The organism is Streptoverticillium olivoreticuli subsp. olivoreticuli, from assembly GCF_003391135.1.
Classification (GTDB): domain Bacteria; phylum Actinomycetota; class Actinomycetes; order Streptomycetales; family Streptomycetaceae; genus Streptomyces; species Streptomyces blastmyceticus.
Genome location: NZ_CP031455.1, coordinates 8,506,284 through 8,561,594, shown reverse-complemented (window position 1 = coordinate 8,561,594; position 55,311 = coordinate 8,506,284). Strand labels below are relative to the sequence as shown.

Genomic DNA, 55,311 nt, shown 5'->3' with positions numbered 1-55,311 from the left:
GCAAGAGTCTCGAACGCGGGCATGGTGCTCACGGGCTGTCGTCCCTTTCGTCGTCAGGGCATGGCCATGGGCAGGCCATGGCCCCATCAAGTGGGGAGCACTCCCCACTTGATGTCCCGACCCTAACAACGAACCGGGGAGCAGTCCACGCTTTCTTGCTAGGCTGCTGCCCGCGACAGCGAGAACAGCACCGGGGACAGCATCGGCGCACGGCACGGGAGTTGAGGGACAGTGAGCACTGCGCGAAGCGGCGGGTCAGGCGGGCCGCCGGCCGGGAACAGCCGCCCCGCGCCGCTGCGGCGCGACGCCCGGCGCAACCGCGAACTGCTCATCGCCGCCGCCCGCGAGATCTACGCCGAACAAGGCATGGACGCCCCCCTCGACGACATCGCCCGCCGCGCCGGAGTCGGCAACGCCACCCTCTACCGCCGCTTCCCCACCCGCGGAGCGCTCATCGAAGCGGTCTTCGGCGAGTCGCTCAACGACACCCTCCGCCACGGTGAGAACGCCCGCGGCGCCGAGGACGCCTGGGACGGCCTGGTCCACTACCTCGAGGGCATCTTCGAAGGTCTCGCCGCCGACCGGGGCGCCAACGACCTCATGACCACCAGCATCCCCGACATCCCCTCCCTCGACGCCCTCAAGGCCCACCACCACCAGACCATGACCCAGCTCATCGGCCGGGCCCAGAAACAGGGCACCGTACGAGCCGACGTCACCGTCGAGGACCTGCTCTTCCTGCTCGCCGCCCTCGGACGGGTGGTCCCCGCCTCCGAAGCCACCGCCCCCGGCGCCTGGCCGCGCCATCTCCACCTCCTCCTCGCCGGCCTGCGCGCCGAGGCCGCGGCCCCCCTGCCCGCCCCGCCCCTCACCCCCGACCAGCTCACGGGCACACTTCACGCCCTCACCAACCCGAGGCAGCAGGACTGACAGCCGGCAGCCCGACCCCTCAAGTCACTGCTCCGCCACGGTCGGGCTCATGAGGCGGGGGTGATGACCAGGGTGCCGGCGACGCTGATGGACTTCAGTCCGGTGGGGCTGTCGCAGTCGGTGAGGCTGATCTTGGATCGGATCGGGTCGATGGCCATGGTCCAGGTGGCGCCCTTGTACCGACCCTCGGTGATCCCGCCGTTGAGGGGGGACTGGGCGCTGAGCAGGTCTCCGATGGGGCTCATGTTCCAGGTGTAGGTGCTGGTGAGCTGGTTGTCCCGGGCGTTCCAGGTGACACGTTGCAGCGCGCTGGATGTGTTCTCGTAGCTGCCGGCGGCGCAGGTCACGCTGTTGCCGATGCCTTCGGCCACGAAGTCGCCCATGGTCATGGCGGCATCACCGGTGCACTTGCGCAGTGCGCCGTTCGGATCGCTGACCTTGGCCGTCACTTTGTCCTGCGACGCGACGGTCAGGGCCGGAGTGAAGTTCATCGTCCATGTGTTGTCGCAGGTGATGACGGTGGGTGCACCCGCGGACGAGACGTCGTAGAGGGCGAGTGCCGTGAAGAGGGCGCCGACCGCGACAACGACCGGGAGTCGCCAGGGACGTTTCATGTGTCTGCTCCTTCGGGGGCGTGGCGGGTGATCAGGAGTGCCCCGCCGCTGACCAGGAGGGCGGCGAGGGCATAGGCGGGGACGGCGGCGGGGGTGTGGAACCAGCCGGCTGCCCGGGTGGTCAGGAAGGCGGCGAGCGTGCTCCCCAGGAGACCGGCCAGCTGGTATCCGGTCGTGGTGCCGCTGAGCCTGAGGTGGCTCGGGAAGAGCCCGGCGACGATGGCCGCCTGAGGTGCGTACATCGCCGCGAAGGCCGCCAGCGCGAGCAGGTACGCGACCACCAGGACCGGCAGTGAGGCAGTGCGGACCAGGGGAAGGAACCCGGCGGCCCACACCGCTGTGGCCACCGTGCCTGCCAGGCAGACGCGCCGTCGGCCGCAGCGGTCGGACAGGAGGCCGAAGAGCGGGATCAGCGCGATCAGAGCCAGCGGGCTGAGGACCGTGAGGGCCAACAGGGCGGTGAAGGGCACTCCCGCGATGTTGAGGAAGGTGAGGACGTAGCCGAACGAGAACGTGAACAGCACGACGTCCGCGCCCACCGCCACGGCCACGGCGGTCAGCAGTCCGCCCCGGTGGTCCTTCACCAGCTCGACGACCGGCCGCTCGCGGCGGGCGCCGGCCGCGGACAGCGCCCGGAAGACGGGGGTCTCCTCGATGCGCATACGGGCCCACAGCCCCACCGCCACCAGCACCGCCGAGAACAGGAACGGCAGCCGCCAGCCCCAGGTCACGAACTGTTCGGACGTCATCGACGCCGATACGGCCGTCATCATGCCGAAGGCCAGCAGATTCCCTGCCGGCGCCCCGGTCTGGGCCCAGCTGGAGATGCGCCCCCGGCGCTCCGGTGGGACGCATTCCAGCGAGACGACGGCCGCGGCTCCCCATGCGCCTCCGAGACCGAGCCCCTGGAGCAACCGCAGCGCCACCAGCAGCAGCGGGGCGGCGAGCCCGATCCGGTCGTACGCGGGCAGCACGCCGATCAGTCCGGTGGAGGCGCCGGTGAGCACCAGGGTGGCCACCAGGGCCGGGCGTCTGCCGTGACGGTCGCCGAGGTGGCCGCAGAGCACGCCGCCGGCCGGACGGGCCACGAGGCCGACCCCGTAGAGCCCCACGGACATGAGCGTGCCGGCGAACGGCGTCAGGTAGGGGAAGAACCGGTGGTTGAAGACCAACACGGAGGCGCTGACGTACAGGAAGAAGTCGTACCAGACCAACGTGGTGCCGATAAGGCTGACGATGACGGAGCGGTGGACACCGCCGGAGGCGTCGGAGCTCACATCGACCTCTCAGCATAAAAATTTCTTTATCGACAATTAGCCATGCTGTGTTCGGCCGCACGCGTTCGCAACGCGAGGGCTCCGAAGGAGGGGAAGCCGCATCGGCGGCTTCCCCTCCCGCCGCCGGGCCCCGCACGATGGTCCGCCCGGCCCGGGCGCCCGCCCCGGATGGCCGCATCCGGCATGAGCCGGGTGGCGAGCACGGCGTGCTGCTGATCGACTCTTCGTGGCAGGCTGCCGAAGGGGAGTCAGACATGGAACACCGCATCGGAATTCTGGGGACGGGCGCGTTCCTCCCACCGACGGTCCGCACGAACGCCGAGGTGGGAGCCCGCACCGGGATCAGCCCGGAGTGGATTCTCGAACGCACCGGCGTGCGGCGGCGGCACATCGCAGGGCCGGGCCAGGCGACGTCGGACCTCGCCGCCGAAGCGGTCCGTGAGGCGCTCGAGTGTGCCGGTATCGCCGCCGAGCAGCTGGACCTGCTGGTCCTGGCCACCTCCACGCCCGACGAACTGGGCCCCTCCACGGCGTGTCGGGTGCAGGCGTCGCTGGGCGCGCGGAACGCCGTGGCCTTCGACGTCTCCGCGGCCTGCTCGGGCTGGCTCTTCGCCACGCGCGTCGCGCGCGACTGGCTCCTGGGCGACCCGGGCGCACGGTACGCCGCGGTCGTGGGCTGCGAGGTCTACTCGCCGTTCGTCGACGCCGCGGACCGCCCCACGGCCGTGCTGTTCGCCGATGGGGCGGCGGCCACCGTCATGGGTCCCGTACCCGTCGGCGAGGGTTTCGGGGCCATCGCTCTCGGCTCCGACGGGCGCCGGGCCGGTGACGTCCTCATCCCGGCCGGTGGCAGCCGGCGGCCGGCCTCGGACGCCACGCTCGCCGACGGGGGGCACCACATCGTCATGGACGGGCACGCGGTCCGCGACTTCATCGTGGACATCGTTCCCAGGGCCGTGGCGACCGCCCTCGAACAAGCGGACCTGACGCTGGGAGAAGTGGACGTAGTGGTCATGCATCAGCCGAACCCGGTCCTGCTGCGCGGCGTGGGCGAGTCCTTGGGCATCGATCCCGACCGACTGGTGGTGATCGGGGACCGGGTGGGGAACATCGGTGCGGGATCACTGCCGTTCGGCCTCGCCCACGCCGCGGCCGAGGGCCGGATCAAGACGGGTGACCGGGTGCTGCTGGTCGGGTTCGGCGCCGGACTCACCTGGGGCAGCACGGTCCTGACGTGGAGCGGCACCACGAAACCCGCACGCAGCCCGCTCCTCGCGGCCACGTACGGCCCCTAGCCCGCCCGCGCCCGGGCTCAGCGGCGTGGATCCGCCCAGAAGGCCATCGTTCGTCTTCCCCTTTCCGTACGCGAGCCACCGCTGTGGGCCTCGCGCCTGCTTCAGGAGAACACCGTGACCTCACCTCGGATCCTGTGGGTGGTAGGGGAATCCTTCTCCCGCGCCACCGTCCACCCCCAGGTCGTCACCGCACGGGATCTGCGCGACCGGCTCGCGCGGCACACCCCGGAGCCCGGTATCCGGCCCACCGTGGTGCCGGGCCTGGGCATCGACGAGAACACCTGGGCCGACCTGTGCGAGAGCATGGCCGAGGCCGACGCCCGTCCCGCGGACACCCACCGGCCCCCGAGACCCGTCCCGCGCCATCGCGTGCTCAAACACGCCCAGGACAACGTCCTCATCGGAGACGCCCGGGCCGCCGACGGCCGTTTCGGCGCCCGCCTGACCGTTCCCAACGAAACCGAGATGATCCGTGACCACACGGCTGATCAGCAGCACGTCCCCGGCATGCTGCTGATCGAGGCATGTACACAGCTCATCACCTGGGCCGTCGCGGAGCTCGTCGCGCCCCCTCCCGGCCAGGGTGACCGCTATGCCGTGATGCACGCTCTGGAGACGGACTTCGAGAGGTTCGTCTTCCCGCTCCCCGCCGAACTCGACGGCACCCTGCGGGTGACCGGACCCCCCGAGGACCATCGCGTCCCACTGACAGCCGAGGTGACGATCCGTCAGAGCGGCCGCGTCTGCGTCAGCTGCCGAGTGCGCCTGCACGCCTTCGACCCCGCGCACATCTTCGCGATCGAACACGCCCAGGCCATGCGCACCCTGGAGCGCTCGGCGCACCCCGCCGGGCAGACCGGTACAGCCGATCCCGTCCCGCCCGGCCCACCGATTCTTGTCTCACCAGGGGCTCAGGAGGCCGCTCCGTGACGGACCCCGCCCCGGGGCCGTCCGGACCGACCTCGATGCGGCGCCTGCTGCACGGCGACCGTCTGCGTCATCTCGCCCGTCTCGACCGCCTGCTCGACCGGCCCTGCTTCGACCGCAGCCCCTCGACCGGCCCGGCCGACGCCCGGCACGAGCGGACGTACAGCAGGCTGCGTGCCCTCGGGCTCGACGCAGGCGGAAGTCTCGCCCTGCACCACGACCGATCCCGTCTGCTCACCGCCCTCGAATGGGCCGCGACGGTCGATCCCGGACTCTTCCTCACGGCTCTGGTCCACTTCTCCGTCGTCACCTGCACCCTGGTCGAGCTCGGACGGCCCGGCGGGGGCCTCGCGCCCCTCATCGAGGACCTCGACGCCATGGACGCCGTCGGCGGCATCCTCATCACCGAACTCGGCAACGGCAGCAGCCACCTCGGTCCGGCGACCGAAGCCCGCTACCACCACGCGAACCGTACCTTCACCCTCCACACCCCCGGCCCCGAGGCGGCCAAGTTCATGGCGCCGGGCGGCGCGCCCGGCCGGTCCAGGATCGTCGTGGTCTACGCCAGACTGCTCATCGACGACCACGAGCACGGCGTCTTCCCGTTCGCCGTCCGCCTGCGGCACGGCGCCACCACGGCGCCCGGTGTCCGCATCACACCGCTTCCGCCCACTTCCCTCGTCCCGCTCGACTACGCCGTCATCAGCTTCGACGGCACCCCGGTCCCTTACGACGGCTGGCTGCGCGACAGCGCCGACATCACCGACGACGGACGCTTCGAGGACCCCCTCGACGGCAGCGGCCACCGGTTGGTCCGCTCCCTGTCGGCCTCCGCCCACGCCTCGGTCGGCGCGGCCGCCGGCCAGGCCGCGGCCGCCCGGGCCGCCGTCGCCATCGCACTGCGCTACTCCCGCGGGCGCACCACCATGGGACGGCTCGCGCCCAGGCTGCCGGTCCTGGAATACCGCACTCAGCAGGAGGCCCTCTACAGTGCCCTCGCCCGTGCCTATGCCGCGACCTTCCTGGTCAACGAGGAGCGCGAGCGCTTTGTACGAGGGGTGCACAGCGGGCCGCCGGCCGCCGGCGGCACCCCGCCCACCTGGGCACCCTGGAGCGCGGCCCACCGCGATCTCGCCCTGGCCAAGGCATGGACCTCCGGCACTCTGGAACAGGTCGCCGCCGTGTGCCGGCAACGCTGCGGCGCGCAGGGCGTGTTGTCCATGAACCGCATCACCGACTACGAGGACCTCGCACGGATCTTCCACGCGGCCGCGGGCGACACCCTGCTCATCCACCTCGACGCCGGCAAGTCGCTGCTGGCCGAACCTCCGCCGCCGGCAGCGGAGCCACCGGCCGGCCCCCTCGACGTGGCGGACCCGCGCACCGCCGTCGGCCTCGCCCGCCTTCGCGAAAGCCGGCTCCACACGGATCTGACACGGCGGCTCGACGAGGCCTCGGGCGCCGGCAGCGGCAACGGCCTCCGTCCTCAGGCGTCCGACGAGTTCGCCGTGTGGAACCCTCTGCTCCCCGGCCTGGTCGACCTTGCCGTCGCCCATACCAAGCGGGTGGTTCTCGAACGGTTCCAGCACCAGGCCGAGGCCCTGGCGGGCTCCCCGGACGAGCCTGCCCTGGCCGCGCTGCACCATCTCCTGAGCCTGGACAGCATCGAGGAGGATCTCGGCTGGCACCTCGAGCACGCCGACCTGACTCCTGACGAGGGACGGCTCGTCCACGGCGCCCGTCCCCGCGCGCTCGCCGCCGTCCACACCCACCTGCCGGCCCTGCTCGACACTCTCGCGCTGCCCCCAGCACGCCTCGGCGCCCCGATCGGACAGCCGGACTGGCTCAGGGCCGTCCTGGACTCCGCCCACCACTGACGCTGTCTCCGCAGGTGGCCGGGGCCCTCGCCGCCGCGCCGAAGGTCGTCCCGGTCGGTCGGCCTCCACGCGCACTGCGGTCACCAGTGCGTCCGGTCCCCGGTCAGGGGCCTTCGGGTGTCGAAGGGGGTGGGGTCGCCCGGGGCTCGGCCGGTGTCCGGTCCGGTGGGCGCGGACCGCCGCTGACGGCGGCGACGCTCCAGCCGTGCAGCAGCGGGGACGTGGCCAGCGCGCGGTGGCAGATGCCGAGTGCGGCGGCCATGGCGGCGTGTTCCGGCAGCGCCGCGGTGAAGATCCCCAGGCGGAAGTGGCCGGGGAGCGATCTGGTGCTGATGTGTTCGAGGCGGTCCTCGGCGTCGGCCGCGGCCCACATCGCGGCGGCGACCTGTGCTCCGTCAAGGACCTGGCGGGCTCGGTCCTCGGCGGCGGTCAGGGTGATGACGGTCAGTTGCATCGCGTGGCACGTCAGTCCCAGATGAAGCCGGCCGGAGCCGCGCGGGCGACCAGGGTGTCGCCGGCGGTGGGCGGGAGATCCGGCACGGGGGCGGTCCGTGCACGGTCGTCGGCGGGGGCACCGAGGGGCCGGGGGCCGGTGGCACCCGCCGGGGCGGGCGGGACCGAGAGGGCGGTACGGGGGATGCGGGTGGGCACAGCCATGGGAACGCCTTCTCTGATCGGTCTCGGTTCGCCGGCCGGGCCCGCTCGCGGCCACGGTCCGTTCCTGTTCTTCCGTGCCGTCCCGGTGATCACCATCTTGCTGAGCGGCACTGCCGGAAGGAACGGCTCCATCGGGGGCGGAAGCGTCCAGGCCGCTTTGTGACAGGACACCGAGGTCACGGAACCACTCCCGCCGTTTGCCCGTCGGCCCCTGCCTGCCATGGATCGACGCACGTTGACCCGATGTTGACCGCGACCCCGCAGACTGTCCCGCACGAGGAACTGGCCACCTCGAAAGGGGAAAGTATGTTCACGACACTCGGCCTGGAGGCGGCGGACGAGGAGGTCTACCGGGAGATGCTGGAGTCTCCCGGGCGGGGGGTCGACGAGATCGCCGCCCGCCTGGCGACCTGCCCCGACCGGGTACGCGCCTGCCTGGACAAACTGTTCGAGCTGCGGCTGATCCAGGAGTCCTTCGAGGCGCCCGGCCGCTTCTTCGCGGTGGAACCGGCCATGGGATTCCAGCAGTTGCTGGCCCGTCAGCACGACGAGCTGATAGAGCGTCAGCGTCAGATCGCCGACAGCCACGGCTCGTTCATCCGCATGCTCGCGGGGACCGGGCCCCGGCCCTCCGAGGGCGGGGGCGTCGAGCGCCTGGAGGGCATGGACGCGGTCCAGCGCCGGCTCCAGGAACTGGCCCGCGACACCGTCCGCGAAGCCCTGACGTTCATGCCCGACGGCCCCCAGTCGGCGGCCGCCCTCGACGCCGCCCGGCGCAACGACGCCCGCGCCCTGGAGCGCGGCGTCACCATCCGCACGATCGGGCCGCACAGGATGCGCGAGGACGCCGCGACCCGGGAGTACGCGCGCCGACTGAGCGACCGGGGTGGCGAGTTCCGCACCACGGCCGGCCTCCCGCCGCGGATGATCCTGGCCGATCGCGCCGTCGCCCTGGTGCCCATCGACGCGACCGACACCCGCAAGGGAGCGCTGTGCCTGTCCGATCCGGGCCTGGTGGCCCTGCTGGTCGCCCTGTTCGAGCAGACCTGGTCACTGTCCACCCCGCTGGACGCCGGGCGGCAGCTCCTGGGCGAGCCCTTGGCCGAACCGGAGCGCGCCCTTCTCTCCTTCATGGCACAGGGCCACACTGACGAGTCCGCCGCCGGCCAGCTCCACGTCTCACCGCGCACGGCCCGCCGGATGATGGCCTCGATCATGGAGCGCCTGGGTGCCCGCAGCCGCTTCGAGGCCGGCCTCAAGGCCGCTCGGCTCGGGTGGCTCTGACGCCGCTGGGCGGGGCGGTGGGGCAGAGGTCGATTCATATGACGCCCTCGGCCCGCAAACGGTCGATGTCCTCTGTGGAGAGGCCCATTTCCTCCAGGATCTCGACGGTGTGCTCACCGAACCCGGGAGCGGGCCGGTCCCGGCTCGGTCCGTCGTGAGCGAAGCCGAAGGCCGCGACCGGCACCGCCGGGTCGCCGTCCCGCGCCGGCTGGAGGAACGTCCTGTGCTTCAGCTGCTCCTCGTCGACCGCCTCCGCGAGGGTGCGGACCCGTTCGCCGGGAAGTCCATGGCGGTGGATCCATTCCTCCCACCGGGCCGCGCTGCGCGTGCGGAAGACCTCGCGCAGCGCTTCCCTCATCGCCCCGCTGTGCTCCAGGAGTTCGTCCATGGAGCCCAGTGCCTCGAACTGAGGATGCGGGTGCCCGTCAGCGGCGAGCGCTGCCCATAGGCGTCGGTTCTGGTCCGGTGTCGGTGTTCCCAGGACGAACACACCGTCAGACGTCTCGTACGCGCCGAGTCCGCTCTCCTGGACGGGCTCCTCCCGTTCGCCGGGATGGAGCTGCGCGGACACCGCCGGAGCCATCAGCATCAAGGCCGTGTCGAACATGGCGCAGTCGATGTGTTGCCCCCGGCCGTCGCGGGAGCGGGCGTAGAGGGCGGCTGCTATCGCGAAGGCGGCGTTGTATCCGCTGCCGTAGTCGATGAAGGCCAGGTTGGGCTTGTGGCCGTCGCATTGCGAGATGACTCCGGAGGCTGCTTGGACCACGTTGTCGTAGGCGTTCACCTCGGCCCGGGGGCCTCTTTGCCCGTAGCCCGTCATCGAGCAGTACACGAGCCCGGGATTGACCGCCGACAGTTCCTCGTACCCCACGCCGAGCCGGGCCAGCGCGCCGGCGCGGTAGTTCTCGATGACCACATCCGCCGTACCGGCCAGGGACCTGAAGACCTCGCGGCCTCCGGCGGTCTTGAGGTCGAGCGTCATCGCCCGCTTGTTCCCTCCCTGAACCTGGTAGTTGACCCCGCGCAGCTGCTTGTTGAGCCCCGGGTCCGGCCCCCGGCCCCGTACGAAGTCGGGCCGGTCCGGCGGCTCGATCTTGATCACGTCCGCGCCGAGAACCGCCAGCTGGTAGGCGGCGAAAGGCCCGGCCAGGACATGCGTCAGGTCAAGGACACGAACACCGGAGAACGCACGCGGCACGGAAAACCTCCTTCATGACATTCACGCCGGGCCACGCGCCTACCGGGCGACGGTTCGTGCGATGGCCCCGTCCCGTCAGACTCCATGGCCCCTCGACCCGGCGCAAGGACGCCTCCCGGTCGGTGACCTTGGCTGCGGGCGCCACAAGCACCCGGCAGCGGACTCCAGTTGTCCCGTGTCGCGGAGGACGCCGGGGGTGTCGTCGGCGCAGGCGTACCCGGCGATGGTCAGGGCGTCCCGGGGCGTCAGACAGGTCATCACTTGAGCCGGTCCATGAGTTGCCGCCACTTGGCCGCCTGCTCCTGCGCCGTCCGGTGCACCGACGCCTGGTGGGCCGCGTCCAGATACTCGTCGACCGCCCGCAGCACGATGTCGTGCACGCTGGTCTCCTGCCGCTGTGCGCACTGCTGGAGTGCGGTCATCTGGCCGTCCCGCAGGGCGGCGGGACCGCCGGGAGAAGAGCCTCCGGCACCCCTATACGATCTTGGTCGCACGCACGCTACGCAACCGGCGCTGCGCACAAGTCGCCGGGGAACAGAGGTATCTCTCTTATGGCAGGAATCAGGCTCGCGCGTTCGGTGGCCACGCTCGCGACCACCGTGGTGCTGGTGGCCGGGAGCGCGGCGGGCGCGTCCGCCGAGCAGGCCCCGGGCACGCCCGACATATCCGGGGTGCGGGCCGCGCTGCAGCGCGTCGTGGACTCGGGGGCTCCGGGCGCGTTCGCGGTGATCCGGGATCACGGCAACCCCGAGCTGGACCGGTCGTTGGCCGTCGGCAAGGCCGACCTCGACGGCACGCCCATGAACGCCGACTGGCGGTTCCGGGTGGGCAGCAACACCAAGATGTTCACCTCGGTCCTCGTGATGCGCCTCGTCGAGCAGGGCCGCATCGACCTGGACAAGCCCCTGCGCGACTACCTGCCGCAGGGGACGCTCCCGGAGAGCTGGCAGATGACCGGGCGTCAGGTGATGGAGCACCGCGCCGGGGTGTACGACTACACCAACGACCTCCTCGAGCAGAGCGGTGAGGAGACCACCGCCGCCTTCGAGAAGCGCATCCGCAACAATGTCTACGAGCCCAAGGATCTCGTGGCCATGTCGGTGAAGCACGGCCTGCAGTACACCCCGGGGGCCGCGTACTCGTACTCGAACACCGATTACGTGCTGATGGGTCTGGCCGCCGAGCGCCTCACCGGACGCCCGTACGCCGACCTGCTGCGCGAGCAGATATTCGAGCCGCTGAAGCTGCGTCAGACCTCTTTCACCGTGCCCGAGAAGGGCATCGCCGGCCAGCATGTGACCGGCTATCTGACCAATGACGACCGCAGCAAGCCGCTGCTGAACTCGACCGAGCAGACCGCGTCCTGGATCTGGAGCGCGGGGGGCGTCGTCTCCTCCGCCCACGACCTCGACCACTTCCTGACCGCGCTGATGGCCGGGAGCCGCGGCGGGCTGGTCTCCGACGAGTCGCTGCGGCAGATGACGAGCGTGCTCCCCACGAGCACGGCGAAGGTCGGCTACGGGCTGGGCGTGCGGGAGATCGCCCTGTCCTGCGGCAAGGTGCTCGGCCACGGCGGGATCGTCCAGGGCTACCAGACGCAGTCGTTCTCCAGCCCGGACGGCAAGCGCACGGTCATCGTCTTCGCCAACGCGTCCAACAACGGTTCCATCACGCAGGGGTTGACGAATACGCTGGAGCCCGCGTTCTGCGGCAAGACACCCGCCTCCCCCGCTCCGCGCAACTCGCTCACCGGCAACGGGAGCGGCGGCCGCTGGGTCCCCGCCGTTGAGGACTCGCGCATCTGACGGACTGCAGGTCACGCCCGCCGGGCTGACACCGCATCACGCGGTGGCAGCCCGGCGGGCGTTCCTCGGAATCACGGCCGGCGAGCGAAGGCGTACGCGGCACCGGTCATGGAGGAAGCGGGGTCCAGCGGGCGTCCGTAGCCCTCGGCGGCCTCCACGGCCGGCACGCCCCGTGTCTCCCAGCCCAGGGCGGACAGGCGCGCTCCCGGCGCGGGCCGCCGGTCGGTGTGGAGCACACTGCTGATGTCGGCGTCCGGGGGCTGGGCGTGGTGCCCGGCCGCGTAGGAATCCAGGACCTCCTGCACGTCGCCGATGTACTCCACCGCCAGCCGGCTGCCGGGGGCGGAGAGCCGGTGGATCTCGTGGAACAGGTCGTCCTCGGCCTTGGGCGGGAGGTAGGGCAGGAGGCCCTCCGCGAGCCAGGCGGTCGGGCGCGAACGGTCGAAGCCCGCCTTCTCCAGTGCCGCCGCCCAGTCGTGCCGCAGATCCACGGGCACCGGCCGGTGGTCGCACGCGGTGGTGGCGCCGTACTTCCGCAGGACGCGCATTTTGAAGTCCAGTACCTGCGGCTGGTCGATCTCGTAAGCGACGGTGTTCTCCGGCCAGGGCAGCCGGAACGGCCGGGTGTCGAGACCCGACGCCAGCAGCACGATCTGCGTGACGCCGGCGTCGACGGCCCGCTGGAAGAAGTCGTCGAAGGCACGGGTGCGCACGGCCAGGTAGCCGGCTATGGCCGACCAGTCCGGCTGCCCCTCCATGGCCAACGCCTCGGCCACGGTGGTCGGCAGCGGCGCCGGAGGCCGGGCCTCCTCGAGGAAACGGGCAGCGTACGGGTCCCTCGCCAGGGCGTCGGGCCGCACGGTCTCGACGGCTCTGCCGACCGCCACCGCCAGGGCCGTGATGCCGATCCCCGATACGATGTCCCACTCTTGTTCCGTGCTCACGGGCGCCTCCCCACGATCGGGCCGCCGGCCTCCCCGCGCAGCGGACCACGGGACGACAGCCATTGAACGTCGACCATGCTAGTCCCGCTCGGACACCCGAGCCGAAGGCCACGGTCACGACCGTGTCGACGCCCGCCACAACGTGCGCGAGGTCAGTGGGCCGGCACCTCCTGTGGGTTCGGACCGTAGGCGTTGTCGTGCATTTTGCCCGCACTGGCCCAGAAGACCAGCAGGACGATCGCGCCCACGATCGGGATCAGGGCGATGAGCAGCCACCAGCCCGTCCGGTCGGTGTCGTGCAGGCGGCGGACGCCGACGGCGAGGCTGGGGAGGAGAACGGCGAGGCTGTACAGCGCTCCGAGGACAGGGCTCGTGCCGAGCGCGGCGTCGACGACGGCCAGCACGATACTGATCACAAAGCTGACCAGGGTGAACATCCAGAATTCCTGGCGGTGCGCCCGCCCGCTGAACATCGCGTATTTCTTGAGCACATCCACATACCAGTGCACCTGCGCCCCCAAGAACCACAGCGGGCCCCGCCCTCGTGGATTGGGCCTCAAGCCGAAAGTAGGCGGCCTCAGGGGGGCGGTCAACCGTTGTCCGGAGGCGGCCGACGGGCGCCCGGGGCGCACGTCCGGCCTCCGGCGCACGGTGGCATACGTTTCCTTGACGGACCATCGCATTCCGGTGGACGAATGGCGGCGCCGCACGACTTCCTCGCAGGAATAGTGCCCATATATACGGACATCGCATCCCGTGAGGTCGCAAAGGAGAGCATTGACAGTGTCCGGCACAGGCCGCTTCACTCCCCTCAACAGCCGGGCATGACCATTCCCCACCTTTTCCGGTGGCAATCAAGTTCCGTGCCCGGAACGCCAATCGGCGTGTCGAAAATGAGAGAGGAGGTGTATGGCCGATGTCGAAGTTCCTTTCCGCCGTACGCAACGCGGGAAACCCGATCTGCCGTGACTTTCCGTTCTTCAAGAAGAGCGAGCCCAGTCTGAAGCAGAGCGCCTGGTACGTCTGGTACTAGGCCCAGCCGGTTTCCGCACCGGGCCCGCACGCGGCAGAGCCGATCGGTCTCCTGCCCGTGCGGGCCCTCCGCATCCTCCCCGGAGCCCGCATTCATGCCATCCTCGACACAGCATCCGGCCGCCCGCCGTACCACCGTATTCGCTCCCCGTCTCCAGGCCCTTTTCGACGACCATCTCGGCAAGGACCTGGTCCGGCTGGAACCCGACACGATCGGTATTTCCGGAGCGGAGCTGTCGGACCGGATCCTCGCCGCCCGCAAGGCGACGGAGACCGAGCGGCCCACGTTCAAGCCCCTGCACGGGCGGTCGATCCCCAAGTCCGAGGCGTCCGCGGGAATCCGGACGATCGGCCAGGACATCCGCGAAGCCCTCACGCGTCCGATTCCGGAGCGGACCGACCTGTCGGGGCCGTGGCCGTTCACCGGGCACATGTTCCTGCGGGACCTGATCCTGCGCGACGACCCGTACCGGCTCCGCATCCTCATGAGCCGCAAACTGGAGATCGATCCGAAGCTGACCTGGACGACCATCACCGTCGGGGCCGCCCTGCCCCGCCGGCCGGGGCCGGGACCGCGGCTGACCCACACCGCGAACCTCTTCGCCGAGGCGAAGGGCTACCACGACCGCCGGTACGCGATGGGCATGTACCGCCGTCTGGCGGCGCCGGTGTGCTTCACCATCTCCGCCCTCGTCGCGAACGCCCTGTGGCTCGGCTCCCCCTTCGACGAAGGCGTCCCGAACCGCAACATCCTCCACGAGTCCCTGCGACTGCTGCCCCCGTCGTGGAATCTGCTGCGCAATCGCTCGCCCGAGTACCCGGCCCTCGACAGCCGGATCGGGCCCGGCGACGACGTGCTGATGCTGCCGCTGCTCACCCACCGCGACCCCGCACTGTGGGACGCGCCGAACGAGTTCCGGCCCGGGCGCTGGGACACCCTCGACCCCGACAACACCCCCGGGTACATGCCCTTCGGCCATGTGTCCGAACGCTGCTGGGGGCGGCACATGGTCATGCCGCTCGCCGAACTGCTCCTGGACCACGTGCGCCGGACCGGCCTCGTCGTCGCGCCTGGGCAGCGTACGGCCGAGGTGCCCCTCCTCGGGCTGCTCGGTGTGAAGAAGATCCACGTAGGGCCGAAGAGCAAGGTGCGCCATGCCCGAGATTGAGATCCTGTCCCCGTCGTACTTCGACCGGGCGCACGCCGTCCACCGCCTGTGGCGCGAGGACGGCGGCGTCCGCCACGTCCGCTACCCCGGCCCTGCGGCGATCGAAGGATGGGTCGTCACCCGCTACGACGACGCCCGGGAACTGCTGGCCGATCCGCGGCTGTCCAAGCAGGACGCGGTACGGAAGTTCGGGCAGCACGTCGGGCTCACCGAAGGGCCCGGTGGTGCGCTGTTCACGCACATGCTCAACTCCGATCCCCCGGAGCACACGCGGCTGCGCAAGCTCGTGCAGAAGGCGTTCACCGCCCGGCGCACGGCGGCGCTGCGCCCGATGATCGAGGCCCACGTGACCGCGCTGCTGGACACGTGGGGGGACAGCGAGGAGGCGGAGCTGATAAGCGAGTTCGCGCTGCCCCTGCCCGTGGCGGTCGCCTTCGACCTGTTCGGCGCCACCGACGCGGACCACGAGGTGCTGCACGTGCGGGGCAACACGCTCGGCGGGGGCCAGGGCGACGGCGAGGTGTCGGTGTTCACCGCCGAGAGCATGCTCGCCTACCTCAAGGCGCTGATCGCCCTCAAGCGCGAGGCCCCCGACGACGGGATGCTCTCCGCCCTGATAGCGGCCCGGGACACGGACGACGCGCTGAGCGAGGACGAGATCACCTCCATGGCCTTCCTCCTGGTCGTGGCGGGGCATCAGACGACGGTCAACCTCATCGCCAACGGCGTCCACACCCTCCTCACCCACCCCGACCAACTCGACATGCTGCGCGCCGATCCGTCGCTGATGCCCGGGGCGGTCGAGGAGATCCTGCGGTACGAGTCGCCGTCGAGTCTGGCGTCCCTGCGCTACACCACCGAGCCCGTCACCGTGGGCGAAGTGACGATCCCCGAGGGCGAGTTCGTACAGATCTGTCCGCTCGGCGCCAACCGCGACCCGGCCGTGTTCGACGATCCGGACCGGTTCGACATCCGCCGCGAGACCGCCGCGAAGCACATCGCTTTCGGGCACGGCATCCATCACTGTCTCGGTGCGCCGCTCGCGCGGCTGCAGGCCGAGATCGCGTTCACCGGCCTCCTCCGGCGGTTCCCGGACCTGCGGCTCGCCGAGGGGCACGAGGTGCGATGGCAGCCCAACCCCAGACACCGCGGACTGCTCGCCCTGCCGCTACGGCTGCGGTAGCCGCCCTGGTCGGTCCCGGGTCCGGTTCCCCGTAGGCGGCTCGCGCCAGGGCGAGCCTGCGGTGGAGCCCCGCGGTGATCCGGTACGCACCCGTACGGCCGCCCCATGACTGGCAGCCGTCATCCGGCCCGAGGATGCTTGAGCGTGTCGACCAGCGCGGAAGAGCGGGAGCGGGCACGTGAGGGCACCGGGCGCGAGGCGCACTGCCGTGGGGCGCTGGTGCCTGCGCCACCTCCAGCTGCTGCCCGTCCTGCTGCTCTGCGCAGGCGCCCTCCTCGACTACAACACCTCCCCGCACTTCAGCGCCGAGGCCTTCTACACGGCGGCACCGATGACGGCCGCCGCTCTGCTGTCGCTGCGCGCGACGATCCTGGCGGGCATCGGCGCCTGTGCCGCCGACGCCGCGCTGCTCACCCACTTCGGCTTCCTCGGGGATTCCGGCGGGCGGAGCGAGCTGGCGGCGGTCGCGACCGTTTCGGCCTTCGCCGTCGTCGTCAACCGCCTCATGTACTACAGCGCCGCACAGCTGCACTCCGCCCGCAAGATCGCCCTCGCCGTGCAACGCGCCGTGCTGCCGCAGCCACCGGCCTCGATCGGGCACCTGAGGATCGCCGTGCGTTACCAGTCGGCCGTGAAAGGCGCGCAGATCGGCGGTGACCTGTACGGCGTGCAGGACACTCCGTACGGCGTGCGCTGCCTGGTCGGCGACGTGCGGGGCAAGGGCATGGAGGCCGTCAAGGCGGTGGACGTGGCGCTGGGGGTGTTCCGGGAGGCCGCCGAGGAGGAGCCCACGCTCGTCCGGCTCGCGGCCCGGCTGGAGCGGGCGCTGCTCCGGGAGGCGAGGCGGCGGGCGGGACCCGAGCGGACCGAAGGGTTCGTCACCGGCGTGCTCGCCGAGATCCCGCACTCCGGCGACGAACTGCGGCTGCTCAACCGCGGCCACCCGGCGCCGCTGCTGCTGCACGGCGGCGAGGTGCGCAGCGCGGAACCCTCCGAGCCGACCCTCCCCCTGGCGCTGGGAGAGCTGGGCTCCGACGAGGACCGGATCGACACCCTGCCGTTCCCCCCGGGGACGACACTCCTCCTGTACACCGACGGCCTCACCGAGGCGCGGAACCGTGCCGGGGTCTTCTACGACCCCGGCGCCCGCTTGACCGGGCAGGTTTTCTCCGGCCCGGACGCGCTCCTCGACGCCCTCCTCACCGATGTGCGCCACCACACCGGTGGCTGCATCACGGACGACATGGCCCTGCTCGCGGTGACGCTCGACGCGGGCCACTGACTCCGGGCGCGGTCGCGGTCGTCCTCGACCTCGAGTGGACGAGGCGGTCAGCCGGCCGGGAGCTCGCCTTCGGGCTCGTCGGCCGTCGGGGTGTCGATGACCGGTACCGGTTCGAGGCCGATCTTCTCGGCGATCCGGGTCAGCAGCGCGTCCTGCGCGGCGAGGTGGCCCTGCAGGTGCGCCATCTCGTGCAGGGTCGCGCTCGCGTCGTGGAAGGTCGCCTCGGAGCGCTTGTCCGAAGCGGCCGCCTGCACGTTCTGGCCCACCATGATGACGGACAGCAGGACGAGCTGCAGGAAGGTCTGCGCCACCCAGGACACGATGGCCGCCGAACCGGCGTCGATGGCGTCCGGGAGGCTGATCAGGTCGAACAGCGCGAAGGCGTAGGCGCACCACATGCTGCCGACCGCCCGCGTGACGACGATCGCGACCTTGGTGTTGAACCGCGTGACCGCGCTGCCGCGCGGGTGCTGGTCGGTGACCTTCACCGGTCCCCGGGCGTCCCGTGCGGCGATGTGCGGGTGGGGCAGATGCTGATAGATCGTCATGACCTGACTTCCTGTCGAGGGGCCGGGCCCCACGGTCGCGTCCGGCGGGGTGAGCGGCTCGCTGCCCGACTCCGCCCGCATTGCGGTTGTACCCCGCAACGCGCGTGCTCGGGGTGTGAGTTCGGTCAGGACTGTGCAAGTTCCCCATCGCGTCCGCGCGTATGCGCGGCCGCGGGCGGGACAGCGGATAGCGTCGCGTCCATGGATGAACGAAGTGGGCTGGCCGTTCCCCGTTCGCTCGAGGAGGCGTGCGACCCGCAGCGCCTGGCACTGCTGGTGTACGACATGCAGGTCGGCATCCTGGAGCAGATCGGTGAGCGTGACCGTGTCGTCAGCCGGGTGACGGAGGTGGTCGGGGCCGCCCGCGCCGCGGGGGTCCGTACGTACTTCCTGCGCCATGTCACGCTTCCCGTCGAGCTGATGGGTGTCTCCCAGTTGCGCATGTGGCGGGGGTGGCAGCGGGCCGAGCGGGCGACCGATGTGCTGTCCCCCTTCCCGCCGCACGCCGCGCACACCCAGCTCCTCCCCGAGCTGCGGCCCACGGACCGCGAGGCGGTGGTGGACAAGATCACCATGTCGGCGTTCGAGGGGACGTGGCTCGACATCGCGTTGCGCGACTGCGGGATCACGACCGTGGCCGTCGTCGGTGTCGCCATGGAGATCGGGATCGAGCCCACCGTGCGCCACGCGGCGGACCTCGGCTATATCCCGGTCGTGATCACCGATGCCTGTGGGGCGGGCGACACGGAGGCCGCCGAGCACTCATTGGCGGCGCTCCGCTTCGCGGGCGATGCCGTGCTGACCACGGCCGAGGAGTTCCGCTCCGTGCTCTCCCGGTCGTCGGCGCGGACATAGCCCGGTCTGCCGTTCGTCCGGGTACCCGGCTAGCATCCGGTCACATGTCTGTTCACGAAGTAGAGATCAACGCGCTCCAGGGCGGTTCCGCGGACCTGCGGCAGTACCTGGGCAAGGCCGTGCTCATCGTCAACGTCGCCTCCAGATGCGGCCTCACCCCTCAGTACGCCGGCCTGGAGGGGCTGCACGAGCGGTATGCCGCTCGCGGCTTCACCGTCCTCGGCGTCCCCTGCAACCAGTTCATGGGCCAGGAGCCCGGCACGTCGCAGGAGATCGCCGAGTTCTGCTCGGCGACGTACGGGGTGACCTTCCCCATGACCGAGAAGATCGAGGTCAACGGGGACGGGCGGCACCCGCTGTACGACGAACTCGTCACCACCGCGGACGCCGAGGGCCACACCGGGGACATCCGCTGGAACTTCGAGAAGTTCCTCATCGCCCCCGACGGCACGGTGGCGGCCCGCTTCGCCCCGCAGGCCGAACCGGACTCCGCCGAGGTCGTCGCGGCCGTCGAGAAGAACCTCCCCGCCTGAGCCGTCCGAGCGGCGCGGCCTTAAGCGGAGGGGGATCTGCGCCGGGCGCGGGAGGCGCGGAGGTTGGCCGCGTTGCCGCAGGTGTGGACGTCGTGCCAGACGCCGCTGTTGTTGCGGGAGCGGTCGTAGAACGCTGCCGCGCAGCGGTCGTTGCGGCAGGACTTCAGGCGGCGCCAGAGGTCGGTGCGCTGGGCTTCGTAGGTCTCGACGATGCTCAGGGAGGCCACCCGCTGCCAGCCGGTGCCGTGGGGGTCTGCGTGGATCCGGCCGTCGGGGCCGAGCCGCAGCGTGGCCGTGGTGGTGAGCGGCGCGGGCTCGGCGTCGTCGGCGCGGACCGCGCGTTGGAGGTCCGTACGGAAGGCGCGCAGTTTTTCCAGGTCCTGGCCGTCGAGCGTGATGGGCGTGTGGGGGCGGCCGGTGGCCCGGGTCCAGGAGGCCAGTGCGGCGTCGAGCCACTCCTGCGCGGCGCCGAGGTCGTCCAGGAGGTCCGGCATGCGCGGCTTGCCCATGGCGATGGTGTTGAGCAGGTCCTGGACGAAGGCGAGCCCGCCCGGGGCCGGGGTGAGGGATCCACGTGCGGTCGCCGGCCATTCCATGGGCGGGTCGCCTCCTTTTTCCTGCCGCGGTGCCTGGTCCGTACGCGGTCGGTACCAGTGTCACCGATCCCCGGCGGCGCCCCCGGGCCGGGGCCACGTCAGCCGAGCAGTCCGAGCGCGCCGTACCAGAGCGGGCCCGGGTTGAGCCGGTCGCCGTGGAGCCTCATCATCCGGTCGAAGAACTCGCGCGGGGCCGGCTTCTCGGCGAGCAGCCGCTGGGCGTCGCGCAGGTATTGCCGGGTCTCCTCCAGGATGGCCGGGTCGTCGGCGCGGTCCTTGTTCTTGTGGCCCGCGACGACGGCGCGCGGCTGGAGCGCGGCGATGCGGTCGATGGCCTCCAGCCATGCCGCGAGGCCGCCGTCGCCGCCTTCGAGGATGTACGGGTGCACGCCGTTGTAGACGATGTCACCGGCGACCACGAGGCCGATCGACGGCACGTGCAGGAACGTGGTGTCGTCGGTGTCGGTGTGTCCGGCCTCGTACGCCTCGAGGACGTTGCCCTCCAGCAGGAACCCCTGGTCGGGGATCGGCCGGGCGAGCACCGTGGTGTCGCCGATCAGGCCGGGGAAGACCTTGTCCCACAGCTGTTCACGGCCTTCGGTCGCCTGCCGGCGCATGAGCCGGATGGTGCCCTCGGTGGCATACACGGTGGCGCCGGGGAAGCGCTCGACGAGCTGCGCGGCACCGAACCAGTGATCGCCGTGCCCGTGGGTGGCGTAGATGTACGCCAGCCGCTTGCCGGACCGCTCGATCCAGTCGCCGACCTTCTCGGTCTGCTCGCGGGTCATCGGCGGATCGACCAGGACGGCGTCCCTCTCTCCGTGGATCAGGGTGGACGACAGCGGTGACGACACGATCGGGTCGCCGTTCGGCATGCGCTGGTCACCGGCCCTCGGTGTGCCGTCCGAGACGAAGACCTCGTACGACAGGGGCGTGGGTGTGGTCATGGCGGACCGTCTCCTCGGCTTTCGGTGTCTGTGGGAGGGGGTGCGTGAAGCGCCGTGTCGGGCAAGGCCGCGGCCGGGCGCTCTGCCTGGCGCCGGTCCGGCGTCACCTCGACCCTATGACATAACCGTAACACTTACGACTATGTCATTCGGGGTGGGTGACGATCCCGGCCATCACCGAGGAGACCGGATCACCGTCGAATACGCCCCGGAGCTCCTCGACGCCTTGGCGCCGCTGTGCGGGGGTGAGGGAGACGTAGTGCTCGATCCGTTCGTTGAACGTGCGCCGGAATCGCGCGTAGAGCTCGTCGTCCTCCCGGATCCGGCCCGCGATCTCCACGAGGGCCGCCGTCCCGGCGAAATCGTCCTCGGGTATCCGGTGACGCGGCAGGACGTCCGCGAACCGTCCGGCGGTCCGGCCGAAGAGTGTGCCGTCGAGCTGCCGCACGGTGAAGACATGCGCGTAGTGCTGTTCGTGGATGGCCAGCGGCAGCCGCCCGAGAGCCAGCGCCTCGTGGAGCGCCGTGAGTCCGGGGGCGAGCAGGTAGTCAGGGGCGCTTGCCACCTGTCTCAGCAGTTCGCGCTGCGGAAGGAAACAGCAGTCGGCCCGCCTTCCGGCGACGGAGACGGTCCGCTCCCGGTGCTCGCCGAAGGGCCCGCCGCAGACCAGGACGCGCGGGAACCGGTGCCAGTCGCGCAGCAGATCCGTGATCCATCGGTGGAGCAGTCGCACGTAGTCGTTGTTGACGTCGAAATCCAGGAGGAAATTCTTGAATCCGCCGACGTTGATCAGCAGGTCGTATTCCGGCTCGGCATCGCCCGGCACCTTCCGCAGGCCTTCGAGGTCGATGACCGAGCCGGTCACGTGCATCGCACAGCCGGTTTCGAGAGCGGCGAATTCGGCCGCGCGCCGTGTGACGCCCGGGAAGTTCTGGACCACGCTGTGCGTGGCGAGCAGATGGGCCGCGACGACGCGCTCGTGCGGTGAGAGAACCTCCAAGTGCCGGTCGGCGGCGGCGAAGGACGAGCGCGGCATGCTCGCGCACAGCTCGCGGATCTCGGTCAGCGGGCGTCCGACCTGCCAGAAGCTCAACAGGCTGTCCACCATGACCACCGGTCGGCGCGCCACGACGGACCGCACGACCAAGGCGGCGTCCATGACCGAGACCACCAGATCACCGGTCCGCAGCAGGTCATCGACCATCGCGGAACCGGCCTCCGCCGTCTCCTGGGTGGCGGCTTCGCGTATGTCGTCGAAGGCGTCGGCGTTGCGCCGCGCAAACACCGCCGACACGCCGTCGCCCACGAATACCCGTTCGTGGCCGGAGAGCAGCCGGGAGACCGCGACGAGTTCGGAAGCCGGGCCGAAGCCGCAGTTCTGGGCCCCCATCAGGATGCGCACGCTTCAGCCCTGGAGCGGTGAAGGGGCCGGAGCCGTCGCGGCGGGGAGCAATTCGACGAGCCGCTGGGCGAATTCGGCCGGGTATTGCGCATAGCCGGTGTGGCCGCCGGGGAACTCCGCGAGTCCGCGGCCGAGCCACTCCGCGAGAACGGCCGCCGGACGGTGGATGAGATGTGTGCGGGAGTCGCGGCCGCCCGCCATGACGATCCGGTCCGCCGCGGCGGCGAGCGCGGTGAGATCGGGAACGAAGCGCGTGGTCGGCCGGATGATGTGGGCCAGGAAGAACGCGTTGTTGTCCTGCGCCTCGGGCAGGGCCGGCGCGCGGTGTCCGCCGAATGCGGGCCGGAGCTTGCGCAAGGCCGGTGCGACACCCTCGCGGAGAAATGCCTCGTGGGCGTCTTCGAAGAATGCCAGGTGCTTCTCGGCGTCCGGCAGGAGTGCCATGGCGGGCGGTTCGTGTGCGATCACCGACCGGACGCGGCCCTGGTGGCGAAGGACGAGTTCGAGCGCGACCAGCGCACCCGAGCAGCTGCCGAACACATGCGCCCGCTCGTCCGCCGCAGCGAGGTGATTCAGCAGACGGCAGGCGTCGTCGGTGTGCACCTCGACCTTCTGGTCCTCCGGCGGGCCGTCGAGCAAGCTGCGCGAGTTGCCGCGCGGGTCGTACGTGATGACGCGGTGGTCCGTGGCGAGGACGGCGGCCAGGCGCCCGAAGACGGCCGCGTCGAGGCCGCCGCCCGCGATGAGGAGCAGGAGCGGCCCCGTGCCGCGCACTTCGAAGTAGAGCCTGGCGCCGGGCACTTCCAGCGTGCCGATCTCCAAGGCGTCCATCACACTCCAGGGTCGGAACCGCGTGGCGTCGGAGGGTCACCACCAGGCTACTCACGGCGAGGAGTTCGGAGAACAGGACCCGCCGCGGCCGGGCGCGCGCATGCCGTCACGCGCCCTCCGCGAGTCCGCTCGTGTTCCCTCACTCCTGAGCGCCCGTCTCGCGCGTACGTGAACGGGGCATCGCATACCTCACGTCACTCGCCGCGAAGGAGACCACGCATGACGGTCAGCAGATCATGGATGCGTTCCGTAGCCCTGGCGGCCGTCACCGCGCTGGTCACATGCGTGCCGGCCCCGGCGTCCGCCCACCCGCCTCCACCCGGGCAACTGCAGTGTCAGGGAACCGAGTCCGTCACGTACGACCCGGGGGTCACCCTCCTGCCACGAAAATTCGACGTCAGGACCGTCGGGCGGTTCGGCCTGTGCGTCGACAGTGCGGGCGAGGTGACGAGCGGATCGTACGGGGAGCATTTCTCCCTCTCCGCCGGCTGCAACGATCTCCTCGGCGGGTTCAAGGAACAGCGGACCTTCGCATGGGACACCGGCGACAGCAGCGTCGTCGAGGCCGACGGCAGCAGCACCGCCGTGGCGGGTCAGGTCGTCACCACGATCACCGGCACTGTCACCCGAGGCCGCTTCCTGGGCCGGACCGCGGTGCAGGTCATCACGCTTCCGCAACCGGGGGTACTGCAGTGCCTGACCACTGGCTTCACGGGCGCGAAGGGCGTGACCACGCTCGTCATCGCATGAGGCGACCGGCCCCGCCAGGACCGGAGACGAAGTCCTCCAGTGCCGCGGCGACCGCTTCGGGAGCCTCCAGGGGCAGCAGGTGCCCGCTGCCCGGGACAACGCCGAACCGTGCCTGGGGGGCGTAGGGCAGCAGGTGACGGCGCAGGACGTGCGGCGGCTCGACCTTGTCGTGTTCACCGGCCAGGACGACGACGGGGACGTCGATCGCCCTGGCGGCGTCCGTGACGTCCGCCGCGATGCCCCGCAACGGCCACTCCCGGCGGGCCGCGTCATCGCCCGCCAGGCTGTCGCGCACGACGGCGCTCCTGACGGTTTCCTCCAACGGGGCGGCGGTCAGGGCGTCGTCGAGCGCCTGCCCGACGGTCCGCGCCGAGTCGTAGGCGTGCGCGAGCGAGCGCCGGTGCTCGACGGTCAGACCGGCGGGCGGCTCCGGCGGCGCGGGGGCCAGCAACGCCAGCCCTGCCAGGCCCGCCGGGCGCCGGGCCGCGACGAGCTGGCAGACCTTGCCGCCCATCGAGTGCCCGACGAGAACGAACCTGTCGAGGCCCAGGCCCTCCACCAGACCGATGAGGTCGTCGGCGAGCTGGTCGAGGTGGTACGGGCCGGGCAGCGCCCGTGACGAGCTCCAACCGCGCTGGTCGAAACGGGCCGTGTCGCGATCGGCCGGGAGCCGCTCCACGACCGCGTCCCACGTACCGGCGGACCCGCCCCAGTAGTGCGCGAACACCAGCGTCGGCCCGCGCTGTCCGCGCCTGCGCACATCGAGTGTGCCGCCCGCCACGGGAACCCTGTGGATTGTGGTTTCTGTAGACACGATGGCCTCCGTCCGAAAGGGCGAGGAGCGCACGCGGCGCCGCTCCCGCCCGAGTTCACACCCCGTACCTGCGGGGTACGGCGGAGACGCTACAGTCGGCCCACGAAGGCAAACCGGTCGAAAGGCGCACGCTTCTTATGGAAAGCGGTCAGCTCCCCGGAGTCCGGCAGCTGCGGTACGCCCCGGCCGTCGGGGCGGGGTTCGGTGTGGAGGTGCTCAGCTTCGAGCGGCTGCGGCGCATGGACCGCGGCTGTCGCCGGACCTGGCCCCAGCGCCCGGACTTCCACGTCCTGGCCCTGGTCGCGTCGGGCACCGGGCGCCACATGGCCGACTTCGTCGACCACCCGTTGCGGGAGCGGACCGTCGTATGGATCCGGCCGGGCGTGGTGCACCGCTGGACCGATGTCGAGGATCTGGACGGCCCCCTGGTCCTGTTCGCACCGGGTTTCCTGCCCGCTCCGGGCCCCGCGGCGCACGCGGCGGGGGACGTATTCGCCTCCAGTTGCTGGCAGTTGGAGGAGGACGCCTGGGAGCTGGGCCTGAGGGCCGCGGATCACCTGGGCCACGAGCACGCGGCGGCCGTGTCGGTCCCGCGGCTCGCTTCGGCACCGCTGCTCGCCCACCTGCTGTCAGCGCTCGTGCTGCGGGTGCTGCCGCCCGGTCCGGTCCCGCCCCCGGCGGGGAGTGCGGAGGAGCTCGCGGTCTTCCGCCGCTACCGGGCCACGGTGGAGGAGCGGTTCGCCCGACAGCACCACGTCGCCGACTACGCCTCCGCGCTCGGCTACGGACGGCGGACGCTGACCAGGGCGACCCGGGCCGCCACCGGCCTGGGCGCCAAGCAGTTCCTCGATCAGCGGATCCTGCTGGAGGCCAAGCGGCTGCTCGCGCACACCGGCCTTCCCGTCGCGCGCTGCGCGGAGCGCCTCGGTTTCCACGACGCCGCGAACTTCACCACGTTCTTCCAGCGGCAGGCGGGGTTGCCGCCGAGCAGCTGGCGCGCCGAGCACGACAGCCCTGCGCTCACTCTTCTCCCAGCGACACCTCGATCGCGTCGAGAAGCCGGGCGAAGCCGTCCGGTGCGGCCGCGACAGAGCTCCGGCTGATGACGTTTCCCGTCTCGTGCTGCTCCCGCGCGACGTTGACCACGGTGTACGAGACCTGGGCGCCCTTCGGTGTCGCGGTCACCCGATATTCACCGCGGTACCACCAGTCACCTTGCATAACAGCCGTGAAGGCATCCGGATACACGGCGAACCTCGTGTGGCCATCGGTGGGCGTGATCCTGGGGACCAAGTGGCCGAAGATCTCCGGAGGGGGCGCGGCGATCTCGCGTTCGAGTTCCAGCAGCACGGTATGCGGCGTCGGCCGCACGAGCGGCGCGCTTTTCTCATGAGCTGTCTGATCCGTCACGCGGCCACCTTACTCAAGTGCCCTTTCCCCGGCCCGGGTTCCGCTGTCCAGGCAGCTGCGGACGAAGTCCTGGACGGCGGGGTCGGTGTCGTCGGCGGGGGCCCAGGCGACGCCGACCCGGCTGGGGCCGACGCCGCTGACGGGGCGGTAGGTGATGCCGGGGCGGGCGTAGAAGCGGGCGGCGGATTCGGGGGCGAGGGCGATGCCGTAGCCGTTGGCGATCGCGCTGAGCCAGTCGTCGGGCCGGTCGGTGACGGCGCCGATGCGGACCGGCCGGCCCTCGCGTTCGTCGGCGGCCAGCCAGTGGTCCCGCCACGGGCCCGTCTCGGGCGGGGCCGCGACGAACGGCTCGTCCCACAGGTCCCGGAAGGGGATCAGGTCGCGCGCGGCGAAGGGGTGTGCCGTGGGGAGCGCGACCCAGCGGGGCTCGGTGAACAGCGTCTCCACCCGCAGGGTGTCCTGGCCGGGGAAGGGCAGCCGCAGCAGGGCGACGTCGGTGTCCCCGCTCGCGAGTCCGGCGGTCGGGTCGGACCAGGCGGCCTGCCGCATGTCGGCACGCCAGCCCGGCCGTCGGCGGGCGAACTCCGCGACGATTGCCTGGGTCGCCTCGTTGGCGGCACTGGCCATGAAGCCCACGCGCAGCACGCGTTCCGCCCGGCCGGCCGCGCGCCCGGTCTCCCGCAGGATCCGGTCCCAGTCGGCCAGCAGGGCGGGCGCCCGTTCCGCCAGGGCCCGGCCCGCCGGGGTGAGGGTCATGCCGGTCCGGGACCGTACGAACAGCGGCACTCCGAGCCGGGTCTCCAGCTGCCTGATCTGTTTGGTCAGCGCCGGCTGGGAGACGAAGAGCCGTTCCGCGGCGCGGGTGAGGTTTCCTTCGTCCGCCACGGCGACGAAGTAGCGCAACAGCCGGGTGTCGACGTCCATGCCATCAGGTTATGGATCCAGGTATTGGACGCCGATCCGGGGCTCGTCGAGGCTTGTTCCGGCGAGCGCGGCAATGCCTCGCCGACGCACACGCTGTGCTCGTACGGAAAGGGGAGGCGCATGTTCATCGCCTATGCGGTCATCACCGTCATCGCGATCGTGGCGAACGCCGGGATCGCCGTCGCGGACTTCTCGAAGGCCGCGTTCGTCCTGGCCAACTCGGCGGAGGTGGGAGTGCCACGGGCCTGGTTGCCGTGGCTCGCCGCGCTCAAGGCCGCCGGCGCCGCCGGGCTCCTGCTCGGGCTCCTGGGCCTGAGGTTCATCGGCGTCGCCGCCGCGACGGGGCTCGTCCTGTTCTTCTGCGGCGCCGTCGCCGCGCACGTCCGTACGCGCGTCTACCGCAACATCGCGTTCCCCGGCGGCTACCTGGGGCTGGCCACGGCGTCGCTCGTCCTCGCCGTCGCGCGATAGACGTCCCGGTGCCGCAGCTCTCCGGATCCACTGCTCCACCCGAGTGGCCTTCGCCCGATCTTCGCGGCTCGACCGAGCGCGGTCGGTAATTTCGCCTCGTGATCACCACCTACGTACGGCGATCGGCCACGGCCGTCGCCCTCGCGCTGACCGCCCTTCTCAGCCCGGTCGTCGCGGTTCCCGCCGCGGCCGTGCCCCTCCAACTGCCCGAGCCGTCCCCGGTGGACGCCGCCCGCGACGAGCTCGCGGACCTGATCGTCGAGGCGCCGCACTCGATGAACGGCTACTCGCGGGCGAAGTTCCCGCACTGGGCGCAGCAGGGCAACAACTGCGACACCCGCGAAGTCGTCCTGAAGCGTGACGGCAAGGACGTCACCGCGGACGCCCAGTGCCGAGCCGTCTCCGGCTCCTGGTTCAGCCCGTACGACGGCAAGACCTTGAACTCGGCGTCCCAGGTGGACATCGACCACGTGGTGCCGCTCGCCAACGCCTGGCGGTCCGGGGCCGACGGCTGGACGACCCCCGAGCGCAAGATGTTCGCGAACGACCTGGATCACTCGCAGCTGATCGCGGTGTCCGCGGCCTCCAACAGGAGCAAGGGCGACCAGTCGCCCGACAAGTGGAGTCCGCCGAGCCGCGCCTACTGGTGCACGTACTCCCGCGCCTGGGTGGACATCAAGCACATCTACGAGCTGTCGGTGACACCGCCGGAGGAAGAGCAGCTCGCCAAGATGCTCGACACCTGCGACTGATGGCCGACGGGCCCGGGCAGCGGTATGCCGACACGGTGACCGCCGGTCCCGGTGGCGCGATGACCGACGAGGTCGGCGTCATCAGCGGTGACGTCACCGTGGTCACCGCCCTGCGGCCGGACGGGCGGGCGGTGGTGCGGATCCAGTACCTCGGGGCCGACGAGTGGTACACCCTCACCGGCAGCCCCGCCGCCGTACCGCCGGAGGGTCTGCGGCCTCTGCACGACGCGGTCGTGGAGGCCGTGCGCCGCGGTGGCGAGGCCGTCGTCCCCGGGCCCGGTCAGCGGTAGGACCGTGCGGCCGTGCGCTTCCACCGGGGCCTCGGTCAGTGCGGCGGTGCGGCCGGGCACACGGGGGCGGACGTCTGGCCTCGGAGGTAGGAGGTCCGTTCGTTCTTGGTGAAGTCCCGGTGGAGAGCCCGGCAGATCCTCCTGCCGGCTTCGGTCGCGTCGGGCAGGTCCATGTCCCAGAGCCGCACGGTCCTGTCGCTGCCGGCGCCGGCGAGGGTCCTGCCGTCCGGGCCGAACGCCACGGAGGTCACGCGACCGGTGTGGCCGGTGAGGGTGTTGCGTGGCTTGCCCGTGGTCACGTTCCAGATCCGCACGGTCTCGTCTCCGCTGGTGGTGGCGAGGGTCTCGCCGTCGGGGCCGAACGCCACCGAGATCACCGGGCCCGTGTGGCCCGCGAGGATGTTGCGGGGCTTGCCCGTCGCCACATCCCAGATCCGCACGGTCTCGTCGTCGCTCCCGGTGGCAAGGGTCTTGCCGTCAGGGCTGAACGCGACCGAAGCCACGATGTCACTGTGACCGGTCAACGTGCTGCGAAGCTCCCCCGTGGCAACCTTCCACAGCCGCACCGTCCTGTCACCACTGGTCGTGGCGAGAGTACTGCCGTCAGGACTGAACGCCACCGAAGCCACGATGTCACTGTGACCGGTCAACGTGTTACGGAGCTCCCCCGTGGCCACACTCCACAGCCGCACCGTCCTGTCACCACTGGTCGTCGCGAGAATCCTGCCGTCAGGACTGAACGCCACCGAGGTCACGTGGTCGGTGTTGCCGGTGAGGACGCCTCGGAGTTCGCCGTCGGCCGTATTCCAGAGCCGTACGGTCTTGTCGAAGCTCCCGGTGGCAAGAGTCCTGCCGTCCGAGCTGAACGCCACCGAGGTGACGGTGTCGGTGTGGCCGGTAAGGGTGTTGCGGGGTTCGCCTTTGACCGCATCCCAGAACCGCACGGTCCTGTCCCCGCTGGTGGTGGCGAGAGTCCTGCCGTCAGGGCTGAACGCGACCGACGTCACCGTGCCGGTGTGACCGGTCAGCGTGATGCGGGGCTCACCGGCCGCCACATTCCAGAGCCGTACGCTTTTGTCGAAGCTGCCGGTGGCAAGGGTCTTACCGTCGGGGCTGAACGCGACCGACGCCACATGGTGGGTGTGGCCGGTGAGCACGCTGCGGGATTTACCCGTGGCCGTGTCCCAGAGCCGTACGGTCTTGTCGATGCTGCCGGTGGCGAGAGTTCTGCCGTCAGGGCCGAACGCGACCGACATCACCGTATCGGTGTGGCCGGTCAGCGTGTTACGGGGCTCACCGCCCGCCATGTCCCAGAGCCGTACGGATTTGTCGATGCTGCCGGTGGCGAGGCTCTTGCCGTCCGGGCTGAAGGCCACCGAGGTCACCGTATCGGTGTGTCCGGTAAGGGTGTTGCGGGGTTCGCCTTTGACCGCATCCCAAATCCGTACGCTCCTGTCCCCGCTCGCGGAGGCGAGGGTCTTTCCGTCAGGGCCGAACACCACCGAAGTCACGGCGCCGGTATGGCCGGTGAGGACGTGGCGGGGCTTCCCCGTGGTCATGTCCCAGAGCCGCACGGATTTGTCCGAGCCGCCTGTCGCGAGCGTCTTGCCATCGGGGCTGAACACCACCGCCGCCACCGTGTCCGCATGGCCGATGAGGGTGTCGCGCAGTTCACCACTGGTCGCGTCCCAGATCCGTACGGTCTTGTCTGAGCTGCCGGTGGCCAGGGTCCTGCCGTCCGGGCTGAACGCCACGGAATTCACCATGCCGGTATGGCCGGTCAGCGTCTTGCGGAGCTCGCCGCCTGCCGTGTTCCAGAGCCGTACGGTCTTGTCGAAGCTGCCGGTTGCGAGCGTCTTTCCGTCCGGGCTGTACGCCACCGACGCCACCGTGTCGGTATGGCCGGTGAGGCGGTGGCGAAGAGGGAGCGCGGCGGCTGCGTAGAGGCCGGCGGTGGCTTCGTCGGTGGGGCTGGTCCGGTGGGCCTGGATGGCCAGCAGTGAGGCGAGGTCGGGGTCGGAATCGATCAGGGCGCCGGACTGGGCGGCCAGTTGCCGGGACTGGGCCTCGTGTTGCGCGGTGATGGCGGTCTGCCGTTGCCGGAAGGCCATTCCCGTGGCGACCAGGGCGAGGGCCATGAGGACGGCGAGGCTGCCGACCAGTTGGCGCAGCCGCCGGGTGCGGCAACGCTCCTGTTTGCGTTCCGCGGCCTCGTGCCGGGTGCCGGTGTCGAGGAATGCCTGTGCGACGGGGCCCAGGGTGACGCGGCGTGCGGGGTCGGCGGCCCACTCGCGGGCGAGGGCCAGGCGGGTGCCCCGGTAGAGCAGGGCCGCGTCGCGGCCTTCGCGGTCCCATGCCTCGGCCGCGTCCAGGAGCGACTGCCGGGTGCGCAGCCCCGTGCGGTCCTCGTCGATCCATTCGCGCAGTCGGGGCCAGGCGCGCAGGAGGGCCTCGTGGGCCAGTTCCACGTGTTCTGCGTCCAGGGTCAACAGGCGGGCCCGGGCGAAGACGTCGAGGACCGCCGCGGCGGTCCTCGGTTCATGGGCGCGCCGCAGCAGCCTGTCGCGTTCCATGCGGTGGCTCGTCTCGCCGGTGTCGTCGACGCGGACGAGGTGGAGCAGCAGTTGGCGTGCCACGTTCCGCTGGTCGGGGAGCAGTGTGGTGTACGCGCGTTCCGCGGTGGCGGCGACGGCTCCCGAGATTCCGCCGGTCAGCTGGTAGCCGGCCACGGTCAGGGTGCTGTCCTCGCGGTGCTGCCAGGTGGTCAGGAGGGCGTGGGAGAGGAGCGGCAGGATGCCCGGGCGCGGGGTGTCGGGGGTGTTCTCGGTGGTGTTCGAGGTCAGGGTGGCGTCGCGGAGGAGGATTTCCGTGAGCCCTGGTTCGATGTCGAGTCCCGCTTCCTGGGCGGGTCCCGTGATGGCCGTCCGGAGTTGCGTCAGGTTCATGGGGCCCAGGGGGACGTGGCCGTTCTGCAGGGCGGAGACCAGCTCGGGATGGGCCAGGCACTGGCCGTAGAAGTCCGCGCGGACTCCCAGGACGACGAGTCCCGCCGGACGCTCGGGCCGGCCGTCCTCCTGGGTGCGGGAGGCCAGGGCGTGCAGTGCCTGGATGAAGGTGTGGCGTTCACGGGGGTCCTGGCAGAGGGTGAAGGTCTCCTCGAACTGGTCGATGACCAGCACCACCCGGGCTGCTTCGCGGGCCGTCCAGTGAGGGGGAGGTGAGGGTTCCGGGTTCGCGGCGGCGGACACCGTGGCGGCCAGGCGCCGCGCGGAACGGGCCAGGGCCCGGGAGAGGCCGGAGCGGGAGGCTCCCGTCGCCTCGGCGATCCTGGAAAGGAGCTGTTCGACCGGATGCTCTCCCGGGGTCAGCAGGATCACCGGCCACCGGCCGGACCCCGCGGCGGGGAGGACGCCGCGGGCGAGTGCCGGTATCAGCCCTGCTCGGAGCAGGGACGACTTTCCGGCGCCCGAAGGGGCGACGACCAGCAGGGGCCCGTCCTCCTCCAGCCGCTCCGTCAGCTTGGCCAGCAAGTGGGCGGTGGCCTGGGCCCGTCCGAAGAACCAGCGGGCGTCGTCGGGGCGGTAGGCGGCCAGCCCTCGGTACGGGCACACGCCGCTCGCGTGGGTCTCCGGGTCGGCGCGCGCGTCGGACCTGGCTCCCGGAAGCAGTTCCTCCAGCACGCCGCCGGTGTCCAACGCCCGGTCGCAGGCCCGGGCCAGATCGAGTGTCAGGGGTTTCTCGCCGTTCTCCACCTTGCTCAGGTGGCCCTTGCTGTAGAACGCCCTGCGCGACAGGGCGGCCAGCGAGATGCCTTGTTCCTGGCGTAATCGGCGCAGTTCGCGGGCCGCGTCGACGGGTTCCGTCTCCTGGTCCTCAGCCTCGGGGGCAGCGCCGGTGTTCTCCTCGCGCATGGATGCGGAACCCCCTCCCCTCGGCTCACTGTTCCACCCGGTGCGGGCGGGCTCAAGAGCGTCTTCGGCCGTGTGCGATCCGTCCCGGCGCCATGGGCCTCCGTCCTCTCCGCGGTCGCGCCCGGGCGAGTCGCACCCCGTGGCTTCGGTCATAGGTGGATCAGCGAGTGATCACTTACAGTGCGGTGCTCTGGAGCATCAACTCCCCACAGTGAAAAGGGTGTTTCATGGCGATCTCGCGCAGATCCGTACTCAAGGGCTCATCGGCCGTGGCGGCCGTCTCGGTCGTCGGGGCCGCCGGGGAGGCGACCGCCGCGCCGAATGCCGGGCAGGCATCCGCCGGGCCGCTGCTGCAATCCAAGCCGCACCGGCTGGGGGCGCCCAGCGTGCTGGGCATACACCTGCAGTTCGGTTCGGACCCCTCGTCCGAGATGACCGTCTCCTGGATCACCCCGCAGTCGGTGCGACGCCCGCAGGTGCGGCTGGGCTCGCCCGACGGAGGGCACGGCCGGGTGATCGACGCCGAGACGAAGACGTACCGGGACGGCCTGGCGAAGGAGGAGGTGTACGTCCACCACGCCCGGATCACCGGCCTCCGCCCGGCGACCACGTATCTGTACGCGGCCGGGCACGACGGGGCGAGCCCGGAGACCGGTTCGTTCACCACGGCGCCGCGCGGCCGCAGCGCGTTCACCTTCACCAGTTTCGGCGACCAGGCGACACCCAACCTGCGGCGGGTGATCCACCTTCCGGACGGCGTCCCCTCCCCCGTCAACCGTTTCCCGCTGCACACCAGCAGCCAGGTCGGCTCGCCGGCTTCCGCGGACATCGTCTCCGCCGTGGAGCGGGTCGGCCCGCTGTTCAATCTGATCAACGGCGACCTCTGCTACGCGGCGATCGCCGGTGCGTGGGGGATGAGCCGGACGGCGACGTGGGCGGACTGGTTCATCAACAACAGCCGCTCCACCCGGCTGCGCCCCTGGATGCCGTGCGCCGGCAACCACGAGAACGAGAAGGACAACGGTCCCATCGGCGCCGCCGGCTACCAGACGTACTTCGCGCTGCCGGAGTCGGCCGCCTCCTCGGACGAGGAGACCCGGGGCATGTGGTACGCGTTCACCGTCGGCGCGGTCCGCTTCATCAGTCTCGCCAACGACGACGTGGCGCTCCAGGACGGCGGGGACACCTATGTGCACGGCTACTCCGGAGGTGCCCAGCGGCGCTGGCTGGAGCGCGAGTTGAAGGCGGCCCGGTCGGACCGCGGCATCGACTGGATCGTGGTGTGCATGCACCAGCCGATGATCTCCAGCACCAGGTCGGCGGGCAGCGACCTGGGGGTGCGCGAGGCGTGGGGTCCGCTGTTCGACCAGTACGGTGTCGACCTGGTGGTCAGCGGGCACGAGCACCACTACGAGCGGTCGCACCCGGTGCGCGGCACCCTCCCGAACGACGCCCGCACCCCGGTTCCCGTCTCCACCCGGACCGATGTGATCGACACGGGCAAGGGCACCGTCCACATGATCATCGGTGGTGGCGGGAACATCGCCACCACTCAGGACGACCTCTTCGACACCCCCAAGGCCCGGGTCCTCGTCGGGCTGAGCGACAAGACGACGCCCTCGGGACACAAGGAGCCCGTCTGGATCTCCGAGGACGCGCCGTGGGCGGCCGTCCAGGACCGCAAGTACACCCACGGGTTCGCCGCATTCGACGTCGACCCGGGCGACCGGCGCGGCGGCCGGACCTCGATGCGGGTCACGTACTACACCTTCGACGGCCCTCATGGCGATCTGACGCCGGTGGACACCTTCACCCTGGAGCGCTCCCGCTCCGACGCGCGCTCCTGAGCCGCGGAGGAACGGTCCGCGGCGCCGGGTTCCCTCCATGGGCCCGGCGCCCCGGACGGTCAGAGCCAGCTGACCCGAGCGCTGCTGACCGGATCATCACCGGGCGCCACCGCGAGCTCCCCCGCGTGGACGCCGTCGAGCAGGCGGCCGACGGCGTCCATGATCTGCGGTACGGCCGCGTGGAGGTCGGCCGGATCCGTCGGCGCGATCTCCTCCGGGGACAGCCCGATCTCCTCCAGCAGGCCGGTGACATCGGAGAGTTTCCCGGTCAGCCAGTGCACGGGGTCGGCGGACAGCTCCTTGACGAACACCCTCGAACCCGGATTCCAGCCCCGGAAATTCGGGTGGTGGTGGGTGCGGTCGAAACTCCCGGGGGCGGAGTCCACCGACTCCAGCAGATCGACGCGCCAGAGCGGCCTGTCGATCGCGATGGGCCGTGCGGAGTAGATGTCCCCCTTCAACTCCCCGCGTTCGAGGAGCCGAAGCTCCAGACGGACCCCGCGCTCGGGGCTCTCCTGCCCTGGCTCCGGGTCGGGATCGACGAAATAGAGGTCGCTCACCACGACGCCGATGCGCTCGAAGCCGAATGCGTACAACACGGCGACACCATCCTGAAGGTCGGTTGCTCCTGTCACACGGATCCAGCATGCCCGCGACGGCGGCCGGCGGTGAACCCCGCGATGCCGCGGCGGCCCGCCCGGCCGCTACGGTGCAGTGGTGATCAGCTCTGCACAGCACCCCCTCCTCTTCCTCGACGTCGACGGACCGCTCATCCCGTTCGGGGCGACGCCGCAACAGCTTCCCGGCGGGTATCCCACGTACGGGACGGGCCCCGAGGACGCGAATCCGTTGCTGGCCAGGATCAACCCCGCGTACGGCCCCCGATTGACAGCGCTCCCGTGCGATCTGGTGTGGGCCACGACGTGGATGTCGGAGGCGAACGAGTGCGTCGCGCCACGGCTCGGTCTGCCCGAGCTGCCGGTGGTGGTCTGGCCGGAGCCGTCCGACGAGGACGAGCGGGGCGGGCTGCACTGGAAGACCCGGGCTCTCCTCGCCTGGGCGGACGGCCGCCCCTTCGCCTGGGTCGACGACGAGATCACCGAGGCCGACCGGGCCTGGGTGGCGGCGCACCACCCGGGACGGGCCCTTCTCCATCACGTCGATCCCCGGCAGGGCCTCACGGACGCGGATTTCATCGCTCTGGACGAGTGGCTGCGCGCGGGGTGACCCCCGGCCGGGGCCGCGGCGCGCGCCGTGTCCGACAACTGCCTTATCCGCGGCGGAGGCTGCTCTTCCCCATTGACCGGGGCCGGTCGCGCGGCTTGGCTGCGTTCCTGACCTTTCGTGTCCCGTCCCAGAGGGGGGAACCATGCGTTGTCTCGCACGAGCCGCCATGCTGGTCACCGCGTTGAGTGCCTGCGCGGCGGTCACCGTGCCGGTGGCTTCCGGCGCCGAGCACCAACGGCCGCGTACGGAACGGGTGAGCGTGACCGCCGGCGGCGCCCAGGCCAACGGCGAGTCGTACACCGCCGGCATCAGCGCCGACGGCCGCTACGCCACCTTCAGATCCCGGGCCACCGATCTGACGCCCGGTACCCATGACGGCGTCAACCTGTTTATCAAGGACTTACGGACCGGCGCGGTCGAACAGGCCAACGTCGCGAGCGACGGCACCCCGGCCGACGACTCCTCGTTCGACATCGCGCTCAACGCCGACGGGCGGTACGCCGTCTTCGAGTCGAGGGCCGACAACCTGTCCCCTGACAAGCGCCCCGGGGACACCGATCTCTTCGTCCGTGACCGCAGGACGGGGCGGACCGAGCTCCTCCTGGAGAACAAGAACCAGCAGCAGGGCACGTCGTACGAACCGGCCATCAGCGCCGACGGCCGGTTCGTCGCCTTCTCCTCCGACCGGACCGATCTCGTTCCCGGGCCGAGCACCGATCCGGTGGCCGTCTACGTACGGGACCGCTGGAAGGGCACCACGCAGCGGGTGAGCGTCCGGTCGGACGGCAGCCAGGCGGGTACTCGCTCCGCGGCGCCGGTCATCAGCGCCGACGGCAGCAAGGTCGGGTTCCTGTCGCTCGGCGGCCTGGACGAGGCCAAGCAGGCCGAGGCAGGTCCGGGGCTGACCAAGCCGCGGCTGAGCACCTTCTACGTCCACGACATGCGCACCGGCCGGACCGAGCTCGCCGCCCGGCAGCTCGACGGCCGCAGTGCCGGGGCGACCGACATCGGTCTCAGCCCCGACGGGCGCTACGCGCTCTTCTCCACCCGCAATTCCGACGTCGTACCGGGCAAGACCACGCACACGTCGGACGTCTACGCCCGGGATCTGCTGACCGGCACCACCCGGCGCCTGAGCCTCGCCCACGACGGGGCCGAGGCCCAGGGCGAGTCCCGTGGCCCGGTCATGAGCGCCGACGACCGGAAGGTGTTCTTCACCTCCACCGCCACCAACCTGGTCCCCGGCGGAAGTGACGGCCACTCGGCCGTCTACGCCAGGGACCTGCTGACCGGCTCCGTCGAGCGGCTCGACGTCGCGGACAACGGGACCCCGGCCAACGGCGATTCGTACGGGGTGGCGGTCGACTTCTTCGGCCGTACGGCGGTGTTCACCAGCGCCGCCGACAATCTCGTCCCCGACGACACGGACAAGGTCGTCGACGTGTTCCTGCGCCGCCTCACGTGACCTGCGCGGGGCCTGATACGCACCGGCGTCGCCGGCATAGGGTCCCGCCATGAGCGACCACTATGTGCCGCACGCCTTCTCCCACATCGACACGCACCACGACCCGGTACGGCTGGTCGACGCGCTCCACCGCTTGCAGGGCGAGCCGTTCTTCGTCTCGTACAAGCAGCGCTAACGCGACCTGCTGCGGGCCCGGCCCGGGCGGCGGTTCCTCGACGTCGGGGCCGGGACCGGGAACGCCGCGCGCGAACTCGCCGCCGAAACCGGTGCCGAGGTCGTCGCCTGCGGCGGGTGGCCGTGGCCGACAGCCACCGACTGCCCTTCGCCGACGCATCGTTCGACGGCACGATGGGCATCCGCGACTGGGCCGGTGTCTTCGCCGACCGCGGCCACCTCGACCGCTCCGAGGCGCACCGCTTCGACACCCTCGTCGACGACGCGATCCGAGCCGGCCGGTTCCTCTATGCCGTCACGTACTTCCTCACCTCCGCCACCCTGCCGCCGGCGGACCGGGGGGACGATCCCCGCTGACGTACGGGGAGACGTTTCACTCCGTCCCCTCCCCCTGCGGCACCGCGTATTGCTCACCGGGGCGGAGGCGCGCCCGGTCCGGGTTCGACGTCGAGGTAGCGGCGGCGGCGCGGTCCCTGGTATTCGAGGGCTTCCCAGCCGAGTCCGCGCAGGACGTCGGCGCAGCGCCGGAGTTCGGTGTGCTGCTGGTACTGGGCGCCGCTTCCGGGTGGGCCCAGCCATTCGACGCGGGCGGCGGTGGGCGGGGTGCCTGTGGTGACGTGGTAGCCGGTCGCGGTCCGTTGGCCGTCGGGGGCGACGGCCGAGGGCGGGATGCCGGCGGCCTCCAGGCTGAGGGCGACGGCGCGGACCGGCCGACGGCACTCCCACGCGGCGGGTACCGCGAGGGGGTCGGCGGCCTCGCTGTTCATCAGCCGCCGGATCTGCAGCAGCCCGTCGAACGCGGCTCGCACCGCCGCCTCGCGCGCTCGCGCGGACGAGGCGGCGGGAGCGTGGGCGCCGGTCGCCGCCTCGAAGACCGCGGGGCCGTGGGTGCCGGGATCAGCCGCCATCAGGTCACCGCCGGCACGCGGAGGACCGGGATCGCTTCCTCGTCCATGCGTCCATGGTCCCACCCACCCGGGCGGGGACGGAAATTCGGTCGCACCGGCGTGAGCGGTCGCGTTACAGTGCCAGGGTCCTGTCGTCTCCGATAGAGGTGGACGTTGCGCATCTGAGGTTCGCGATCATCACGCGGTACGGCTTCGTCCGTACGCCCGTCACGCCGCCGTCGGCTTTCCCGGCGCCCGTGACCCCGCGTGGATGCGACCTCGGTGCATGAGCCGTCCCTCGTTCTCCGGAGGACCGCACCCCTCTTTCGGCCTGGTCGCCGCGTGGTGCTCGCACACAAAGCCCCCGATCCACTGCGCTTGCGACTGCGAGAAAACCATGACCCACACCGTCACACCCGGCGCCTCCCTGACCTGCTCCGCCCTTTCCTTCCGGTGGCCGGACGGCACGGCCGTCCTCGACGGGCTCTCCCTCGGCATCGGCCGGGGCCGTACCGGCCTCGTCGGGGCCAACGGCACGGGCAAGTCCACCCTGCTGCGGCTGCTGGCCGGACAGCTGCGCCCCTCGCAGGGGTCGGTGACCGTCGGCGGCAGCCTCGCCCACCTTCCGCAGAACGTCACCCTCGACACCGCGCTGCGCGTCGACCAGGCTCTGGGCATCGCCGGACGCCGCGCCGCGCTGCGCGCCATCGAGGCCGGAGATGTGCGCGAGGAGCACTTCGGCACGGTCGGCGACGACTGGGACGTCGAGGAGCGGGCGCTGGCGACGCTCGGCTCGCTCGGGCTCGGCGGCGTCGAACTGGACCGCACCGTGGGGCAGATGTCCGGCGGGGAGACCGTTCTGCTGCGGCTGGCGGCACTGCTCCTGGAGCGTCCTGACGTCCTGCTGCTCGACGAACCGACCAACAACCTCGACCTGTTCGCGCGCCGTCGGCTCTACGAGGCCGTCGACTCCTGGCGCTCCGGTGTGCTGGTCGTGGTGAGCCACGACCGTGACCTGCTGGAGCGTGTGGACCGCATCGCCGAGCTGCGGTCCGGATCGGTGAGCTGGTACGGAGGCGGCTGGTCCGCGTACCAGGAGGCATTGGCCGCGCAGCAGGAGGCGGCCGGGCGGATGCTGCGCGCCGCCGAGGCGGACGTGCAGCGGCAGAAGCGCGAGCTGGAGGAGACCCGGATCAAGCTGGCCCGCCGCCAACGGCACAGCAAGAAGATGGACGCCCAGCGGCGGGCCCCGAGAATCGTCGCAGGCGAACGCAAGCGGTCCGCACAGGAGTCGGCGGACAAGCTCCGCGGCTTGCAGGAGGACCGTCTCGACGCGGCGCGCGAGCGGCGGGAGGCCGCGGCGGACGCGATCCGCGACGACACCGAGATCCGGGTGAGCCTCCCCCACACCGCCGTGCCCGCGGGCCGCGCCGTCCTGAGTCTGGACGGGCTGCGCCCGCGGTTCGGCAGGCTGCGCAAGGGGAACCTGCGGGTGCACGGGCCCGAACGCATCGCGCTGGTCGGGCGCAACGGAGCTGGCAAGACCACGCTGCTGCGCACCCTCGCCGGGGAGCTCGCGCCGCTGTCCGGCGAGGCCAGGACGTACGTGCCGCTGCGGTTCCTTCCGCAGCGCCTGGACGTGCTGGACGAGGAGCTGAGCGTCGCGGCGAACGTGACCCGGTCGGCCCCCGGCGTCACCGACAACCACGTCCGCGCCCAGCTCGCGAGGTTCCTGTTCAAGGGATCACGCGCCGAACAGCCGGCGGGCACTCTGTCGGGCGGCGAACGCTTCCGGGCCGCCCTGGCGGCGACAATGCTCGCCGCACCGGCCCCGCAACTGCTGATGCTGGACGAGCCGACCAACAACCTGGACGTGGCCAGTGTGCGGCAGCTGACGAGTGCTCTCGCTTCCTACGAGGGCGCGCTCCTGATCGCCGGCCACGACCTGCCCTTCCTCGAATCGGTCGGCATCACCCGCTGGCTGCTCGTCGCGGAGGAGCTCCAGGAGACCACCGCCGAAGACGTCCGCGACCTGCTGGAGGCGTCGGAAGCGAACTGAGCGCCCGCGGGGCCGGGCCGCGACGGCCCCGCACCGTCGCGGTCATGACGGCGCGTAGGCCCGTACGTAGTCCACCGTCATCGTCGCCGGGAACGCCGTGGTGGCGTCCGGTGGGCCGGGCCAGTCGCCGCCCACCGCGAGGTTGAGCAGCAGGAAGAAGGGGTGGTCGAAGATCCATTCCTTGCCCTGGGCGTCGGCCGGGGTGCGGGTCTGGTAGGTGTGGCCGTCCACGGAGAAGGCGAGTCCGCCGGGCTGCCAGTCGACGGCGAAGACGTGGAAGTCGTCCGAGAAGGGCCGCCCGTCCGGGAGGCGGTAGTCCTTGGTGAGGCCGTGTTCGCCGGAGTAGCCGGGGCCATGGGCGGAGCCCCAGACGGTGTCGGCCTCCTTGGCCCCCACCTGCTCCATGATGTCTATCTCGCCGCACTTGGGGTCCTGGCAGGGGTGGTCCCCCTGGTCGTCGCCGAGCATCCAGAAGGCCGGCCACAGCCCCGGTCCGGCGGGCACCTTGATGCGTGCCTCGAAGCGGCCGTAGCGCTGGGCGAAGGTCCCGCGGGTGATGAGCCGGGCCGAGGTGATGTCGCAGGGGCCGACGGCGCAGCGCGTGCCCGGCGCGGGCGCGCGGCGGGCGGTGATGTTCAGGTTGCCCTTGCCGTCGAGCGAGGCGTTGTCGGGGCGGTCGGTGTAGTTCTCCCATTCGTGGTTGCCCCAGCCGTCCGCGCCCGTGTCGTGCACCCACTTCGCCGGATCGGGCCGGCTCCCGGCGGGTCCGGTGAACTCGTCCGACCACACCAGGCGCAGACCGGGGGTGGTCGCCGTGGTCGCCGGACTCGACGGCGCGTGAGAGGCCGGGGGGCCGCCGCACGCCGTCAGGGTCAGGGCCAGGGCGGCCAGGGCGAGTGCCCAGTGGCGGGGGCGGCGCCGGTGAGTCGGGAGCATGCGGGGCCTTGTCGTTCGTCGGGACGCGTACAGGGAGGGTACGAGGCCACCGGCGTGCGCCCCCACCCCGGCGTTGTCAGTGCCGCTTGGTACAACTGCCTGGCACATCGAGCGAGCGACGGCACCGTACCGAGGAGCAGGCAGGCATGGCCATTTACGAACACTTGCGGGAGCTGCACGGCTTGCCCGCGTTCTCCTTCCCCTTCCCGGGCACCGATGACCCGGACACCGACGGCCCGGACGCCGAGGAGAAGCATCCCGAGCTGCCCGCACCGGAGTCCGTGGCCTGGCGCGTCGCGGTGGACGCGTACGAGAGCGAGGAGCCGTGGCAGGACGCCTTCGCGCGGTTCCTCCGGGCCGTGGACACGACGCGGGTGCGGGCGCTGATCGTGGGCGCGTGGAGCGAGCCGTACGAGACGGGGCCCGACGCCGTGATCGAGGCGCTGCTGGCGGCGCGCGACCGGCTGCCCGCGCTGCGTGCCCTGTTCCTGGGCGACATGGTGTCGGAGGAGTGCGAGATCTCCTGGATCACGCAGGGGTGCGTGACTCCGCTCCTCGACGGCTTCCCCGAGCTGGAGGAGTTCGGGGTCCGCGGGGGCAGCGGCCTCGTCTTCCCCGCCGTCCGGCACGAGCGGCTGCGTTCCCTCACGGTGGAGACCGGCGGTCTGCCCGTCGAGGCGGTGCGCGGCATCGCGGCGAGTGAACTGCCCGCTCTGGAGCGCCTCGACCTGTGGCTGGGCACGTCCGAGTACGGCGGTGACGCGGCCGTCGCGGACCTCGAACCGTTCCTCGCCGGGGACCGGCTGCCGCGCGTGCGGCATCTGGCGCTGCGCAACAGCGAGATCCAGGACGCGGTCGCGGCGGCGCTGGCCTCCGCTCCGGTCGTGGCGCGCCTGGAGGTCCTCGACCTCTCGATGGGTGTGCTGACCGACGAGGGCGCGCAGGCGCTCCTGGCGGGCCGGCCGCTCACCCACCTGAAGAAGCTCGACCTGCACCACCACTACATGAGCGATGCGCTGTGCACCCGCATACGGGAGGCTCTGCAGCCGGCCGGTGTGGAGCTCGATCTCGACGCGGACGACGCCGAGGTGTACGAGGACGACGACACGGTCTGGCGCTACATCTCCGTGAGCGAATAGCGAAGGCCGGAGCGAACGTCATGTCATCACCGGGCGGTACCCAGCACGGCCCCCGTTTCGCGGTCGTCGGCAATCCGGAGAACCGCCGCGTGCGGCTCTTCACGGCCGCGGTGCGGGCGGCCCGGCTCCCCGGGCCGCGCATCGTCGCGTGGCGGGACGTCCTGCGGGACGGCGGCGCGGAGTTCGGGGCCGACGAGACCGTACGCCTGGACTCGCCCGGTGAGGACGCCGAGGTCGACCGGGCCCTGCGGGGCGTGGGCGTGCCGACCCGTGTGGAGGGCGGCGCGCGCTGGTACGGGCGGTTCACCGCCGCCGTGCGGTCGTTGCGCGGCGGTGTGCGGCTCGACGACCCGGACGAGCTGGCCGTGCTCTTCGACAAGCGGCGCTGCCACCGCCTGCTCGACCGGGCCGGGGTGCCGGTGCCGGCCTCGCCCACGTCGGGAGGGGCCGTGCCGGTGCGCGGCTGGGAGGACGTGCGGGCGCTGATGGGCGGGCACGGCATGGCGCGGGTCTTCGTCAAGCCCGCCCACGGCTCGTCCGCGTCCGGCGTGCTCGCCGTGGAGAGGGCGGGGCCGGGCCGGATCCGGGCGACGACCTCGGTCGAGCTGTCGCCGGACGGCCTGCTCCACAACTCCCTGCGGCTGCGCCGCTACACGGACGAGCGCGAGATCGCCGCGATCGTCGACACGCTCGCTCCCGACGGCCTGCACGTCGAGCGCTGGCTGCCCAAGGCCTCGCTGCACGCGCGCACGGCCGACCTGCGGGTCGTGGTCGTCGCGGGGCGGGCCACCCATGCCGTCGTCCGCACCAGCCGCTCCCCTCTGACGAACCTCCACCTCGGCGGCGCCCGCGGCGACCTGGCCGCCGCCGTCGAGGCGGCGGGCGACCGGTGGGCCCGGGCCCTGGAGATCTGCGAGCGCGCCGCCGCCTGCTTCCCCCGCACGCTCTGCGTGGGCGTCGACCTCCTGCCGGCCGTCGGCTGGCGGCGGTTCGCCGTCGGCGAGGTCAACGCCTTCGGCGATCTGCTGCCGGGGCTCACGGGCCTGCCGGGCAGCGGGGCCGAGGGGCAGGACACGTACGGGGCGCAGGTCGCGGCCTCTATAGGAGACGGGCCCCTCAGGACCCGTCAGCACCACCGATCAAGGAACACGTATGAAGCAGCCTGACCCGTACGGCCCCGCGGAATCCGCCGATCCACCCAGCCCCCACCTCGGCCCGGACGGCCCCGACATGAACGAGGTCGTGGGCCGCGACGACATTCTGCTGCTCACCCTCGACACGCTCCGCCACGACATCGCCGTCGAGCTGGCCGCCGCGGGCCGGCTGCCGAATCTGGCCCGTCATCTCCCGGGCGGGCGCTGGGAGAAGCGGCACGCGCCCGGCAGTTTCACCTATGCCTCGCACCAGGCGATGTTCGCGGGGTTCCTGCCCACTCCGGCGGCGCCGGGGCCGCACCCGAGGCTGTTCGCCGCGCGGTTCGCGGGCAGTGAGACGACCGCGGGGCGCACGTTCGTCTTCGACACCCCCGACCTCGTGTCGGGGCTGGCCGCGGCGGGCCACCGCACGGTGTGCGTCGGCGGTGTCGGCTTCTTCAACAAGCGGGGGGCGCTCGGCGGCGTGCTGCCGGGACTGTTCCAGGAGAGCCACTGGGAGCCGGAGTTCGGGGTGGCGTCACCGGTCTCGTTCGAGGCGCAGGTCGAGCGCGCGGAGAAGGTGATCGCCGGGCTCCCGCACGAGCAGCGGCTGTTCCTGTTCGTCAACGCGTCCGCGCTGCACCAGCCCAACTGGTTCCATCTGCCGGGTGCGACCCGCGAGGCGGGCGACAGCCGCGAGACGCACGCGGCGGCCCTGGAGTACATCGACCGGCACCTGCCGCGGCTGTTCGCCGCGGTGAGTTCGCGGCGGCGCTGCTTCGCCGTCGTCTGTTCCGACCACGGCACGGCCTACGGCGACGACGGCTACACCGGCCACCGCCTCGGCCACGAGGCCGTATGGACGGTGCCCTACGCCCACTTCTTCCTGGAGCCGTCCGCATGAGCGCGCCCGTGCCGCCCCGCCCGTACCAGTCCTACGTCTACGCCTATCCGCACAAGACGGCCTACCGCCCCCTCGACGACCGCCCCGCCCTGGAAGCCCTGTGGGAGCGGGAGCCGAAGGACGCCCTCTCGCTCTATCTCCACATACCGTTCTGCGAGGTGCGCTGCGGGTTCTGCAACCTCTTCACCCGCATCGGCGCGCCCGACGAGCTGACCGGCCGCTATCTTGACGCGCTCGACTGGCAGGCGACGGCCGTCCGTGACGCGCTCGGGGACGCGGCGCCCGTGCGCTTCGCCAATGCCGCCTTCGGCGGCGGCACGCCGACCTTCCTGGAGGCGGCCGAGCTGGAGCGGCTCTGCGACATCGCGGAGAAGCGGATGGGCGCGGACCTGAGCGCGATACCGCTGTCCGTCGAGGCCTCCCCCGCGACCGCCACCGCCGACCGGCTCGCCGTCCTCGCCGGGCGGGGCGCGACGCGGCTGAGCCTGGGCGTGCAGAGCTTCGTCGACGAGGAGGCACGTGCGGCCGTGCGCCCGCAGCGGCGCGCGGACGTCGAGGCGGCGCTGGGCCGGATCCGGGACGCCCGCATCCCGGTCCTCAACATCGACCTCATCTACGGCATCGACGGCCAGACCGCGGCCAGTTGGCGCCTCTCCCTGGACGCGGCGCTGGCCTGGCACCCGGAGGAGATCTACCTCTATCCGCTGTACGTACGGCCGCTGACGGGCCTGGGCCGGCACGCGGACTCCTCCGCGTGCGCGGAGCGCGCCTGGGACGAGCAGCGCCTGCGGCTGTACCGGCAGGGCCGCGACCACCTTCTCGCGCAGGGCTACGAGCAGGTGTCCATGCGGATGTTCCGTCGCTCGGACGCGCCGGCGCAGGGCCTGGACGACTACGCATGCCAGACCGACGGCATGATCGGCCTCGGCTGCGGCGCCCGCTCCTACACCTCGGCGCTGCACTATTCCTTCGACTACGCGGTCGACATGCGCGAGATCCGCACGATCATCGACGACTACACCGCCACGGAGGACTTCACGCGCGCCGCGCACGGCCGGTACGTCGACGAGGACGAGGCCCGCCGCCGCCATCTGCTGCAGTCGCTGCTCCAGGCCGAGGGCATGCCGCTGGAGGACTACCGGCTGCGCTTCGGCACCGACCCGTACGGGGACTTCGCCGCCGAGCTCGACGCCTTCGCGGCCCACGGCTGGCTCGCCGACGGCCCGTCCGGGCGGCTGTGCCTGTCCCCCGAGGGCCTCGCGCACTCGGACGCGCTCGGCCCCGCGCTGTTCTCCCCCGGGGTGCGGGCCGCGATGGCCGCGTACGAGTCGAGGTGAGCGCGCCGATGGACCTGACGATCCTCTACCGCGGGCCGCTCGCGTCCTGCGACTACGACTGTCCCTACTGCCCGTTCGCGAAGCGGCGGGACAGCACGGAGCGGCTGCGGGCCGACCGGGCGGCGCTCGAACGGTTCACGGGCTGGGCCGGGCGGCAGACCGGCGACCGCCTCTCCGTCCTGTTCACCCCGTGGGGCGAGGGGCTGGTGCGCTCCTGGTACCGCGGCGCGCTCGTCGCGCTGTCGCACCAGCCGCACGTCGGGCGCGTGGCGATCCAGACCAATCTCAGCTGCCGCACGGACTGGCTGACGGACGCCGACCTCGACAGCGTCGCCCTGTGGTGCACCTACCACCCGGGGCAGACTCCCTATGAGCGCTTCCTCGCGAAGGCGCGCCGACTTGCCGATCTGGGTGTGCGGTTCAGCGTCGGGATCGTCGGTCTCCCCGAGCACCTGGACGACGCGCGGCGGCTGCGCGCGGCCCTTCCCGGCCACGTCTATCTGTGGGTGAACGCGGCCGAGGGCCGTACGTACACGGACGAGGAGGCCGGCCTCTGGACCGCGCTCGACCCGCTGTTCCCGTACAGCCGCCATCCCCACCGCTCGGCCGGGCTGCCGTGCCGCACCGGGGAGTCCGTCATCTCCGTGGACGGCGACGGCACGGTGCGCCGCTGCCACTTCGTCCGCGCCGAACTGGGCAATCTGTACGACGGTTCCTACCGTGCCGCCCTGTCGCCCCGCCCCTGTCCGCTGGCCGTGTGCGACTGCCACATCGGCTATGTGCATCTGGAGACGCTGCCGCTGTACGACGTGTTCGCGGGCGGGGTCCTGGAGCGCGTTCCCGCGCCCGCGGCGGCATCCGGCTCAGGAGGCCTCGGCCGGGCGCGAGGCCTCCTGTAGGGGGTCGGCGCGGCGGGCCAGGTCGAGGAGGGTGCGCAGGGGCCGCTCGGCGAGGCCGAGCCGGGGGTGCCACTGGGCGACGATGCTGACGGGGCGGGTGGGTTCGGCGAGCCGGAGTTCGACGAGTTCGCCCTCCTCCAGCTCCCGTGCGACCGCCGGCTCCGGCAGCAGCGACAGGCCCCGGCCGTGTCCGGTCAGCCGCAGCAGCGCGGAGAGGGAGCCCGTGACCATCGTGAGCTGCGCCCCGGCGAGCAGGTCCTGCCCGAAGCGGTCCACCAGCATCTCCGAGATGCAGCCCGGCTCGGCGACCAGGAAGTCGTAGGCGAGCACCTGTTCCGGTGTCACCGGCTGTTGTTGCACCAGGGGGTGTGCGGCGGCCCCCACCAGCACCGTGCGGTCGTGCCCCACCACCGCGGACGGGCCGAGGGCCCGCTCCCCGTTGTCGTACTGGAACACCAGGTCCAGCTCCCCGGCGCCGAAGGCCTGTCCCAGCCGGGCCCGGCTGCCCACCGTGAGCTCGACGTCCGCGCCCTGCCCGGTGCCGCCCGCGCCGTACTCCAGCGCGGCCAGGACCTCCGGCAGCCACGCGTGCGCCAGGGACTCCTGGGCGCCGATCCGCAGCCTGGGCCGTTCGCCGAGCGTGGCCCGGCGCATCCGCTCCTCCAGCTCCAGCGCCTCGCGCGCGTACGGCAGCAGCCGCTCGCCGGCCTCGCTGAGCGTCGCGCCGGTCCCGGCGCGCAGCAGTACGGTCGCGCCCAGATCGGCTTCGAGACGCTTGAGTTGGGCGCTCACACTCGACTGCGCGTAGCCCAACTGCTGGGCGGCGGCGGAGATTCCGCCGTGGTCGGCGACGGCGACGAAAGCACGCAGGTAGCGGGTGTCCACCCCGCCACCCTATCGACGCCCCTCCCGGCCCCATCGGACTTCCCGATGGGGCCATCGGGATTGCGGCGTCGCCCGCCGGAGGGCCGGCGGATCACTCTTCCCCCATGACCGCCGACAGCCTGACCCGCACCCCCGACGCCTCTTGCGATGTCCCTCCGCCACCGGGGTCCCGCCTGGCCTTCGCCGGGATCGCGGCCGGGAACCTGCTCGTCCTCCTGGACACCTCCGTCCTCAACGTCGCCGTCCCCGACATCGAGGACTCCCTCCGTCCCGCCGCCGCCGTGCTGCCGTGGACCGTCGACGCCTACACCGTCGTCTTCGCCGGACTGCTGCTCGCCGGGGGCGTGTTCGCCGACCGGTGGGGCGCGCGCCGGGTCTACGGCTTCGCGCTCGCCGCCTTCGCCGTGCTGTCCGCGCTGTGCGCCGCCGCGCCCGACGCCGCCACGCTCATCGGCGGCCGCGCCCTGCTCGGTGCCGCCGGCGCGGGTCTGGTGCCCGCCTCGCTCGCCCTGCTCATCTCCATGAATCCGGACCCCGCCCGCCGCACCCGCGCCATCGGCGCCTGGGCCGCGCTGAGCGGGCTCGGCGCCGCGGCCGGGCCCGTGCTGGGCGGCGGCCTGGTCGAACTCGGCGGCTGGCGGCTGGTGTTCCTGGTCAACCCGCCCATCGCGCTGGCCGCGCTGCTGCTCGCCCGCCGGCTCCCGGCCCCGGCCGCCCTGGCCGTGCGCGCCCTGGACCGCGGTGGGCTGCCGCTGTCCGTCGCGGCGCTCGGCGCGCTCACCTTCGGCCTGGTCGAGGCGGGCATCAAGGGGGAGACCTCGCCGTACGCGTGGCTCCCGATCGCCCTCGCACTGCTGGCCTTCGCCGCGCTGGCCGCCGTCGAACGCCGCGTCACCGCTCCCGTCCTGCCGCCCGCGCTGCTCGCCCTGCCGCGGGTACGGGCCGCGATGGTGGCCGCAGCGGTGTCCTGCTTCGCGTTCTTCGGCGGGATGTACATGCTCGGCGTCCACCTGCAGGACACATACGGCCTGTCGCCGTTCATGGCGGGGCTGGCCTCCCTACCGCTCACCTTCCCGGTGTGCGTGATGCCCTTCTTCACCGGCCGGCTGGTGGCCCGCCACGGTGCCCGCCCGGTGCTGCCGGCCGGTATGGGCGCGTCGGTGGTGGCCGGAGTGCTGCTGGCGTTGTGCGCCGGCGGGCATCCGCCGCTCGCGCTGGTCATCGCGGCCGAGCTCGCGCTCGCGGCCACGGGCACCCTCTCCATCCCGGGCGCCGCCGCGGAGATGGCGGCCTCCACCCCGCCCGGACTCGCCGCCACCGGGCAGGGCGCGCTGAACGGCGTCCGCCAGGCGGGCTCGGCGCTCGGCGTCGCGGTGCTCGGCACGCTGGGCACGCTGCCGACGGCGGGAGGCGTGCTGATCGTCATCGGGCTGGTGGCGGTCGTGGCCGTCCTCGCCACCGGGTCCAGGGGCGGGCGTTGAGGTCGCGGGGTCACGCCTGTTCACACTCCCCCGCCGGGAAACGGCATCGACGCGACTCTGCTACGGTGATCGGCATGAAGCGCGCTGCCATGATGACGACGACGCCGGAGAGTGTCCCGGCGCGCTGACTGTTTTCTTGAGTCCGAAGCCCCGGGGCGAGTGCCCCGGGGCTTCTGCTTGCGGTCACTCGCCCGATACCCGCGAGGAGACCGACATGCACGACCACCGCAAGCTCGGCCGTGAGCTGGGCCTGTTCGACACCGACCCGCTGATCGGCGCGGGGCTGCCGTACTGGCTGCCCGACGGCGCGGCCGTGCGGCACGCCCTGGAGGAGTACATCCGCGGCGCGGAGCGGCGGGCGGGCTACCGGCACGTGTACTCGCCGGTGCTCGGCAAACGCGAGCTGTACGAGATCTCGGGGCACTGGTCGCACTACAGCGACGACATGTTCCCCCCGATGGACCTCGGCGGCGAGCAGGTCGTGCTGCGGCCGAGCCTGTGTCCCCACCACGCGGTGATCTACCGGTCCCGTTCCCACAGCTACCGCGAGCTGCCCCTGCGCATGGCGGAGCTGGGCGGCATGTACCGCTCCGAGCTCTCGGGCGTGCTCGGCGGGCTGACCCGCGTCCGGGCGATCCAGCTCAACGACGCGCACATCTTCTGCACCCTCGACCAGGTCGAGCAGGAGGCGGGGGCAGCCCTGGAGATGATCCGCCGGGCGTACGAGGCGCTCGGCATCAGCCCGGCCCGCTACCGCCTCTCCCTCCCGGGCCCCGGCGGGAAGTACGTGGCCGCCCCCGAGATGTGGCGGCGGTCCACCGCCCTGCTGACCGATGTCCTCGACCGCTCGGGGCTGCCGTACGAGCGGGCGGAGGGGGAGGCCGCGTTCTACGGGCCGAAGATCGACGTCCAGGTCGCCGACGGCGCCGGGCGGGAGTCCACCCTGTCCACCGTCCAGGTCGACTTCCACCAGCCCGAGCGGTTCGATCTGCACTACATCGGCGCGGACGGCGCGAGGCACCGGCCGGTGATGGTCCACCGCAGCATCATCGGCAGCGTGGAGCGGGCCGTCGCCCACCTCGTCGAGAAGCACGGCGGCGCCTTCCCCGCCTGGCTCGCCCCCACCCAGCTGGTGGCGCTCCCGGTCTCGGAGGCCGAGGTGCCGGACGCCGTCGCCCTCGCCCGGCGGTGCGCCGAACTCGGACTGCGGGCCGAGGTCGCCGGTCCCGAACGCGGCAGCCTGGGCGCCCGCATCCGCCAGGCCCGGCTGGTCCCGTACCAAGCCGTCATCGGCGCCTCGGAGGCCGCCGACGGCCGCGTCGCCCTGCGGCTGCGGGACGGGCGGCGCCTGGACCCGCTGCCCGCCGGCGACGTCCTCACCCGCGTCGGCGCCCTCGTCGACGCGCACAGCACCGATCTGTGGGACCGCGCCGCCTCGTAGCAGCACGGTCTTTCCGCCACAGAAGGTGACAGAGGTCACGGGCGCCGGGGACGGCAGTGGATGCCCGCCACACATGGGCGGGCGGGGTCCTCGGCGGCCGAATGACCTGCTAAACGCACATAAGGTGGGTGATCTGTCTTTGGTCACCCCGCAGCAGAACGGACAGCACAGCATGGATTTGAGCGCGGCCAACCGCAAAGGCCTCAGTCTCTTCGCCCTGATCATGATCGGGCTGGGGTCCATCTTCGGTTCGGGCTGGCTCTTCGGGGCCGGTCAGGCCGCCCAGGTCGCCGGCCCCGCCGCTCTGGTCGCCTGGGTGATCGGCGCCGTCTTCATCGGCCTGATCGCGATGTCGTACGCCGAGGTGGGCGCCGCCTACCCGCTGCCGGGCGCCATGGCCAGGTTCGGCACCATCTCGCACGGGCCGGTCCTGGGCTTCGTCACCGGATGGGCGGTGTGGATCGCCACGGCCTCCCTGATCCCCATCGAGTCCATAGCCGGTACCCAGTACATGGCCTCCTGGAACTTCGGCTGGGCCCAGGGGCTGGTCTCCGACGGCGCCCTGACGGGCACCGGCATGGCGATGGCCCTGCTCCTGACCGTCGTCCTGTGGCTAGCCTGCTACTGGTCGGTCGCGCTGCTGGCCCGCGCGAACAACGTGCTGACGCTGGTGAAGTTCGCCATCCCGGTCCTCGCGGTCGCCGCGTTCATCGCCTCCGGCTTCCACACCGAGAACTTCACCGCCCACGGCGGCTTCGCCCCCAACGGCTGGTCCGCCGTCCTCACCGCCGTCACCGCCTCCGGTGTCGTCTTCGCCTTCAACGGCTTCCAGGCCGTCGTCAACCTCGGCGGCGCCGCCAAGAACCCGGGCCGCGCCATCCCGCTCGCCCTCGTCGGCGCGCTCTGCCTCGGCCTGGTCATCTACCTCGCCCTCCAGATCGCCTTCCTCGGCTCGGTCCCGCCGGAGCGGCTCGCCGAGGCCGGCGGCTGGAGCGGCATCAACTTCGCGTCGCCCTTCGCCGACCTCGCCAAGCTGCTGATGCTGCACTGGGTCGTCACCATGCTGCAGTTCGGCGCCTTCATCTCCCCCTCCGGCGCCAACATCGGCAACGTCGCGTCGGCCGCGTATCTGGCCCAGAACCTCGCCGAGACCGGCTTCTTCCCCAAGAAGATCGCCGAGGTGCACCCCCGCTACGGCACCGCCCGCCCCGCGATGTGGCTGAACCTGGGCTTCTCCGTCCTGCTGCTGCTCACCGTCGGCCACAGCTGGGAGGCCCTGGCCAGCGTCGTCTCGGCCGCCATGGTCGTCTCCTACCTCATCGGGCCGATCGCGGTCGGCGTCTTCCGGCAGACCAAGCCGCACCTGCCCCGCCCCTTCCGCCTCCCCGCCGCGAAGGTGCTCTGCCCGCTCACCTTCGCCTTCGCCGCCTGCGCCCTGTACTGGTCGAAGTGGCCGAACACCGGCAAGGTCGCCCTGCTCACCCTCCTCTCGGTGCCGATCGCCGCCGTCGTGCTGCGCCGCAAGGGCGAGACGAGCCTGCGCCGGCAGTTCGCGCCCGCCTGGTGGATGGCCGGATTCCTGCTGTGGCTGGCGCTGCTGTCCGCCCTGGGCAGCACCGAGTTCGGGGGCCACGGATTGATCCCCGGCGGCGTCGACATCGTCCTGGTCGCCCTGTCCTCGACGGGCTTCTACTTCTGGGGCGTGCGCGCCGGGGTCAACGCCCACCGTGCCGGGCTCCCGGGCCCCGACCCCGTGCTCGACGCGGCGCAGGTCCCCGCGCCGACGCGCGAGCCGCAGGACGGGCGGACGCCCGAGCCGGCCGTCTCCTGACGGCCTGACGGTACGCGCGCGGTACGACGCGGCGGCGCTGCCCGGCAATCGACCGGAACCGGTCCGCTCACGCGGACAGCAGCGCCGCGAACCGCGCGAGATCGATGTTGCCGCCGCTGACGATCACGCCGACCCGCTGTCCGCGCAGCCGGTCGGCCACGCGCCGCAGGGCGGCGAACCCCAGGCAGCCCGTGGGCTCGACCACGATCTTCATGACGGAGGCGAAGGTCCTCATGGCCTCGACGAGCTCGTCGTCGGTGGCGGTGAGGACCTCCGGGCGCTCACGGCGCAGGACGGCGAACGTGAGCGCGCCGAGGTGCTGGGTCTGCGCCCCGTCGGCGATGGTCCTGGGGGCGTCGATGTGGACGATGCGGCCTTCGCGCAGCGACCGCCGGGCGTCGTCGCCGGCCTCCGGCTCGACGCCGAACAGCTCACAGTCCGGGGACAGCGCCCGGGCCGCGAGTGCCGTGCCGGACAGCAGCCCGCCGCCGCCCAGCGGCACGAAGAGGGCGTCGAGCTCCCCCGCCTCCTCGAAGAGCTCCTTCGCCGCGGTGCCCTGGCCGGCGATCACCTGGGCGTGGTCGAAGGGCGGGATCAGCGTGAGCCCGCGCTCGGCGGCCAGCGCGCGGCCGATCTCCTCCCGGTCCTCGGTGTAGCGGTCGTAGGGGACGATCCGGCCGCCGTACCCCTCGGTGGCGGCCCTCTTCGCGGCCGGGGCGTCGTGCGGCATGACGATCGTGGCCGGGATGCCCAGCAGGCGGGCCGCCAGCGCGACCGCCTGGGCGTGATTGCCCGAGGAGTAGGCGACGACACCGGCCCGCCGCCGCCCGGGCGAGAACTGCGCCAGGGCGTTGTACGCGCCACGGAACTTGAAGGCGCCCATGCGCTGGAAGTTCTCACACTTGAACACCACCCGCGCCCCGATGCTCTCGTCGACCAGCCGGGAGCGCAGCACCGGGGTCCGGTGCGCGTGGCCCGCGATGCGGTCCGCGGCGGCCAGGACGTCGTCGTACGTCGGAAGCTCGGGCATCGCCTGATCCTTTTCGCCTGGGGCCACGGCACAGCGACGATATCCGGTGCGACCCGCGCCCCCCGGAATCGGTCGTTCACCCTTGGCCTGGACGAAGCGGTCGTTGGCGCATTCGGGAGGTCCGCCGACGCCGTGCGCCGGTCCCCGCGCCCACCACCCTCCGGTGGCCTTCGACTCGGACCGTACCCATCAGCGTTCACCTGCCATGTCAAGATCACATTCGCCGCTGACCTGCGATCCATGCACCTGCGATGGCGTGAAACGCGACGCTTTCTCGCTCCCGCCGGGCGGCTGTTGATAAGCAGGAGGCACCGCGGCAGGAGGGGATTCCCGGGCACACCGCCGCGCACGGACACACCTCGGCGCTTAGGACACACCCATGCTTCGGACCTGGTCAGGAAGAACTCTCGTCGGCAGCGATCCGCTGCCCTCGGCCATCGTGGCGCTGACGGTCGTGGGCGGCATGGTGGACGCCATCAGCTTCCTGGGGCTCGGGAAGGTCTTCATCGGGATGATGACCGGCAATGTCATTGTCCTCGGCTTCGCCTTCGGCGGTGTGCCGGGCTTCTCCGAGCCGGGCCCGCTGGTGGCCATCGTCGGCTTCGTGGCGGGCATACTCCTGGCCGGATGCGGCGAGCGGCTGACCTCGCGGCGGGGGCGGCGGCACTGGTTCCGCCACGCCCTGGTCGTCGAGGTCGCCTTCCTCGTCGCCACCACCGCGCTCGCCTGGATCGCCCCCGACACCTCGCCGCTCGCCCGGGACACCATCACGGCTCTGCTCGCGACGGCGATGGGGGTGCGGTGCGCCACGATCCGCGGGCTCGCCGTACCGGACCTCGTCGTGACGTTCGGCCTCACCGGTGCCCTGATCGGCCTGGTCCAGGACTCCGGCACCGCCGCCGGCCGGCAGTCGGCGCGGCGGCTGGGGGTCGTCCTGGCCCTGGGCCTCGGGGCGGCCTTCGGCGCGCTCCTCATGGAACACGTCGGCCTTCGCTGGTCCCTGCTGTCCGCGACGGCCATGGTGGGCACCATCGCCGTCGCGGTCCGCGGCTCGGAGCTTCCGTGAACGCCGAAGGGCGGCGGCACCGGTGTGGTGCCACCGCCCTTCGGCGCGTGAGGTTCCCGCTGTGCGTCAGTACGCGGAGTTGACGTTGTCCATGGAGCCGTAGGTCTTGGCGGCGTAGTTGCAGGAGGCGACGATGTTGGCGACCGGGTCGTAGATGTCCCAGGACGTGCCCTCGACGTGGAACGCCTTGAACGTCGGGTCGATGATCTGCAGCAGGCCCTTGGAGGGGATACCGGCGACGGCGTTGGAGTCCCAGTTGTTGATCGCCTGGGGGTTGCCGGTCGACTCACGCATGATGTTGCGCTTCAGACCCTCGTACGAGCCGGGGATGCCCTTGGCCTGCATGATGTCCAGGGCCTGGTTGATCCAGCCGTCGAGGTTGTCGCCGTAGGCCTTCTTCGCCGGGGCGGGGGCGGCCTGGACGGGCCCCCGCTCCTCGGAGCGGCTCGCGGCCTGCGTGCCGCGCTCGGTCTTGGTCTTCGCGGCCTCGGCGTCGGCCTTGGCCAGGGCGACCCCGGCGTGCTCGGCCTGCTGCGTCTCACCGGAGTCGTCGGAGGCGGTGGTGCTCCACGCGACGGGCTTCACGGCCACCGACTGGGTGTCGGAGGAGGCTGCGAAGGCGTTCGGGACGGCGGCGAACGTCAGGACGGCGGCACCGGCCGCGGCGATGCCGACGGCGGAGAACTTGTGGGCCTTGGGCAGACGGGTATAGCCGGAGATGGTGGAGCGCATGATGAGCTGAACCTCTTCCAATCGCGTGAGTCGCAGTGGCCCGGATCGGCGCGAACGAAAAGCGCCGCGTCTCGATCGACGGCGCCGTGCGACTCCGCAATTGTTAGCGGCGGCGGAACGCGCTGGCAAAGGTGTGACCTACTACCGCGCTTCATAGCGAGGGGGTCACCACAGGCGAAAGAAATGCCCGATTTAACCGCCTATGGACCCCACTAGCGGCGATCGTAAGTGATCTGGGTCCTATGCGGGGCCTCACACGGGACGGCCGTCGCGCTCACCTGGAGTGAGCGCGCGCGTACACACCGGCCGGCAGGCGCGCATCGAAGGGGC

The 55,311-nt window shown here is 71.7% G+C and carries 55 protein-coding genes (1 of these 55 cut by a window edge); 31 read left to right on the top strand and 24 right to left on the bottom strand.

The features are described 5' to 3' along the window. A protein-coding gene (locus DXZ73_RS36655; protein WP_116216121.1) for a cytochrome P450 family protein crosses the window boundary here: on the bottom strand, nt 1–23 show its 5' end (the start). The gene continues 1,183 nt to the left of window position 1, outside the view; only the first 23 of its 1,206 coding nucleotides appear in the window; its start codon is at nt 21–23; its stop codon lies beyond the left edge, outside the window. Nucleotides 24–231: 208 nt separating this feature from the next. Here DXZ73_RS36655 and DXZ73_RS36650 point away from each other — a divergent pair, with 208 nt between their 5' ends. Then, on the top strand, nt 232–930 hold the full coding sequence (locus DXZ73_RS36650; RefSeq protein WP_240351654.1) for a TetR/AcrR family transcriptional regulator: 699 nt from the start codon (nt 232–234) through the stop codon (nt 928–930). 47 nt (nt 931–977) lie between these two features. Here the strand turns inward: DXZ73_RS36650 and DXZ73_RS36645 are convergent, their stop codons facing one another. After that, nucleotides 978–1,544, bottom strand: coding sequence for a hypothetical protein (locus tag DXZ73_RS36645; protein ID WP_116215256.1), 567 nt, complete (start codon nt 1,542–1,544; stop codon nt 978–980). Next, a complete protein-coding gene (locus DXZ73_RS36640; protein ID WP_116215255.1) occupies nt 1,541–2,821 on the bottom strand; it encodes an MFS transporter in 1,281 nt (426 codons plus the stop codon). Before DXZ73_RS36640 ends, DXZ73_RS36645 begins: the two co-directional genes overlap by 4 nt. Nucleotides 2,822–3,075: 254 nt before the next feature. Between DXZ73_RS36640 and DXZ73_RS36635 the strand changes: the two genes are divergently transcribed. From DXZ73_RS36635 to DXZ73_RS36625, 3 genes are all read left to right on the top strand, one after another. Continuing rightward, on the top strand, nt 3,076–4,116 hold the full coding sequence (locus tag DXZ73_RS36635; protein ID WP_116215253.1) for a 3-oxoacyl-ACP synthase III family protein: 1,041 nt from the start codon (nt 3,076–3,078) through the stop codon (nt 4,114–4,116). A 114-nt stretch (nt 4,117–4,230) separates the two neighbouring features. Next, nucleotides 4,231–5,046, top strand: a complete 816-nt coding sequence (locus tag DXZ73_RS36630) for an AfsA-related hotdog domain-containing protein (protein WP_116215252.1) — start codon at nt 4,231–4,233, stop codon at nt 5,044–5,046. Next, nucleotides 5,043–6,920, top strand: coding sequence for an acyl-CoA dehydrogenase (locus tag DXZ73_RS36625; RefSeq protein WP_116215251.1), 1,878 nt, complete (start codon nt 5,043–5,045; stop codon nt 6,918–6,920). Before DXZ73_RS36630 ends, DXZ73_RS36625 begins: the two co-directional genes overlap by 4 nt. 103 nt (nt 6,921–7,023) lie before the next feature. Here the strand turns inward: DXZ73_RS36625 and DXZ73_RS36620 are convergent, their stop codons facing one another. Both DXZ73_RS36620 and DXZ73_RS36615 read right to left on the bottom strand, forming a co-directional pair. Continuing rightward, entirely contained in the window at nt 7,024–7,374 is a 351-nt protein-coding gene (locus tag DXZ73_RS36620) for a hypothetical protein (protein ID WP_116215249.1), read from the bottom strand. A gap of 11 nt (nt 7,375–7,385) precedes the next feature. Beyond that, on the bottom strand, nt 7,386–7,577 hold the full coding sequence (locus tag DXZ73_RS36615) for a hypothetical protein (RefSeq protein ID WP_116215248.1): 192 nt from the start codon (nt 7,575–7,577) through the stop codon (nt 7,386–7,388). A 306-nt stretch (nt 7,578–7,883) separates the two neighbouring features. On the opposite strand from DXZ73_RS36615, the gene DXZ73_RS36610 reads away from it, so the two are divergent. Then, nucleotides 7,884–8,861, top strand: coding sequence for a helix-turn-helix transcriptional regulator (locus DXZ73_RS36610; RefSeq protein ID WP_116215246.1), 978 nt, complete (start codon nt 7,884–7,886; stop codon nt 8,859–8,861). 34 nt (nt 8,862–8,895) lie between these two features. Here DXZ73_RS36610 and DXZ73_RS36605 read toward each other — a convergent pair whose 3' ends face one another. After that, nucleotides 8,896–10,059, bottom strand: coding sequence for a CaiB/BaiF CoA transferase family protein (locus tag DXZ73_RS36605; protein ID WP_116215245.1), 1,164 nt, complete (start codon nt 10,057–10,059; stop codon nt 8,896–8,898). A 257-nt stretch (nt 10,060–10,316) separates the two neighbouring features. Continuing rightward, the gene (locus DXZ73_RS36600) at nt 10,317–10,481 is read right to left on the bottom strand and encodes a CopG family transcriptional regulator (protein ID WP_116215243.1); all 165 of its coding nucleotides are present in this window, start codon (nt 10,479–10,481) and stop codon (nt 10,317–10,319) included. Between the two features lie 129 nt (nt 10,482–10,610). Between DXZ73_RS36600 and DXZ73_RS36595 the strand changes: the two genes are divergently transcribed. Continuing rightward, on the top strand, nt 10,611–11,864 hold the full coding sequence (locus DXZ73_RS36595) for a serine hydrolase domain-containing protein (protein WP_116215242.1): 1,254 nt from the start codon (nt 10,611–10,613) through the stop codon (nt 11,862–11,864). 71 nt (nt 11,865–11,935) lie between these two features. On the opposite strand, the gene DXZ73_RS36590 is transcribed toward DXZ73_RS36595, so the two are convergent. Next, nucleotides 11,936–12,808, bottom strand: coding sequence for an SAM-dependent methyltransferase (locus DXZ73_RS36590; protein ID WP_116215240.1), 873 nt, complete (start codon nt 12,806–12,808; stop codon nt 11,936–11,938). A gap of 152 nt (nt 12,809–12,960) precedes the next feature. Next, nucleotides 12,961–13,317, bottom strand: coding sequence for a DUF805 domain-containing protein (locus tag DXZ73_RS36585; RefSeq protein ID WP_116215238.1), 357 nt, complete (start codon nt 13,315–13,317; stop codon nt 12,961–12,963). Nucleotides 13,318–13,935: 618 nt separating this feature from the next. Between DXZ73_RS36585 and DXZ73_RS36580 the strand changes: the two genes are divergently transcribed. The 3 genes from DXZ73_RS36580 to DXZ73_RS36570 all read left to right on the top strand — a co-directional run bounded on the left by DXZ73_RS36580 (nt 13,936) and on the right by DXZ73_RS36570 (nt 17,474). Further along, the gene (locus DXZ73_RS36580) at nt 13,936–15,009 is read left to right on the top strand and encodes a cytochrome P450 (RefSeq protein WP_116215236.1); all 1,074 of its coding nucleotides are present in this window, start codon (nt 13,936–13,938) and stop codon (nt 15,007–15,009) included. Continuing rightward, entirely contained in the window at nt 14,996–16,192 is a 1,197-nt protein-coding gene (locus DXZ73_RS36575) for a cytochrome P450 family protein (RefSeq protein ID WP_116215234.1), read from the top strand. Before DXZ73_RS36580 ends, DXZ73_RS36575 begins: the two co-directional genes overlap by 14 nt. A 208-nt stretch (nt 16,193–16,400) precedes the next feature. Continuing rightward, nucleotides 16,401–17,474 (top strand): PP2C family protein-serine/threonine phosphatase, encoded by a 1,074-nt coding sequence (locus tag DXZ73_RS36570; protein ID WP_240351653.1) that lies wholly within the window; start codon nt 16,401–16,403, stop codon nt 17,472–17,474. Nucleotides 17,475–17,521: 47 nt separating this feature from the next. Here the strand turns inward: DXZ73_RS36570 and DXZ73_RS36565 are convergent, their stop codons facing one another. Further along, on the bottom strand, nt 17,522–18,022 hold the full coding sequence (locus DXZ73_RS36565; RefSeq protein ID WP_116215231.1) for a DUF1003 domain-containing protein: 501 nt from the start codon (nt 18,020–18,022) through the stop codon (nt 17,522–17,524). Nucleotides 18,023–18,223: 201 nt separating this feature from the next. Here DXZ73_RS36565 and DXZ73_RS36560 point away from each other — a divergent pair, with 201 nt between their 5' ends. Continuing rightward, entirely contained in the window at nt 18,224–18,877 is a 654-nt protein-coding gene (locus DXZ73_RS36560; RefSeq protein WP_116215229.1) for a cysteine hydrolase, read from the top strand. Between the two features lie 44 nt (nt 18,878–18,921). Beyond that, the gene (locus DXZ73_RS36555) at nt 18,922–19,410 is read left to right on the top strand and encodes a glutathione peroxidase (protein WP_116215227.1); all 489 of its coding nucleotides are present in this window, start codon (nt 18,922–18,924) and stop codon (nt 19,408–19,410) included. A 20-nt stretch (nt 19,411–19,430) separates the two neighbouring features. Here DXZ73_RS36555 and DXZ73_RS36550 read toward each other — a convergent pair whose 3' ends face one another. The 4 genes from DXZ73_RS36550 to DXZ73_RS36535 form a co-directional block, all read right to left on the bottom strand. Continuing rightward, nucleotides 19,431–20,006 (bottom strand): CGNR zinc finger domain-containing protein, encoded by a 576-nt coding sequence (locus DXZ73_RS36550; protein WP_116215226.1) that lies wholly within the window; start codon nt 20,004–20,006, stop codon nt 19,431–19,433. 98 nt (nt 20,007–20,104) lie between these two features. Further along, a complete protein-coding gene (locus tag DXZ73_RS36545; protein ID WP_116215225.1) occupies nt 20,105–20,953 on the bottom strand; it encodes an MBL fold metallo-hydrolase in 849 nt (282 codons plus the stop codon). Nucleotides 20,954–21,098: 145 nt separating this feature from the next. After that, complete coding sequence (locus tag DXZ73_RS36540) at nt 21,099–22,355, bottom strand: hypothetical protein (protein ID WP_116215223.1); 1,257 nt, start codon at nt 22,353–22,355, stop codon at nt 21,099–21,101. 3 nt (nt 22,356–22,358) lie between these two features. Then, nucleotides 22,359–23,186, bottom strand: a complete 828-nt coding sequence (locus DXZ73_RS36535; protein WP_116215221.1) for an alpha/beta fold hydrolase — start codon at nt 23,184–23,186, stop codon at nt 22,359–22,361. Between the two features lie 219 nt (nt 23,187–23,405). On the opposite strand from DXZ73_RS36535, the gene DXZ73_RS36530 reads away from it, so the two are divergent. Beyond that, nucleotides 23,406–23,936: a hypothetical protein gene (locus tag DXZ73_RS36530; protein ID WP_162890472.1), complete on the top strand. Its 531-nt coding sequence runs from the start codon at nt 23,406–23,408 to the stop codon at nt 23,934–23,936. On the opposite strand, the gene DXZ73_RS36525 is transcribed toward DXZ73_RS36530, so the two are convergent. After that, nucleotides 23,926–24,750, bottom strand: coding sequence for an alpha/beta fold hydrolase (locus tag DXZ73_RS36525; protein WP_116216119.1), 825 nt, complete (start codon nt 24,748–24,750; stop codon nt 23,926–23,928). The genes DXZ73_RS36530 and DXZ73_RS36525 overlap by 11 nt on opposite strands. Before the next feature lie 137 nt (nt 24,751–24,887). On the opposite strand from DXZ73_RS36525, the gene DXZ73_RS36520 reads away from it, so the two are divergent. Next, complete coding sequence (locus tag DXZ73_RS36520) at nt 24,888–25,853, top strand: helix-turn-helix domain-containing protein (RefSeq protein WP_116215218.1); 966 nt, start codon at nt 24,888–24,890, stop codon at nt 25,851–25,853. Here the strand turns inward: DXZ73_RS36520 and DXZ73_RS36515 are convergent. Together DXZ73_RS36515 and DXZ73_RS36510 are read right to left on the bottom strand one after the other, a co-directional pair. Continuing rightward, nucleotides 25,771–26,160, bottom strand: a complete 390-nt coding sequence (locus DXZ73_RS36515) for a hypothetical protein (RefSeq protein ID WP_162889885.1) — start codon at nt 26,158–26,160, stop codon at nt 25,771–25,773. The genes DXZ73_RS36520 and DXZ73_RS36515 overlap by 83 nt on opposite strands. Nucleotides 26,161–26,169: 9 nt before the next feature. After that, nucleotides 26,170–27,084 carry a LysR family transcriptional regulator gene (locus DXZ73_RS36510; RefSeq protein ID WP_116215216.1) on the bottom strand — a complete coding sequence of 305 codons (915 nt, stop codon included), beginning with the start codon at nt 27,082–27,084 and terminating at the stop codon, nt 26,170–26,172. A gap of 120 nt (nt 27,085–27,204) precedes the next feature. Between DXZ73_RS36510 and DXZ73_RS36505 the strand changes: the two genes are divergently transcribed. From DXZ73_RS36505 to DXZ73_RS36495, 3 genes are all read left to right on the top strand, one after another. Further along, entirely contained in the window at nt 27,205–27,555 is a 351-nt protein-coding gene (locus tag DXZ73_RS36505) for a DoxX family protein (RefSeq protein WP_116215214.1), read from the top strand. A 98-nt stretch (nt 27,556–27,653) separates the two neighbouring features. Next, nucleotides 27,654–28,307: a GmrSD restriction endonuclease domain-containing protein gene (locus tag DXZ73_RS36500; protein WP_425315895.1), complete on the top strand. Its 654-nt coding sequence runs from the start codon at nt 27,654–27,656 to the stop codon at nt 28,305–28,307. Beyond that, nucleotides 28,307–28,597, top strand: a complete 291-nt coding sequence (locus DXZ73_RS36495; protein WP_116215212.1) for a hypothetical protein — start codon at nt 28,307–28,309, stop codon at nt 28,595–28,597. Before DXZ73_RS36500 ends, DXZ73_RS36495 begins: the two co-directional genes overlap by 1 nt. 35 nt (nt 28,598–28,632) lie before the next feature. Here the strand turns inward: DXZ73_RS36495 and DXZ73_RS36490 are convergent, their stop codons facing one another. Then, entirely contained in the window at nt 28,633–32,508 is a 3,876-nt protein-coding gene (locus tag DXZ73_RS36490; RefSeq protein WP_116215210.1) for a helix-turn-helix domain-containing protein, read from the bottom strand. Between the two features lie 227 nt (nt 32,509–32,735). Between DXZ73_RS36490 and DXZ73_RS36485 the strand changes: the two genes are divergently transcribed. Beyond that, nucleotides 32,736–34,355, top strand: a complete 1,620-nt coding sequence (locus DXZ73_RS36485) for a purple acid phosphatase family protein (protein WP_116215209.1) — start codon at nt 32,736–32,738, stop codon at nt 34,353–34,355. 59 nt (nt 34,356–34,414) lie between these two features. Here DXZ73_RS36485 and DXZ73_RS36480 read toward each other — a convergent pair whose 3' ends face one another. Continuing rightward, a complete protein-coding gene (locus DXZ73_RS36480; RefSeq protein WP_116215207.1) occupies nt 34,415–34,954 on the bottom strand; it encodes a hypothetical protein in 540 nt (179 codons plus the stop codon). A 118-nt stretch (nt 34,955–35,072) separates the two neighbouring features. On the opposite strand from DXZ73_RS36480, the gene DXZ73_RS36475 reads away from it, so the two are divergent. The 4 genes from DXZ73_RS36475 (at nt 35,073) to DXZ73_RS39840 (ending at nt 37,578) form a co-directional block, all read left to right on the top strand. Continuing rightward, nucleotides 35,073–35,582, top strand: a complete 510-nt coding sequence (locus tag DXZ73_RS36475) for an HAD domain-containing protein (protein ID WP_205519304.1) — start codon at nt 35,073–35,075, stop codon at nt 35,580–35,582. Between the two features lie 142 nt (nt 35,583–35,724). Then, complete coding sequence (locus tag DXZ73_RS36470; protein WP_116215205.1) at nt 35,725–37,047, top strand: PD40 domain-containing protein; 1,323 nt, start codon at nt 35,725–35,727, stop codon at nt 37,045–37,047. A gap of 49 nt (nt 37,048–37,096) precedes the next feature. Next, nucleotides 37,097–37,222 carry a hypothetical protein gene (locus DXZ73_RS40195; RefSeq protein WP_275898609.1) on the top strand — a complete coding sequence of 42 codons (126 nt, stop codon included), beginning with the start codon at nt 37,097–37,099 and terminating at the stop codon, nt 37,220–37,222. Nucleotides 37,223–37,344: 122 nt separating this feature from the next. Further along, nucleotides 37,345–37,578: a hypothetical protein gene (locus DXZ73_RS39840; protein WP_240351652.1), complete on the top strand. Its 234-nt coding sequence runs from the start codon at nt 37,345–37,347 to the stop codon at nt 37,576–37,578. Between the two features lie 53 nt (nt 37,579–37,631). Here DXZ73_RS39840 and DXZ73_RS36460 read toward each other — a convergent pair whose 3' ends face one another. Continuing rightward, entirely contained in the window at nt 37,632–38,129 is a 498-nt protein-coding gene (locus DXZ73_RS36460) for a hypothetical protein (RefSeq protein ID WP_116215203.1), read from the bottom strand. A 376-nt stretch (nt 38,130–38,505) separates the two neighbouring features. On the opposite strand from DXZ73_RS36460, the gene DXZ73_RS36455 reads away from it, so the two are divergent. Beyond that, nucleotides 38,506–40,167 carry an ABC-F family ATP-binding cassette domain-containing protein gene (locus tag DXZ73_RS36455; protein ID WP_116215202.1) on the top strand — a complete coding sequence of 554 codons (1,662 nt, stop codon included), beginning with the start codon at nt 38,506–38,508 and terminating at the stop codon, nt 40,165–40,167. A gap of 42 nt (nt 40,168–40,209) precedes the next feature. Here DXZ73_RS36455 and DXZ73_RS36450 read toward each other — a convergent pair whose 3' ends face one another. Beyond that, nucleotides 40,210–41,103: a glycoside hydrolase family 16 protein gene (locus tag DXZ73_RS36450; RefSeq protein ID WP_116215200.1), complete on the bottom strand. Its 894-nt coding sequence runs from the start codon at nt 41,101–41,103 to the stop codon at nt 40,210–40,212. 146 nt (nt 41,104–41,249) lie between these two features. Here DXZ73_RS36450 and DXZ73_RS36445 point away from each other — a divergent pair, with 146 nt between their 5' ends. From DXZ73_RS36445 to DXZ73_RS36425, 5 genes are all read left to right on the top strand, one after another. Then, nucleotides 41,250–42,242: an STM4015 family protein gene (locus tag DXZ73_RS36445; protein ID WP_116215199.1), complete on the top strand. Its 993-nt coding sequence runs from the start codon at nt 41,250–41,252 to the stop codon at nt 42,240–42,242. Between the two features lie 20 nt (nt 42,243–42,262). After that, entirely contained in the window at nt 42,263–43,408 is a 1,146-nt protein-coding gene (locus tag DXZ73_RS36440) for an STM4014 family protein (protein ID WP_116215197.1), read from the top strand. Between the two features lie 64 nt (nt 43,409–43,472). Further along, nucleotides 43,473–44,279 carry an STM4013/SEN3800 family hydrolase gene (locus DXZ73_RS36435; protein WP_162890533.1) on the top strand — a complete coding sequence of 269 codons (807 nt, stop codon included), beginning with the start codon at nt 43,473–43,475 and terminating at the stop codon, nt 44,277–44,279. Continuing rightward, on the top strand, nt 44,276–45,616 hold the full coding sequence (locus DXZ73_RS36430) for an STM4012 family radical SAM protein (RefSeq protein ID WP_116215195.1): 1,341 nt from the start codon (nt 44,276–44,278) through the stop codon (nt 45,614–45,616). Before DXZ73_RS36435 ends, DXZ73_RS36430 begins: the two co-directional genes overlap by 4 nt. A gap of 8 nt (nt 45,617–45,624) precedes the next feature. Continuing rightward, a complete protein-coding gene (locus tag DXZ73_RS36425; protein WP_116215194.1) occupies nt 45,625–46,515 on the top strand; it encodes an STM4011 family radical SAM protein in 891 nt (296 codons plus the stop codon). Here DXZ73_RS36425 and DXZ73_RS36420 read toward each other — a convergent pair. Beyond that, entirely contained in the window at nt 46,480–47,400 is a 921-nt protein-coding gene (locus DXZ73_RS36420; protein ID WP_116215193.1) for a LysR family transcriptional regulator, read from the bottom strand. The two genes, DXZ73_RS36425 and DXZ73_RS36420, sit on opposite strands and share 36 nt — an antisense overlap. A gap of 104 nt (nt 47,401–47,504) precedes the next feature. Here DXZ73_RS36420 and DXZ73_RS36415 point away from each other — a divergent pair, with 104 nt between their 5' ends. The 3 genes from DXZ73_RS36415 (at nt 47,505) to DXZ73_RS36405 (ending at nt 52,153) form a co-directional block, all read left to right on the top strand. Beyond that, nucleotides 47,505–48,881, top strand: a complete 1,377-nt coding sequence (locus DXZ73_RS36415; protein ID WP_116215191.1) for an MFS transporter — start codon at nt 47,505–47,507, stop codon at nt 48,879–48,881. A 124-nt stretch (nt 48,882–49,005) separates the two neighbouring features. Continuing rightward, nucleotides 49,006–50,322, top strand: a complete 1,317-nt coding sequence (gene thrS, locus DXZ73_RS36410; protein ID WP_425315943.1) for a threonine--tRNA ligase — start codon at nt 49,006–49,008, stop codon at nt 50,320–50,322. A 172-nt stretch (nt 50,323–50,494) separates the two neighbouring features. After that, nucleotides 50,495–52,153, top strand: a complete 1,659-nt coding sequence (locus DXZ73_RS36405; RefSeq protein WP_116216116.1) for an APC family permease — start codon at nt 50,495–50,497, stop codon at nt 52,151–52,153. Nucleotides 52,154–52,220: 67 nt separating this feature from the next. Here the strand turns inward: DXZ73_RS36405 and DXZ73_RS36400 are convergent, their stop codons facing one another. Next, entirely contained in the window at nt 52,221–53,183 is a 963-nt protein-coding gene (locus tag DXZ73_RS36400) for a threo-3-hydroxy-L-aspartate ammonia-lyase (RefSeq protein ID WP_116215189.1), read from the bottom strand. A 379-nt stretch (nt 53,184–53,562) separates the two neighbouring features. On the opposite strand from DXZ73_RS36400, the gene DXZ73_RS36395 reads away from it, so the two are divergent. Further along, a complete protein-coding gene (locus DXZ73_RS36395; RefSeq protein WP_116215188.1) occupies nt 53,563–54,249 on the top strand; it encodes a YoaK family protein in 687 nt (228 codons plus the stop codon). Nucleotides 54,250–54,315: 66 nt separating this feature from the next. Here the strand turns inward: DXZ73_RS36395 and DXZ73_RS36390 are convergent, their stop codons facing one another. Then, complete coding sequence (locus tag DXZ73_RS36390) at nt 54,316–54,981, bottom strand: transglycosylase SLT domain-containing protein (RefSeq protein ID WP_116215186.1); 666 nt, start codon at nt 54,979–54,981, stop codon at nt 54,316–54,318. Between the last annotated feature and the right edge of the window lie 330 nt (nt 54,982–55,311).

Bases quoted from the DNA above. Each gene is read 5' to 3' on its own strand.
- DXZ73_RS36615 (WP_116215248.1), bottom strand. From the start codon at position 7,577: ATGGCTGTGCCCACCCGCATCCCCCGTACCGCCCTCTCGGTCCCGCCC.
- DXZ73_RS36600 (WP_116215243.1), bottom strand. From the start codon at position 10,481: ATGACCGCACTCCAGCAGTGCGCACAGCGGCAGGAGACCAGCGTGCAC.
- DXZ73_RS36595 (WP_116215242.1), top strand. From the start codon at position 10,611: ATGGCAGGAATCAGGCTCGCGCGTTCGGTGGCCACGCTCGCGACCACC.
- DXZ73_RS36490 (WP_116215210.1), bottom strand. From the start codon at position 32,508: ATGCGCGAGGAGAACACCGGCGCTGCCCCCGAGGCTGAGGACCAGGAG.
- DXZ73_RS36495 (WP_116215212.1), top strand. From the start codon at position 28,307: ATGGCCGACGGGCCCGGGCAGCGGTATGCCGACACGGTGACCGCCGGT.
- DXZ73_RS36580 (WP_116215236.1), top strand. From the start codon at position 13,936: ATGCCATCCTCGACACAGCATCCGGCCGCCCGCCGTACCACCGTATTC.
- DXZ73_RS36565 (WP_116215231.1), bottom strand. From the start codon at position 18,022: ATGACGATCTATCAGCATCTGCCCCACCCGCACATCGCCGCACGGGAC.
- DXZ73_RS36445 (WP_116215199.1), top strand. From the start codon at position 41,250: ATGGCCATTTACGAACACTTGCGGGAGCTGCACGGCTTGCCCGCGTTC.
- DXZ73_RS36430 (WP_116215195.1), top strand. From the start codon at position 44,276: ATGAGCGCGCCCGTGCCGCCCCGCCCGTACCAGTCCTACGTCTACGCC.
- DXZ73_RS36645 (WP_116215256.1), bottom strand. From the start codon at position 1,544: ATGAAACGTCCCTGGCGACTCCCGGTCGTTGTCGCGGTCGGCGCCCTC.
- DXZ73_RS36610 (WP_116215246.1), top strand. From the start codon at position 7,884: ATGTTCACGACACTCGGCCTGGAGGCGGCGGACGAGGAGGTCTACCGG.
- DXZ73_RS36550 (WP_116215226.1), bottom strand. From the start codon at position 20,006: ATGGAATGGCCGGCGACCGCACGTGGATCCCTCACCCCGGCCCCGGGC.
- DXZ73_RS36560 (WP_116215229.1), top strand. From the start codon at position 18,224: ATGGATGAACGAAGTGGGCTGGCCGTTCCCCGTTCGCTCGAGGAGGCG.
- DXZ73_RS36455 (WP_116215202.1), top strand. From the start codon at position 38,506: ATGACCCACACCGTCACACCCGGCGCCTCCCTGACCTGCTCCGCCCTT.
- DXZ73_RS36440 (WP_116215197.1), top strand. From the start codon at position 42,263: ATGTCATCACCGGGCGGTACCCAGCACGGCCCCCGTTTCGCGGTCGTC.
- DXZ73_RS40195 (WP_275898609.1), top strand. From the start codon at position 37,097: ATGAGCGACCACTATGTGCCGCACGCCTTCTCCCACATCGACACGCAC.
- DXZ73_RS36485 (WP_116215209.1), top strand. From the start codon at position 32,736: ATGGCGATCTCGCGCAGATCCGTACTCAAGGGCTCATCGGCCGTGGCG.
- DXZ73_RS36450 (WP_116215200.1), bottom strand. From the start codon at position 41,103: ATGCTCCCGACTCACCGGCGCCGCCCCCGCCACTGGGCACTCGCCCTG.
- DXZ73_RS36545 (WP_116215225.1), bottom strand. From the start codon at position 20,953: ATGACCACACCCACGCCCCTGTCGTACGAGGTCTTCGTCTCGGACGGC.
- DXZ73_RS36405 (WP_116216116.1), top strand. From the start codon at position 50,495: ATGGATTTGAGCGCGGCCAACCGCAAAGGCCTCAGTCTCTTCGCCCTG.
- DXZ73_RS36390 (WP_116215186.1), bottom strand. From the start codon at position 54,981: ATGCGCTCCACCATCTCCGGCTATACCCGTCTGCCCAAGGCCCACAAG.
- DXZ73_RS36400 (WP_116215189.1), bottom strand. From the start codon at position 53,183: ATGCCCGAGCTTCCGACGTACGACGACGTCCTGGCCGCCGCGGACCGC.
- DXZ73_RS36470 (WP_116215205.1), top strand. From the start codon at position 35,725: ATGCGTTGTCTCGCACGAGCCGCCATGCTGGTCACCGCGTTGAGTGCC.
- DXZ73_RS36575 (WP_116215234.1), top strand. From the start codon at position 14,996: ATGCCCGAGATTGAGATCCTGTCCCCGTCGTACTTCGACCGGGCGCAC.
- DXZ73_RS36555 (WP_116215227.1), top strand. From the start codon at position 18,922: ATGTCTGTTCACGAAGTAGAGATCAACGCGCTCCAGGGCGGTTCCGCG.
- DXZ73_RS36510 (WP_116215216.1), bottom strand. From the start codon at position 27,084: ATGGACGTCGACACCCGGCTGTTGCGCTACTTCGTCGCCGTGGCGGAC.
- DXZ73_RS36520 (WP_116215218.1), top strand. From the start codon at position 24,888: ATGGAAAGCGGTCAGCTCCCCGGAGTCCGGCAGCTGCGGTACGCCCCG.
- DXZ73_RS36635 (WP_116215253.1), top strand. From the start codon at position 3,076: ATGGAACACCGCATCGGAATTCTGGGGACGGGCGCGTTCCTCCCACCG.
- DXZ73_RS36620 (WP_116215249.1), bottom strand. From the start codon at position 7,374: ATGCAACTGACCGTCATCACCCTGACCGCCGCCGAGGACCGAGCCCGC.
- DXZ73_RS36530 (WP_162890472.1), top strand. From the start codon at position 23,406: ATGACGGTCAGCAGATCATGGATGCGTTCCGTAGCCCTGGCGGCCGTC.
- DXZ73_RS36425 (WP_116215194.1), top strand. From the start codon at position 45,625: ATGGACCTGACGATCCTCTACCGCGGGCCGCTCGCGTCCTGCGACTAC.
- DXZ73_RS36460 (WP_116215203.1), bottom strand. From the start codon at position 38,129: ATGGCGGCTGATCCCGGCACCCACGGCCCCGCGGTCTTCGAGGCGGCG.
- DXZ73_RS36535 (WP_116215221.1), bottom strand. From the start codon at position 23,186: ATGGACGCCTTGGAGATCGGCACGCTGGAAGTGCCCGGCGCCAGGCTC.
- DXZ73_RS36415 (WP_116215191.1), top strand. From the start codon at position 47,505: ATGACCGCCGACAGCCTGACCCGCACCCCCGACGCCTCTTGCGATGTC.
- DXZ73_RS36395 (WP_116215188.1), top strand. From the start codon at position 53,563: ATGCTTCGGACCTGGTCAGGAAGAACTCTCGTCGGCAGCGATCCGCTG.
- DXZ73_RS36505 (WP_116215214.1), top strand. From the start codon at position 27,205: ATGTTCATCGCCTATGCGGTCATCACCGTCATCGCGATCGTGGCGAAC.
- DXZ73_RS36435 (WP_162890533.1), top strand. From the start codon at position 43,473: ATGAACGAGGTCGTGGGCCGCGACGACATTCTGCTGCTCACCCTCGAC.